The organism is Variovorax sp. Root473, assembly GCF_001426505.1.
Taxonomy (GTDB): Bacteria; Pseudomonadota; Gammaproteobacteria; order Burkholderiales; family Burkholderiaceae_C; genus Variovorax.
The window spans coordinates 1-57,501 of sequence record NZ_LMEV01000001.1 but is presented as its reverse complement, the minus strand read 5'-3'; the positions used below and the strand labels follow the sequence as shown (position 1 = coordinate 57,501).

The following is a 57,501-nucleotide window of genomic DNA, read 5'->3' as shown; positions in this document are numbered from 1 at the left end:
GTTCTCGGTGCCGGCCATCATGAAGGGCTGGTTCGACCGCGTGTTCGTCAATGGCGTGGTGTACGGCAAGGGCCGGCGCTTCGACACCGGCGGCCTGAAAGGGCGGCGCGCGCTGGTGTGTACCAGCACCGCCTGCCTGCCCGGCATGGTCGAGCCCGATGGCCTGCTCGCCCACCTGGACGTGAATCTGTGGCACCTGCTCCATGGCACGCTGGCCTACGCGGGCCTCGAGGTGCTTGCGCCGCATGCGTCGTGGTCCATTCACTACACCACGCCGCAGACGCGGGCCGACTACATCGACGCGTTCGCCCAGCGCCTGCGTGGCATCGGCCAGGAGACACCCATGCCGTTGCACCGGCTCGATGAATTCGGTGCGGACTGGCGCCTGAAGCCAGGCATCGCACCGCGCACGAACGGTCATCGCCGGCCCGAGCGGGCAACGGAGTGAGCGGCATGGCGGAGGACAACGCCATCACGCTGGCGCAGCGGATGGCGTTGGACCGGATCGCACCGCAGACCTGGCGCAGCCGTCACAGCGACGTAAACCAGAACGGCCGCTCCTACGGCGGCCAGCTGCTGGGGCAGGCGTTCCACGCGGCGCTGCTCGATGCGCCGCCGGGGCGTGAGCCCACGATGATGCAATTCCTGTTTCTGCAGGGCGCCATGCCGGACAAGCCGGTCGACTACACGGTGTCGGGCCTGCAAAGCGGCAAGCGCTTTCACTCGGTGGATGTGCGTGGGACCCAGGGAGATCGCACGGTGCTCCAGGCCCAGGTGAGCTGCGCATCGCTTCTCGACGGGCCGATGCATGCACGGCCGAGCCTGGCGCCCGCCGATGAAGATCCCGAGCATCTGCCTCGCCTGGCGCAGGTGCCATCGGCGCTGCGTGACCAGCTGGCGCAAATGGGCGGCTACGGCCGCGATGTCAACGACTGCATCGAGTTCCGCATTCCGGATGCAGAACGCCAACTGGCCGGGGCCACGGCGGACCATCGATTCCGCTACTGGATGCGGGTGCCGCACAGCCTGCCGGATGCACCGCGGCTGCAGGCCGCGTGCTTTGCCTATCTGTCCGATTGGTGGCTCAACTTCTGCAGTATGGCCCCGCATCTGAAGCGGGCGGGTGAGCGGCAGATCTACATCACCAGCCTCAACCATGGTGTGTGGCTGCATCAGGTGCCTCGCTGCGATGGCTGGCTGCATGTGGCGTCCGAGAGCCTGCATGCGGTGCATGGACGTGGACTCTCCGTTGCCCATTACCACGACCTTGAAGGGCGTCATGTGGCAACGGCCATCCAGGATTGCCTGCTGGCCTACGTGGATTGATCAGTGGCTCGCGCCCCCGCGTGAAGGGCTGAGCCGGGGGGCTGCATTCCGGTTCGTGCGAATACCGCTCCTTCGAGGGTATTCCCCAGCGGCGCAGTCGTACAAGCCTCTCATAATTCGCGCATTGTCAGACCGACGAGACGGTCTATAAAAGAGCAAGTTCCCTTTCACCGGGCCACCGACGACGGCCTCCAATTTCTCGACGTATGGTCATCACTCAACCCTCCAGCGACCCGCCGAAGCCCGCGCTCGCGATCCACAACATCCAGGTGGTCTACGGCGGCGCCATCGAAGCCGTGCGTGACGTGTCGCTGGAAGTCCGGCCCGGCCAGATCGTGGCCCTGCTGGGGTCCAACGGCGCGGGCAAGTCCACGGTCCTCAAGGCCGTGTCGGGCGTGCTGGATGCCGAAGACGGCGAGATCGAGAAGGGCTCGATCCTGCTGAACGGCCAGCCCATCGAAAAGGCGCTGGCGCCCGCCATCGTGCGCCAGGGCATGGTTCAGGTGCCGGAGGGGCGCCGCCTGTTCGCCACGTTGACGGTGGAAGAGAACCTGATCGCGGGGGCGCACCTGCAGTCTGCTGTCAGCCTGGCGCGTGGGCGCGAGGAAGTGTTTGCGCTGTTCCCGCGGCTGGCCGATATGCGCGGCACGGTCGCGGGCTACCTCTCCGGGGGTGAACAGCAGATGGTGGCCATCGGGCGTGCGCTCATGAGCCGGCCGCGCGTGCTGGCGCTCGACGAGCCTTCGCTGGGCCTGGCGCCGCTGATCGTCAGCGAGATCTTCCAGAGCATCCAGAAGCTGCGTGACACCACCGGCTTGACGATCCTGCTGGTCGAGCAGAACGCCAACCGGGCCCTGGCCATTGCCGACTACGCCTACATCATGGAGAACGGCCGCGTCGTGCTGGACGGCACCAGCGAGCAACTGCGCCGCAACGCCGACGTGCGCGAGTTCTACCTTGGCCTGAGCTCGCAGCCCGGGCGCACCAGCATGAAAGACGTCAAGCACTACAAGCGCCGCAAGAGGTGGCTGTCATGAGCACGCCCGCGCAAACCCCGGTTCTGGAGGCGATCGGCATCTCCAAGCGTTTCGGCGGCGTCAAGGCCGTGAACGCAGTCAGCCTGAAGGTGATGCCGGGCGAGATCGTGAGCCTGATCGGCCCCAACGGCGCCGGCAAAACCACCACCTTCAACCTCGTCAGCGGCGTGCTGCCGCCCAGCGAGGGGCAGATCCTGTTCAAGGGCCGGGACACGGCGAAGCTCAAGTCTTCCGAGTTCGCCCGCCTGGGCATCGGTCGCACCTTTCAGAACCTGGCGCTGTTCCGACAGGGCAGTGTGATCGAGAACCTGCTGGTCGGGCGCCACATCCACTTCAACTACTCCGTGCTGGAGTCCCTTGCGTTCTGGGGACGTCCCCGGCGCGAGGAGATCGCCGCGCGCGAAAAGGTCGAACAGATCATCGAGTTCCTGGAGATCGAAGAGCTGCGCGACAAGCCGGTGAGCCAGTTGGCCTATGGCCAGCAAAAGCGCGTCGAACTGGGCCGGGCGCTGGCCTGTGAGCCCAGCTTGCTGCTGCTCGACGAAATCGTGGCGGGCATGAACCGTGAAGAGAAAGAAGACATCGCCCGCTTCACCCTGGACATCCGTGACGAGTTCGGCGTCGCGGTGCTGATGATCGAACATGACATGCAAGTGGTGATGGACCTGTCGGACCGTGTGTACGTGCTGGATTTCGGTTGCCTGATCGCGCAGGGCACGCCAGCCGAAGTGGCCGCGAACCCGGCCGTGCTGGCCGCCTACCTCGGCGAGGAGGGCAGCCATGTTTGAGCACGAACAATTGATTCGCGGCGAAGGCACGCTGCCGACCTTGTTGCGCGCCCGCGCCCGGGAGCGCGGACATCAGGTGGCGCTGCGCGAGAAGGTCAACGGCATCTGGCGCACGCGCACCTGGGCCGACTATTACCGCGACGCACGCCGCACCGCACTGGGCCTGATGAAGCTCGGCCTGCAGCGCGGCGACCGCATCATCATCGCGGCCGAAGGGCTCCCGGAGTGGTTCTATGCCGACCTGGGCGCCCAGATGATCGGCGTGCAGGTGGTGGGCATCTATCCCACCAATCCCTGGGCCGAGGTGCTCTACATCGCAGGCCACTGTCAGGCGAAGGTGGCGATCACCGGCGACCAGGAGCAGACCGACAAGGTGCTCGACGCGATGGCCAGCGAAGCCGGCCTGCCGCATCTGCAGCATCTCTTTTGCATCGACATGAAGGGCCTGCGCCGCTACGAGTCTGGCCGGCCGCACAGCTTCGCGCATCTGATGGCGCTGGGCGACCAGCTCGCGGCCGAAGATGCCACTGCGGAAAAGCGGCTCGACGCCAGCATCGAAAGCCTGGTGCCGGACGACGTCAACATCCTTGTCTACACCTCCGGGACCACGGGGCCACCCAAGGGGGCGATGCTCACGCACCGCAACTTCATCTACGGCACCTATGCCTACCGCGCCGCGCGGCAGATGCACGACCAGCCGTTCGAGTCGGTGTGCTACCTGCCCTTGTGCCACGTGGCGGAGCGCGCCTACTCCACGGTGCAGCACCTGGTCTCGGGCGGTTGCGTGAACTTTGCCGAGTCGGTTGACACGGTGGCCACCAACATCCGCGAGATCGCGCCGACCTTCTTCCTCGGCGTGCCGCGCATCTGGGAGAAGCTGCAGCAGGGCTTCGAATTCAAGATGCAGGATGCCAGTCGCCTGTCCCGCTGGGTCTACCGCGTGGGCATGAAGCGCGGGCGGGTGCTGTCCGATCGCCGCGCGGTCAAGGGCCGTCTCACGGCACTGGGCGATCGGCTGGAGTTCGGCTTCTGGTACGCCGCGCTGTTTCGCAACATGCAGCGTCACATGGGGCTGAACCGCACCCATACCCGCATGTGCGGCGGCGCGTCGGTGTCGCCCGAGACCCTGCGCTTCTTCGACATCATCGGCGTGCCGGTGGGCCAGGGCTACGGACTCACCGAGTCGTGCGGACTGGGCTTCGTGCAGGTGCCAGGACGCCCCTTCCTGAATGCCAGTTGCGGGCCTGCCATGCCGGGCACGGAATGGAAGCTCGGCGAGGATGGCGAGGTCTTCCTGCGTTCGCCCGGCGTCTTCAAGGGCTACCTGTTCGACGACAAGGGCACGAGCGAGATCCTGCAGGCCGACGGCTGGCTCGCCTCCGGCGACATCGTGGAGTTGCGGGGCGACGACGAGGTCGCGGTGGTCGACCGCAAGAAGGCCATCATCATCACCAGCGGCGGCAAGAACATCGCGCCCTCGGAGATCGAGAACGCGCTGAAGGACAGCCCGTACATCCGCGAGGCCATCGTGGTGGGGGAGGGCCGCAAGTTCCTGGGCGGCCTGATCCAGATCGACTTCGACAGCGTGGGCCGGTGGGCCGCCGATCGCGACCTGCAATACACCACCTTCAAGTCGGTGACGCTCCTGCCCGACGTCGTGGCGCTCATCCAGGGCGTGGTCGACGAGGTGAATTCGCGTTTCGCGCGGGTGGAAAACATCCGCAGGTTCGTGCTCCTCGAGAAAGAGCTGGACCACGACGACGGCGAGATCACCGCCACACAGAAGGTCCGCCGCGGCCTCATCAACAAGAAGTTCGCGCGCGAGCTCGAACAGATCTACGGGCAAGCGTCATGAGCTATTTCATCGAACTGGTCGTCTCGGGCCTGGCGATCGGTGCCATCTACGGACTGGTCGCCATGGGCTTCGCGGTGATCTACAAGGCCACGGGCATCGTCAATTTCGCACAGGGCGAGATGGGCATGCTCACCGCGTATGCCTCCTGGTCGATCGCCGTCACGCTGGGCACCGGCGCGGTGTTGACGGTGCTGGTCGCGGTGGTGGTGGGCGCGCTGTTGGGGCTGATCTGCGAGCGGCTCATCATGCGTCCCATGCTCGGCGAATCGGTGCTGTCCGTCGTGCTGGTGACGGTGGGCCTCTCGGTGATGCTGCGTTCGCTGGTCACCCTGATCTGGGGCGCCTCGCCGCACAAGTTCGCGGTGGCGGGCGCGGACACCATCGTGCACCTGGGCGGGATCGGCATGCGCGTGAGCCAGATCGCCGTGATCGCCGTGCTGCTGCTGGCGCTGGCGGGCTTCTGGGTCTTCCTGAGCCGCAGCCGCTTCGGCGTGGCCATGCGCGCGGTGGCGGCCGATGAGAAAACCGCGCGCCTGATGGGCGTGTCCACGGCGCGCGTGCAGGCGGTGGCATGGGCGGCGGCGTCGGGCCTTGCCGGCCTCGCGGGGGCCTTCTTCGCGGTCATCTATGGCCTGGCACCCACCATCTTCGAACTCGGCCTGAAAGCCTTTCCCGCCACGGTGCTGGGCGGCTTCGACGCCATCCTGGGCTCGGGCGTCAGCGGCCTGGTGATCGGTGTGCTGGAAAACCTCGTGGGCGGCTATCTGCCCAGCACGCTCAAGGAGATCGCCGGCTTCGTCCTGATCCTGGTGGTCCTGATGGTGCGGCCCTTCGGTCTGTTCGGTGAAAAAAGAATTGAGAGGGTCTGATGCGCAGCGGCTTCTTCAAACAAAAGTACAGCGACCTGGTGGTCCTGACGGACTCGCCCGCGGTGAAAGTCTGGGTGGCGCTGTTGCTGATCGCGCTGATCGGGGCGCCGTTCTTCATGAGCACCTATGTGCTGTCGCACATGACGGTGATCCTGTTCACGATCGTGGGCGCTTTGGGCCTGATGGTGCTCACCGGGTTCACCGGGCTGATCTCGCTGGGCCACGTCGGCTTCCTCATGCTCGGTGGATACGCCTATGCGATCAGCGTCGCGCGGCTGGGCCTGCCACCCGAACTCGCACTCGTGATGTCGGGCATCGTTCCTGCAGCCTTCGGGCTGATCGTGGGCATCCCGTCGCTGCGGCTGCATGGGCTCTACCTTGCCATCACGACGCTGGCGTTCGCGCACATCGTGAGCGCCGGCATCCTGGCAGGCGGAAAGTTCACCGGCGCGGGCAGCGGGATCCCGGTCGAGCGCCCGGTCCTGTTCGGCATGGACCTGTCCAGCGACAGAGCCTTCTACTGGTTCTGCGTGGCGATGTGCGTGCTGGCCGTGCTGGTGGTGCTGAATCTGCGGCGCTCCTATGTCGGACGGGCGCTGGTGGCGATCCGCGACAACGACATCGCGGCACGCACCATGGGCATCAGCCTGGTGCGCTACAAGCTGCTGGCATTTCTCGTGAGCGCGGCACTCACCGGTGTGGCCGGGGCGCTGATGGGCATGTACATGAGCATCGTCTCGGTGGAGGGCTATCCCTTCCTGCTAAGCATCGAGGCGCTGGCGGTGATCATCGTCGGCGGCATCGGCTCCGTGCTCGGTGCCGTGCTGGGCGCCGTCTTCATCGTCAGCATGCCCGAGGTCTTCTCGGCGCTGATGGCCGGCCTGGGCGGCCGGCTGGCCGAGCTCATGACGACCAGCGCGCACGAGATCAAGACCATTCTTTACGGTCTGGCCATCGTCGCCTTCCTGCGCTTCGATCCGCGCGGCCTGCGCGGCATGTGGCACGACCTGCGTCACGCGTGGGTGTTCTGGCCGCTGCGCTACTGAATCCCTTGAGATTTTCCAACGGCTGATTGCCACAACCATCAGGAGACATCCATGAAGCACAAACTCTTGCGGCTTGCCGCCGCCAGCCTGCTGGCCGCCGGTGTCGCCGTGCCCGCATCGGCGCAGCAGCAGGGCGTGACGGACACCGAGATCGTCATCGGCGACATCCTGCCGCTGACCGGACCGCCCGCCATGCTGGGCGTGGCGCACAACCTGGGCGTGAAGGTCGCGGTCGCCGAGGCCAACGCCAACGGCGGCATCCACGGCCGCAAGCTGCGCCTGGTCTCCGAGGACGACGGCTACGTGCCTTCGCGCACGATCCAGGGCGTTCGCAAGCTGCTCAACAGCGACAAGGTCTTCGCATTCACCTCGATCTCGGGCACGGCCCAGGCGCAGGCCGCGATGTCGCTCTTCAAGCAGGCCGGCGTCCCTGCCATGGCGCCCATCACCACCTATGAAGGGCTCTACAAGCCGACCATCAAGAACGTGTTCGCGGTGGGCTACGACATGCGCGAAGCGGTCTACGGCCTGGTGGTCCAGATGGCGGAGCGTTACCCCGGCAAGAAATGGGCGCTGATCTCGCAGGACGACGACTACGGCGAGAACGTGCGCGACGGGTTCGAGCGCGCAGCCAAGGAGAAGAAGCTGGAGCTGGTCTCCAGCCAGATCTTCAAGAAGGGCCAGTCGGACTTCTCATCGGAAATCCTCAAGGTCAAGCAGGCCGGCGCCGAAGCGTTGATGGCGGGTGGCGTGCTTGGCGAGAACGTCACCATGGTCAAGGAGCTCGAGCGCATCGGCCACAAGATTCCAGTCGGCGTGACCTACGTTTCGCGCGTGCCCGCCAGCGCCAAGATGATGGGTTCGGCCGGCGAGAACGTGTACACGGTGGACTACGTCTACCTGGAGAGTGCGCCGGAGGCGAAGGGCTTCATGGAGAAGCTCGACCGGCATCTTTCCGCGGAGGAGCGCACGCGCGTGAACCGCTACTCGTTCACCGGCTACGCCGCGGCGCGCGCACTGTTCGCGGCGATGGAGCGCTGCGGCAAGGCGCTGACCTGGGACTGCACCAACGTGGAACTGGCCAAGGTCAGCAAGCTGGAAACGGGTGCCATGACGCCGATCAGCTTCTCGGCGACGAACCATCTGGCGGCACCCAAGCTGTTCCTGCTCAAAGCCGATCCGGCCACCTCCACCTACAAGCTGATGCAGTAATGAGCCCCGCGGGCGCGTCACGCGTCCGCCTTGACGCCTTCGGACGGAGACGCCATTCAGAAACAGGGGTGCGATGCCATCGGACCGTTCACCGCGCGCCAGTATTCAATGAAGAACGTGCCGTCGACCACTTCGTGGCGATGCCACCCGTCCCGGTGGGTAAAACGACACGCCACGTTCGACACTGGCTGGCGTGGGCCAGGCGGGGCCGCTGTATCGGCGCGGGCTGATCGCACTCCCAACGTTCATGCTTGCCCGCCATTTTTTTATGCTCGTGTTGCTCTCGGCCACCTGGGGCGGCTCGTTCGTGCTGCTGCGCATCGCTACGCCGGCGCTGGGCCCTTGGGGTGTGGCGGGACTGCGCTGCCTGCTCGCGACAGGCGTCCTCGCCTTGATCATGCATGCCACGCGAATGCGCTGGCCACCGCGCTCGGCTTGGCCCGCGCTGGCATTTGTCGGGCTGCTGACACTGGTTTGCCCTTACGTTCTCTTTCCGTTGGCAGCGCTGGTACTGCCGGCAGGCTACTCCTCGGTGCTCAATACCACGGCGCCGCTATTCGGCGTACTCGGGGCGGTTGCACTGGGTGATGAGAAGCTTGCAATCCGACGCCTGATCGGTTGCGCACTCGGGCTGGTCGGGGTTGTTTTGCTGATGCAACTCGGGCCGGTGGTTGTGTCGACCACCACGATTCTCGGCGCACTTGCTTGCACACTGGCTGCGGCGACCTACGGCATCGGGGCGATCTTCATGAAGCGTGCCACGCGAGACCACGACGCCTTGCCCGTGGCCGCTGCCGCACATGTCGCGGCGAGCGTGGTGCTGTTGATTCCAACGGTGCTTGCCGGACCGCGCATCCAGGTCACATGGTCAGGCATGTTTTCGCTGGTGATTCTGGGCACGGTCACCTCGGGGTTGATGTACTGGGCGAGCCTGCGACTGATGCGCGAGGTGGCCGCCAGTGCCGCTACCGCGGCTGCGTTCCTGATTCCTTTTTTTGGTGTGGCCTGGGGCCGTCTGTTCCTGGCGGAGCCCTTCACGTCCGGAATGCTGCCCGGGTGCCGGCTGGTGCTTGCGGCAACGTTGCTGGTCACCGGTTTCAATCCGCTGCGCCGGAGGTCCTGAAGCGCATGGCTTGTCGAGGCCGACACCGAAGGTGCATCTCAGGTGTCGGAAAGCGGTCGAGTGGCGCGTTCAATTGACTGACCGTGTGCTTCCCTTCCAGTACGGCTCGCGGAGCACGTTCTTCATGATTTTTCCGGCACCCGACAAAGGCAGCGCGTCGAGAAACTGAACCTTGCGGGGGCACTTGTAGTTGGCAATGAGGGCACGGCAGTGCTCGATGATCTCTTGCTCGGTCACCTCATGCGCGTCCTTCAGGGAGATCACGGCCAATACGGCCTCGCCCCACTTTTCATCGGGGATGCCGATGACGGCGCACTCCTTGACGGCCGGATGTGCGTGCACGGCATTTTCGACCTCGCGCGAGTAGATGTTTTCGCCGCCACTGATGATCATGTCTTTCACGCGGTCGACGATGTAGATGAAGCCGTCTTCGTCCATCCAGGCTCCGTCGCCGGTATGCATCCAGCCGTCCCGAATCGCGGCGGCCGTCGCATCAGGCTTGTTCCAGTAGCCCAGCATCACCTGCGGTCCGCGTACCGCGATTTCACCGGACGTTCCGCGGGGCAGCTCGTTGCCCTCTGGGTCCACGATCTTCACATCCACCCCATACGCGGCGCGACCTGCGGCCTTTCGCTTGTGAGGGCCGTGCTCGCCGTCGAAGTGGTAACGCCAGGGCAGACTCACCGTCAGTGCGGCGGTCTCCGTCATGCCGTAGCCCTGAATGAACTCCCAGCTCGGCAGTTTCGCGATCGCCGTGGCCAGCACAGAGTCTGGAATCGGCGAGGCGCCGTACTCGCAGTAGCGCACGCTGGTCAAGTCGTAACGGTCGAAGTCCGGGTGGTTCAAAAGCATGTTGATCATGGTCGGCACAAACAACACGTAGTTGATCCTGTGCGTCTGGATCGCCTCAAAGGCCAGTTGCGCGTCGAACTTGGGCAGGCATACGTGTGTGCCGCCGGCCAGCGTCAGTGCGAAGGCCGGCGACGATCCGGCCAGGTGAAAGAGACCTGCCGAATGCATGTAGGTCGTCTGGTCGCTGAAATGCAGCGTGGCGATCCAGTTGATGGAAGCCGCGATGAAGTTCGTGTGCGACAGCATCACCCCCTTGGGATGCCCCGTGGTGCCGCCCGTGTAGTAAATGCCGCAGAGCTGGTCGTCGCGGCCACAGGCGTCGGCCATGGGCTCCGACTGGGTGATCAAACCCTCGTAGGCGTGCATCCCGGCGGGCGTGGGCTGGTCGCCCATGTGCACCACGTGCTGCATGGCATGGCCCTTGAGGAGCGCCGGGACCTGGTCCGCAAAGCCGTCGTCCACTATCAGCCCATGACAGCCCGCGTCGTTCAGGCTGTAGACGTTCTCAGGAACAGCCCAGCGCGTGTTCAGAGGCACGATCACCAGGTTGGCCCACGCCGCGGCGAAGAACAGCTCGATGTAGTTGTCGCTGTTGAAGGCCAGCACCGCCAGGCGATCACCGGGCTTCAAGCCGAGCTGACAGAGACCGGCGGCCAAGCGCGGCACGCGCGCGCCCACTTCGCTCCAGCTTCGCTTGCGGTCCTGGTAGATGGTGGCGGTATGCCGGGCGCGCGTCTGCACAGCGCGAGAAAGGGCTTGGGTCAGTTGCATGGGGCGGCTCTCCTGCGCGCAGGCTTACAGCGCCGGGTGCTTCTGCGGCAGTGGGTAGCGCGGGTACCCCGCGGCCACACCGTATTCACTGATGCCGATGCCGGACTCGCCGTCGGTGTGCACACGAAGCACGTGATCGCCCAGGGTGCGCGCGCGTTCACGCGTGAGTGCATCGTCCAGGTTCCAGACATCGTGGCTTTCGGCGTAGGCGCCTTTGTCGTCGCCGTGATTCCAACCGTCCCAGCCACCGTAGAGGCCGCCTTTCAGGTAATACCGCGCAGGCAGCGCTTCCAGCCGGAGGATTCGGGGTGAGCCCTGATCGAAAGACAGACGCAGCTCACCGCCCGTGATAGTTTGGCCCAGCGGGTCGTCGGCCCATTGCAGGTCGTGCTCGGCGCCCGTGAGTTCGCGGTGGCGCACGCTGCCATCAGCCTGGCGCTGGTACTCGGCGCCTGACAGGTAGTAGGGCTTGCCGGGCTCGCGCTCTTTCAGGAACATCGACACGCCCAAGGTCGGCGTCTGCAGCATTGACCACGTCCAGAAGAACTTCTTGTGCGTCTGCATGGGAGGCGAGGCCCAATCGGTGCGCATCTCCGAGCGGATGCCCCAGGAGCGGTCACGCTGACCCCACCAGGTGGCCGGTGTGAGCTCGTGGCGCTTCCCGCCCACGCGGAGCCAGCCGCGCCAGCGGCCGAACTGCGCCACGCGCGCCAGGTCTTCTTCGACGTCGCCATCGCGTTCGCGTCGGCTCTGCTTTTCCTGGGCGGCGGGGAAGGCAGCCTGGAATTCCAGCTCGAAGGCGATGCCTGAAGCGTTGTCGCGCAGCGTGAGTCGGTGCAGTTGGTGACCCTGCACGACGTCCAGCCGAAGGGGACCCACTTCCAGGTCCAGCGGGTTCGCACCCAATTGGCGCGACGCGCGGAAGTTGTGTTGGGTGCGTCCCACCGTGACACCTGCAAAGGCGTCCATGACGCCGCGGTTCGGGTAGTAGCCAAAACCCACGTCCAGCAGCAGTGGGGTGCCGTCGATGGGGTGCGCGGTGTACCAGTAGCGCTCGGTGAAACGAGCGTCCCCGTTGCCGGCTTGTGCAAAGGTGCCGGGGGTCTGGTGGCCGATCAGGTCGTCCTGGGGAGTCAGCATGATGTCAATCCTTGGAGGCAGCGGCCGTCATGGCGCTGAAGTCGGTCAGGGGGATGCGCTTGCGCTCGATGAGCAGTTGCTCGCGCAAGGCGTGGAGCAGGATGGTGTCGAGCTCGACCTCGGTGTCCCGCGGCAGCGATGGACCCTGCTGGTCGAGCCAGTCGGTGAGCTCGCGCACACGCGCCTCGGCGCCCGGCAAGTCGGCTGCTTCAGGCGCAGCCGGCAGGCTCAGGCCGGCGCGCGCGACCCGCTCGGCAAACCGCCTGGTGCCTTCGCGCAACGCCGTGGCCTGTGCCTGCAGAGGCTGCGGGTCCCACACCGCCATGCCGGCGAGTTTTCCGAGGATGTCGTGCACGGCGGCGAGTTGGCCGCGTGCCACGTCGCTCGTCAGTTCGGGGGCCACCGCGTCGCTCAGGGTGCGGCGCAGCGCTTCCATCAGTCCGGCCAGGTCGGTGTTCATGCGGCCTCCGAAATCAGGCGATTGAGCTCCAGCAGCGTCGACGCCACCTGAAAGCCCATGGAGGCCATGCGCACGTCGTGTCCGCGGCCACTGTCCACACGGTGTGCCGCGCTCAGCAGCATGGACGCGCTCTTGAACAGGCCCAGCACCTCGTAGTAGTGCAGCGCCTGCGGATCCAGGATGAGGCCCGTCTGCTTCGCGTAGGCCTCGAAGAACGCCGCGCGCTCCATGAGGCCGCCGACCCGCCCCGTGCCGCCCGAGAAGATGCGCAGCGCACCCCAGGCCAGATCTTCATGCGGGTCGCCCGGGTGCACCAGCTCCCAGTCGAGCACGGCCGTGATGCGCCCGTCTTGCTGCAGAAAATTGCCCACGCGGTAGTCGCCGTGAACGATCACCACCCGCGGCGCCTTGGGCGCGTGGCGCAGCAGCCAGCGCATGGCATGGTGCAGTTGCGCCGGCGCCTGCGACGCGTCATCGGCGAAGCCGGCGTGGCGCCACCAGTACAGAACCTGGTCGCGCGCCACCGAGTCTTCGCTCACCGTGCCCCACAGGCGCTTGAGCGCCGTGTTTTGCCAGTCCACCTGATGAAGCGCGGCAAGCGCACTCACGAAGTCGGATGCCAGGCTGGCGTTGTGCGCCTCGCCGCGCGCCTCCGCCGCGCCTTTCCAGGGCATGGGCGTGTCGCCCATCACGCGCCCGGTCACCAAGAAGGGCGCGCCGATCACGGCGGGGTCGTCGCTGAAGGCGAAGACGCGCGGCACCGGCAGCGCCGCATTGCCCTGCAGCGCCTCCAGCGCACGGTATTCGGGCTCGGCCTGGTAGGGCGCGAGCAGGCCACGCGGGTCGCCGATGCGCAGGATCAATTCCAGGGCCTGGCCACCGTCTTGTGGTGTGGCCGTGAAGCCCACCGTGATCCAGGAGAAGCCTGCAGGGAAGCGGCGCCAACCGTCCAGCCGCAGCGGGCGCTGCAAGGCTTGTGAAAAAAAGGCGCCGAGTCGTTCACTCAAGGCGTCTGTGGAAAGGTCAAGTCTGGATTCGCTCATCCACCGGCGCTCTTGAACAACAGATTGGGCAGCCACAGGCTCAACGCCGGCACCGAAGCGATCAGCATCACGCGCAGCAGGTCGGCCACGATAAAAGGCAACACGCCGCGCACGATCGAGCCCATGGCGATGTCGGGCGTGACCGAACGGATCACGAACAGGTTGACGCCGATCGGGGGCGTGATGAGACCGATCTCGACCACCACCACGATCAGGATGCCGAACCACACCGGGTCGAAACCCAGCGAGAGCACGATGGGAAAGAAGATGGGCACGGTGAGCAGGATCATCGACAGGCTCTCGAGCACGCAGCCGAGCACCAGGTAGATCGCGATCATCACCATGATGACGCCGAAGGGCGGCAGGCCACTGCCTTGGACCAGCGCCAGCAGGCCTTCATGGACACCCGTGATGTTCACGAACTCGCCGAACAGCGCCGCGCCCAGGATGATGGCAAACATCATCGCCGAGGTGCGCGTGCTGTCGGCGAAGATCTCACGGATTTGCGCCAGCGTGAGATTGCGCCGCGTGAGCGCGAACAGCAGCGCTGCCGCCGCGCCGATGCCCGAGGCTTCCACCGAGGTGAACAGGCCGCCATAGATTCCGCCCATGACGATGCCGAAGATCGCGGCCACGGGCCACAGGGTGCGCAGCAGCGAGCGCCCGTCCATCTTCATGCGCTCCGTGCTCGGGGGCGCTTGCGACGGGTCGCGCCAAACCATGTAGCGAACCGCGATCATGTACCCGATGACGGCCACGAGGCCCGGCACGATGCCGGCCGCGAACAACATGCCGATGTGGGTCTGCGTGGCCACGCCGTAGACCACCATGATCACCGAGGGCGGGATCAGAATGCCCAGCGTGCCGCCTGCGGCAACAGCGGCGGAGGCCAGCTTGTCGCCATAGCCGAGGCGGCGCATTTCGGGGATGGCGACCTTCCCCATGGTGGCCGCCGTCGCCACACTGGAGCCACAGATGGCGCCAAAGCTGCCGCAGGCGACCACGGTGGCCATCGCCACACCGCCGCGGCGCCGCCCGATCAGGGCCTGCGCAGCGCGGAACAGGTCACCCGAAATGCCGGCGCCCGCCACGAGGTTGCCCATCAGGACGAACAGCGGCAGTACGATGAGCGTGTAGACCAGGGTGCTGTCGCGCGTGATGGTGGCGACCATGCTGATCGCGGGCGTCCAGCCGTTGAGTACAAGCACCCCACCGAAGCCCACCAGCCCGAGGGCGGTGGCGATCGGCACTTGCAGGAGGATCAGCGCGAAGGCGATCAGAAAGCCGATGGAGATCGCGAGCATCTCAGCCTCCCAGACCGGTGGGTGACGCTTCTTCGCGCCAGACGCCGAGCGCGTGTGCGACGAAGATCAGGGCGCTCAAGGCGGCGAGCCCGGCCATGCACCACAGCACCCAGGCCGTGGGGATTCCGAGCAGGGCCGAGGCATCGCCGAACTCGGCCGAGCGCAGGGCCTGCCGCCCGCAACACCAGGTGAGCAGGCCGAACAACAAGGCCCCGACCACGCCGGACAGCACGCGCTGAGCCGTTCGCGCAGCGCGCGCCACCGGAATCAGGTCGACCACGATGTGGCCACCGCGCCGTGCCAGGACCGGATAGAGCGCGAACACCATCAGAGCGAGCATCACTTCCGCGAGCTCCGTTCCCCACAGCAAGGGGCTGTTGAAGAGGTTGCGGCCCAGCACGTCGATGAAAACGATGAGCATCAAGGCCAGCAAGGCCAGCGTGCCCGCGGCCGTGAGCCCGCGCTCGATCTTTCCTTGCGCCATCGCTTATTTCCCGGCGGCCACGTCGGCACGCAGCTGGTCCAAGAGCTTCTGCGGATCGGCAACGCCCTTCTTCTTGGCCTTCTCAACCCAGTCCTTCTCGACTGGTGCGAGCACCTTCTTCATTTCAGCGACCAGCGCGGGCGGTGCCGTCTCCACGCTCTTGCCTGCCTTGCGCAAGCCGTCGAAGGCAGCGCGGTCGCCCTTGGCGTAGGCGGCCCCGATCTTGGTGGCGAAAGCGTCGCCGCTGATGCGCATGATGGCTTCGCGGTCCTCGGCGCGCAGGGACTTCCACTTGTCTTCGTTGATGCCGAGCACCAGCACGGTGTTGTAGATCGCACCTGGCACGATGGTGGCGTAGGGCACCAGCTCGTTGAGCTTGAAGGCTGGAATGGACTCTGGCGGCATCAGAGTGCCGTCCAGCACGCCCGACGACATCAGCTCATAGGTCTCGCTCACGGGCTTGCTCACCGGTACCGCGCCCAGCAACTGCAGCGCCTGCGTAGCGCTGGCCTGCGGACTGCGGATCTTCAGACCCTTGAAGTCGTCCACGCTGCGCAGCGCGCGCTTGGAGTTGAACAGCTGGCCGGGCGAGACCACGTAGACCGACAGCGGGTACACGCCCTTGAATTCGCCGTAGCTGGCCAGGTGCTTGCGAAAGAAGCGGTCGGCGACGGGAGCGAGGATTTCCGGGTTGTCGCTCACGAACGGCATCTGCAGTCCCTCGAGCACGTCAAAGCGGTTGGGCGTGTAGCCGGGAATGAACACCACGAGATCGGCTTGTCCGTCGCGCGCCACGTCGAACTGCGCGGGCAGTGTGCCCACCACCTTGGGCAGGGTGTCGATCTTCACGCGGCCGGCAGTTACTTTCGCGACCTCGGCAATCCACGGCTCGATGACCTCCATGCGCATGGCCTGGCCGGCCGGAAGCCAGTTGGAGTACTTGATCACAGTGGTCTGGGCGATGGCGGGGACGGATGCCGCGAAGGCGCCGGCCAGCGCCACGACGCCAAAGATGCGGCGGGTGTGGGAAATCATGGTTTGTTTGTCTCTGATGGTTTTCGGGGTCACCCGTCGGGCGTGAGAACGCAACTGCGTGGTGAGAAATAATAATAGACCGACGCGGCGGTCTATGCAAGCGGGTGGAGGCGCGAAGTGATTGCGCTGGACGCCGCTTCCGATTTTTTCCTACCGAAGAATCTCTGGATGGAAAGCCTCAAGCAGCGAGGCCGACTTGCGCGCGCAGTACCGAGCGGGTGGCGTCGTCGGCCCGAAGCAGGGAGGACGCGTCCCTTAACCCTTCTCAGCGATGAAGCCATGGAGAAACAGGCGCGCCATACGGTCGCACAGTTCCTGGGGCTTCACTGGGCCAGTGGACGAATACCAGAAGTCGGTCCAGTTGAGCATGCCCACCAGCATCATGGTGTAGGGCTTGTACAGGTGGTCGGCCAGGTGCGGGTTCAGCTCCCGCAGCAAGCCCGCAACGAGTTCCGCCAGCTGGCGCTGCAGCGCAATGAGCGGCGCCTGCTTGGCCTTGGGAAGGAACTTCACATCGCTCATCGCGACCATGTGGCGGCGGCGCGACTGGACCGACTTCTGCATGTAGGCCTGGACCAGCCGCTGCATCCGTTCGCCCGGTTTTCCCTTGCCGGTCAGCGCTTCTTCCAGGGCCGCGATCAGCCGCTGCAGATGCTCCTGCAGCATCGCAAACAGCAGATCGTCTTTCGCCGGGAAGTAGTGGTAGAGCATCGACTTGGTCGCCCCGCATGCCTTGGCCACGTCCTGCATCTTCGCCGCGGGGTAGCCCTCCTTGGCGAAAAGGGCGGCAGCACAGTCCATGATGGCCTGGCTCTTGGATTCATAGTCGTCTGAACGTACGCGCGGCATGCGGTCCTCCTTGGGGCGCGAAGTGTAGCAAGCGCTGCTTGCACAGAGTCGATTGCGTCATTAAAATAAACCGACGTGCCGGACTATTAATTGATGGGCGCGCTTGTTCTTCGAACTGAATCCTTCACTGCATCCACTTCCATGACCGAATTCGAATTTCTGGAGCCCGACCTTCTCGACGAAGACCTGCGCATGGTGCGCGAGCAAGTGCGCCGCTTTGTCCGCGAGCGCATCGTTCCGTGCGCCGATGCCTGGGAGGTCTCGGGAGAAATCCCACGCGAGCTGTTCCGCGATCTCGGCCAGCTCGGCTTCCTCGGGATGCGCCATCCGGTCGAATACGGCGGCGGCGGCATGGGCCCGTTGGCCTCCGTGGTTCTGGGGGAAGAGCTGGCACGCTCCGGTTACGGCGGCGTGGCCTCGGCGCTCACGGTGCACAGCGACATGTCGATTGGTCACATCGCGCACCGCGGCACGCACGAGCAGAAACTCAAATACCTTCCCGCGGCCTGCGCGGGAGAAAAGGTGGGCGCCGTGTGCGTCACTGAGCCGAATGCGGGCTCGGACGTCGCGGGCCTGAAGACGCGCGCGCAGCGCACGCCCGATGGCGGTTGGGTGGTCAACGGTTCCAAGACCTTCATCACCAACGGCGTGTACGGCGACATCTTCATCGTGGCCGCCCGCACCGATCCCGATGCCAAGGGCAGCCGAGGCATCTCGCTGTTCATCGTCGACAAGGACAACCCCGGCCTGAAGGTGGCGCGCCAGTTCGACAAGCATGGCTGGCGCTCGTCCGACACCGCCGAGCTGTTCTTCGACGACATGAAGCTGGCACCCGATGCGCTGTTGGGCGAGGAGGGCAAGGGCTTCTACTACATCATGAGCACGTTCCAGAACGAGCGGCTGGTGGTGGGTGCGCTGGTCTCGGGCACCTGTGCCCGCGCCATCGAACTGACGGTGGACTACGTGCGCCAGCGCCAGGCGTTCGGCAAGACGCTGTGGGACCAGCAGGTGGTGCGCAACAAGCTCTCCTGGGTCGCGTCCAAGGCCGCAGCGGCGCGTGCGCTCACCTACCAATGCGCGCAGATGATCGCCGAGGGCAAGGACACCGTGCGCGAAGTGTCGATGCTCAAGGCCTTCGCGGCGGAGACGCTCCAGGAGGTGGTGCACACCTGCCTGCAGCTGCATGGCGGCACAGGCTTCATCATCGGCACACCGGTGGAGCGCATGGCGCGCGACGCCCGCATCCTGACCATCGGCGGTGGCGCTACCGAGGTGATGCTCGAAGAAGTTGCCAAGCGCATGTGAGCAGCGATGAGCGCGATGGAATTCACCCCCTACGGATGGCCCGAGCCGGGTGACCGCTACCTGGCGGCCACGGCGTTTCTGGATTTCGGCGCACCAGCGGTGGCCCGGTTCGTGGCCGATGTCATCGGGGACGCGACGACCGCGACGCAGAAGGCCGTTCGCCTGTTCTACGCGGTGCGCGACCAGGTCCGCTATGACGCGGGCAACGTGCGGTTGACGCCCGAGGGCTTGCGGGCCAGCACCGTGGTGGCGGAGGGCGCGGCCTTCTGCATCCCGAAGGCGGCGCTGCTTGCGGCCGCGGCGCGCTGCGCAGGCATTCCGGCGGCGATCGGCCTGTCGGACGTGGTCAATCATTTCAGCACGCCGAAGATGCAGCAGGCCATGGGCGGGCGCGAAGTGTTCATGCACCACGGCTGGGCCGCACTCTACCTGGGCGGGCGCTGGGTGAAGGCCGTGCCCGCATTCAACAAGGAACTGTGCGCGCTGATGGGCGTGCCACCGACCGAATTCGATGGTACGCAGGACGCGGTGCTCCAGCAGTTCAAGGCCGACGGATCGGTGCACATGGAGTACCTGCGCGACCACGGCATCTGGTCGGACGTGCCCTTGCAACGCATCGAGGCCGACTGGACCGGCTACTACCCGTCGACGCTGTGGCGCGACCATCAAGGCGGCGCATGAAACCCTCGCCCATCCCTCCTTTTCGAAAGCGACCGCATGCCCGGACCCCTCTCTCACGTCACCGTCATTGAGCTGGCAGGCATCGGCCCGGGTCCGTTCGCCTGCATGATGTTGGCCGACCTGGGCGCCACCGTCATTCGGATCGATCGCCTGCCAGGGCCACCTTCCAAAGGTGGACTGGAAGACCTGATGCGCAACGACAGCATCGTCGACCGCGGCCGGCGCTCCGTGTCGGTGAACATGAAGGACCCGCGCGGTGTCGAGGCGGTGCTTCGGCTGATGGCGCGTGCCGACATCCTGGTGGAAGGGTTTCGCCCCGGTGTGGCGGAAAAGCTCGGGTTGGGCCCGTCGGTGTGCCATGCGCGCAATCCGCGACTGATCTACGGGCGCATGACCGGGTGGGGCCAGACCGGGCCGCTGGCACAGGCGGCCGGCCATGACATCAACTACATCTCCCTGTCGGGCGCGCTCCACGCCATGGGCGAGGCTGACCGGCCTCCCGCGCCACCGCTGAACCTGGTGGGCGACTACGGCGGTGGCGGCATGCTGCTGGTCGTGGGCGTGCTGGCCGCGCTGGCCGAGGCGCAACGCTCCGGCAAAGGGCAGGTGGTCGATGCCGCGATGACTGACGGTGCGGCGCTGCTGATGGCCGCGCCATACGGGCTCATGACCAAGGGCTTCTGGCAAGACCAGCGGCAGAGCAATTTCCTGGACGGCGCGGCGCATTTCTACGGCACCTATGAATGCGCCGATGGACGCTATGTGTCGATCGGTGCCATCGAGCCGCAGTTCTACAAGCAACTGCTCGCGGTGTGCGGCATCGACGATCCGCAGTTTCAGCATCAGTGGACGCCAGAGGAATGGCCCGCGCTGCGAAGCAAGCTCGAAGGCGTGATGCGCCAGCGCACGCGTGACGAGTGGTGCGCGCTGCTGGAAGGCAGCGATGCCTGTTTCGCCCCGGTGTTGTCGATGGCCGAGGCACCCCTGCACCCGCACAACCAGGCACGCGGGACCTTCGTCGCGCCGCAGGGCGTCAGCCAGCCGGCACCCGCGCCGCGATTCGATCGAACGCCGTCGGAGCTCCCGCCGCCTGCGCCGACCGTCGGGGCGCACACGGGTGAACTGCTCGCGCACGCGGGGTTGGGGCCCGAGGACATCCGTGCGCTTCAAGAGGCCGGCGTCATTCATATCGCGGGTGCCTTTGCATGACCCACGCGCCGCCTCCCTCTGCACGAACGTCGCTGCATTCGCGTCGCATCCACTGCGAAGGTTTCCGGCGCGAGGATGGATTGCTTGAACTGGAAGCCACACTGATCGACACCAAGCCCATGCCGCTGCAGCTGGTGAATCGGGTGGTTCCGGCCTTGCAGCCCATTCACCAGATGCGGGTGCGCCTCGTGATCAACGCGCAGCGCGAAATCGTGGATGCGACGGCATTCAGCGAGCACACACCCTATGCCACATGCGCGGGCGTGGAGACTGTCTATCGCCAGTTGATTGGCCTGCGCATCGAACCGGGCTTCACCCAGCAGGTGAAGCGCCTGTTCCGGGGCATTGCCGGCTGCACCCACATCACGGAACTTCTGCCGCTGATGGCGAGCACTGCCTTCCAGCTGTTCTGGGCCGATGGCAGCTTTGCCCAGCAGAATGCGCGCGCCAGCGAGCAACGCCAGACGCCGCTGGGCGGTTGCCATGCCCTGCGGCTGGATGGCGATGTCGTCCGGACCTACTTTCCCCAATTCCACAAGGCACCCTCGGCATGAACGACGCTGTACTTTTCGACGTCCAGGACGGCGTCGCCACGATGACCTTGAACGAAGGCGCGCGGCTCAATCCACTGACCCAGCCGCTGCTTCAAGGTCTTCTTGCCGGGCTGCGCCGCGTGCGCGGAGATGCGAGCATTCGCGCCTTGCTGCTGACCGCCAATGGCCGTGGCTTCTGCGTCGGCGCGGACCTGCAGGAATTCGGCCAACGCGCCGCCGATCCGGCCAGCGGCACGTTGAGCGACTACGTCGGCCAGCTGCTGCGCGAGCAGGCCAGCCCGATCATGCTGGAGATGCGCGCGCTGCCGGTTCCCGTCGTCTGCGCGATCAACGGTGTGGCCGCCGGTGGCGGCGTGGGGCTGGCCTTGTCCGGCGACATGGTGATCGCCGCGCGCTCCGCGTACTTCTACCTGCCGTTCATGCCCTCACTCGGGCTGGTGCCGGACATGGGCTCCAGCTGGCTGGTGCCGCGCGCCGTCAGCCCCGCACGCGCACTGGGCCTGGCACTCACCGGCGAAAAGCTCGACGCGCAACGGGCCGCAGAATGGGGTCTGATCTGGGCATGCGCGGACGACGAGATCCTGCCGGAGGCGGCCCGGGCGCTGGCGCTGCAACTGGCGCGCCTGCCATCGCATGCGATCCTGGAGGCACGCGCACTCGCGTCGGCCGCCAGCCGCAACAGCCTGGAGCAGCAGATGGTGCTCGAGTGCGAGCGCCAGCAGGCGCTCATCGATGGCGACTCTTTCGCGGAAGGCGTGCGCGCGTTCACCGAGCGGCGTCCGCCTGTCTTTGCCGGACGCCGCGACGGGTAGAACCCGTGAGGCGTTCACGCGCCTTCAAAAGTACTCCGAAGCCCGGTGCAGTTGCACTGGGCTTTTTCGATTGCGGGCCCGCATGCGGGAAAGCCCGCAGCGTGGTGCCTCGGGGATCGTCGGATACGACGATACCTCGCGCGAGGCCTCTCCCTAATGTCCATGGTGCGCCTGAACGAGGGGCGCGACATTCGAACAACAGGTCCCGCGCGCTGCCCTGGAGCGGACGACGGGGCCGCCGATGGAGACAGAGCTTTGCTGGTATTGCAGATCATCGTCGCGGGCATTGCGCAGGGCTGTGTCTACGGCCTCATTGCCCTGGGCTTCGTGCTCATCTACAAGGCGACCGAGACCGTCAACTTCGCACAGGGCGATCTGATGATGCTCGGCGCCTTCGTCGGCCTGGCCGGCATGAGCGTGTTGGGTTGGCCCTTCTGGCTGGCCGCGCTGGCAGCTGTCGCGGTGATGGCGTTGGCCGGCATGCTGATCGAGCGCGCGGTGATCCGCCCGGTGCTCGGCCAGCCCCAGTTCTCCATCGTGATGCTGACCTTCGGCCTGGGGTACATCGCCCGCGGCGGTGTCACCATGGTGCCGGGCATCGGCACCGACACGCATGCGCTGGCCGTGCCCTACAAGGGCAGCACGCTCGACCTGGGTGCGGTGGTGGTCGGCGGCGAGCAACTGGTGATCATCGGTGCCACCGCCGCACTGTGTGGCGGCCTGTGGCTGCTGTTCCGCTACACGCGCGTCGGCATCGCGATGCAGGCCTCGTCGCAGAACCAGCTGGCGGCCTACTACATGGGCATCCCGGTGCAGCGCCTCAATGGCCTGGTCTGGGCGCTGGCCGCTGCCGCCGCCACGGTGGCCGGCCTGCTGCTCGCGCCCATCACCTTCGTGCACGCCAACATGGGCTTCATCGGGCTCAAGGCCTTTCCGGCGGCCATCGTCGGCGGCTTCGGCAGCCTGCCCGGCGCCATCGTGGGCGGCTTGGTCATCGGCGTGGTGGAGTCGCTGTCGGGCTTCTTCCTGCCCGAGGGCTTCAAGGACGTGATGCCCTACGTCGTGGTGCTGCTGATGCTGGCGATCAAGCCGACCGGGCTGTTCGGCGATCGCGCGCGCAAGAAGGTCTAGGACCGCAAGACAACCAAGGCCACCTTCCCATGCGCTTCGTATTCAAGACCCGTTACGACCAGGACATCGCGCTCGCCCGCCACGGCGGCGACCGGTTCTGGTACTCGCTGCTCGTGCTGGCGCTCCTCGCCGCACCCTGGCTGCTGCCGGAGTACTGGCTGGCCCAGCTCAGCTTCGTGTTCATCTATGCCATCGTCGCCGTGGGCCTGATGCTCCTGGCCGGCTTTACCGGGCAGTTCTCGATCGGGCACGCCGCATTCATGGGCATCGGCGCCTACGCCGAGGCCTACCTGGCGACGCGGGGCTGGCCGCTGGCGGCGAGCCTGGCCTGCGCGATGGCGCTGGCCGCGGTGGCCGGTGTGGTGGTCGGCTTGCCAGCATTGCGCGTCAAGGGCATGTACCTGGCCATCGCGACGCTGTCCTTCGGCTTCATCGTCGAGGAGGCGCTGGCGCGTTGGGAGAGCGTGACCGGCGGCAACGCGGGCAAGTCGGTGCCCGCGCCGCAGATTCTGGGCTACGCGCTCGACAGCACCGAGCGCTTCTATTTCCTGTGCCTCGTGTGCGTGGTCGGCAGCACGCTGGTGGTGCTCAACCTGCTGCGCGCGCCGACCGGCCGGGCCTTCGTGGCCATCCGCGATTCGGAGGTCTCGGCGCAGAGCATGGGCATCCAGCTGGCACGCTACAAGTCGCTTTCGTTCGCCATCTCGGCCGCGCTCGCCGGCCTCGGCGGTGCGCTCTACGGCCACAAGATGCAGTTCATCTCGCCCGAGCAGTTCAGTCTGGTGCAGTCGATCGACCTCGTGCTGATGGTGGTGATCGGTGGGCTCGGCTCGATCCACGGCGCTTTCTTCGGCGCGATCTTCCTGATCGGCATGCCGCAGCTGATTTCGCTGGGCAAGGACTACCTGCCGGCGGCAATCGGCCAGGCCACAGGCTTGCAGAGCGTGGTCTACGGCGCTGTGCTGATCACCTTCGTGATGCTCGAGCCGATGGGCCTGTATGGTCGATGGCTCAAGGTGCGCACCTGGCTGGAGCTGTATCCCTTCTACCGGCGCGGCATGTTCAAGCGCCAGAAGTCCTTCCAGAAATCGGAGCGGTTGAAATGAGCGCCCCCTTGTTATCGGTGCGCGATCTCAGCGTGCGATTCGGCGGTGTGCTGGCGGTCAACAAGGTCAGCTTCGATGTCCATGCAGGCGAGGTGTTCACGCTCATCGGACCCAACGGTGCGGGCAAGACCACGGTGTTCAACCTGATCAGCCGCATCTACACGCCGACCAGCGGCACGCTCAGCTTCGACGGCCAGCGGCTCGACGCCGTGCCGCCACACGGCGTGGCCGCGCTCGGCATTGCGCGCACCTTCCAGAACATCGAGCTCTTCGAGCATGCGACGGTGCTGCAGAACCTGCTGATCGGCCGCCACATCCGCCGCAGCACCGGGGTGTGGGCCGAGATGCTTTTCACGCCTGCCGTGCGCGAGGCCGAACGCCGCACGCGCCGCAAGGTGGAAGAGGTGATCGACCTGCTCGAACTTCAGCACTACCGCGATGTACTGGTGGCGGGCCTGCCCTATGGCGTGCGCAAGGTGGTGGAGCTGGCAAGGGCGTTGTGCACCGAACCCAGGCTGCTGTTGCTGGACGAGCCTTCGTCCGGCCTGAACGTGGAGGAGACGGGCGACATGGCTTTCTGGATCGAGGACATCCGGCGCGACCTCGGCGTGACCATCCTGATGGTGGAGCACGACATGGGCCTGGTGTCGAAGGTGTCGGATCGTGTGCTGGCGATGAACCAGGGGGCGGTGCTGGCAGTCGGCACGCCTTCCGAGGTGCAGTCAGACCCCGGCGTTGTCGAGGCGTATCTTGGAACCGTCGATGACGTGAGCAGTCTGCGGAGGAAGGCATGAGCGATGTCATCCTTCAGCTGCTCAACGTCGAGAGTGCCTACGGCCCCATCAAGGCCATTCGGGGCGTGAGCCTCAAGGTGCGCGCAGGCGAGATCGCCACGGTGCTGGGCTCCAACGGCGCGGGCAAGACCACGATCCTCAAGACCATCTCGGGGATCATCGATCCGCGCAAGGGCAGCATCGAATTCAAGGGCGAGAGCATCACGGCGAAGGACCCCGCGCACATCGTGCAACGGGGCCTGAGCCACGTGCCCGAAGGTCGCGAGGTCTTTCCGCTGTTGTCGGTGAAGGACAACCTGCTGATGGGCGCCTACACCCGCCGTGACCGTGACGGCGTGGGGCGCGATCTCGAGACCGTGTTCGGCTACTTCCCCATCCTGAAGGACCGGGCCGCGCAGGACGCCGGCCTGCTATCGGGCGGTCAGCAGCAGATGCTCGCGATCTCGCGCGCGATCATGGCCGGGCCCGGGATGATCCTGCTGGACGAGCCCAGCCTGGGCCTCAGCCCGAAGCTCACCAAGGAGATCTTCGAGATCGTGGTGCGCATCAACCGCGAGCGCGGCACCACCATCCTGCTGGTCGAGCAGAACGCCAACATGGCGCTCAATGCCTCGGACTACGGCTATGTGCTGGAGAACGGCCGCATCGTCATGGAAGACACCTGCGAGCGCCTGCGCGAGAAGGACGACATCAAGGAGTTCTACCTGGGCATGAAGGAAGAAGGCGCACGCGGCGAACGCCGCTGGAAAAAGAAGAAGACTTGGCGATGAGGAGACCCATGCACATGCCCAGACTCTGGAACCTCGATCACCTGGCGCCGCACCACGACATCGTGACACCGGGCGACACCGTGCCGCGCATGTTCTGGAACGCGGTCGCTGCGCGCGGTGACGCCGTGATGATGCGGCAGAAGGCCTTCGGACTGTGGCAGGCCTGGAGCGCACGCGAGGTCGGCGTGATCGTGCGCGAGCTCGCCATGGGCCTGGCGGCGGCCGGCCTGCAGCCGGGCGACTGCGCATCGATCCTGTCGAACACACGCGTCGAATGGGTCTGGTTCGACATGGCGGTGCTGAGCGCCGCCGGTGTTTCCAACGGCATCTATCCGACCGACTCCGCGGGCCAGGTGCAGTTCCTCTGCGAGGACTCGGACACCGTGGTGCTGGTGGTGGAGGACGAGGAGCAGCTCGACAAGGCGCTGGAGGCGCGTGCGCACCTGCCGCGTCTGCGCAAGATCGTGCTGATCGACCCTACCGGCCTGTCCTGCTACAGCGACCCGATGGTGACGACCTTGGATGCGCTGCGCCGCGACGGCGCCGCCTACGACCAGGCCCATCCCGGCGCGTTCGACCGCCTGCGCGAGCTGCGAGGACCGGACGAGCTGGCCATCCTCATCTACACCTCGGGCACCACCGGAAAACCTAAGGGCGCGATGCATTCGCACCGGGGCCTGCTCACGGTGGTACAGGGGCTGAACGTCTTCCTGCCGCAGGATGAGAGCGACGAGCGCATGTGCTTCCTGCCGCTGTGCCACGTGGCCGAGCGCGTGGTGGGGCTGTACGCCTCGATCTACACCGGCACGCGGATGAACTTCGTCGAGAACCCCGACACGGTGCCCGAGAATGTGCGCGAGATCGCGCCCACCGTGTTCGGCGGCGTGCCCCGGTTGTGGGAGAAGTTCTATTCGGCCGTGGCCATCGCCGTGAAGGAAGCCAGTCCGTTGCAGCAGGCGCTGTATGCCTGGGCGCTGTCGGTGGGCCACGCGGTGGCTGAGCGCGTGCTCGCCGGGCAGCCCGTGGGCGGCTGGCTCAAGCTCAAGTACCACCTGGCCGGCCTGGCCGCACTGAACAACGTGCGGCGCTTCATCGGCATCCAGCGCTGCCGCTTCCTTGTGACGGGCGCGGCGCCGATCTCGCCCGACCTGATCCGCTGGTACCTGGCACTGGGCCTGCCGATGCTCGAGGCCTGGGGGCAGACCGAGTCGGGCGGCATCTCGACCTCGATGCCGCCGGGCGGCATCCGCCTGGGCACCATCGGCACCGCCAGCGCCTACAACGAGGTGCGCCTCGATCCGGCCACGGGCGAGCTACTGGTACGCGGGCCCAACGTCTTCATGGGCTATCTCAACCAGCCCGAGAAGACCGCCGAGACCATCGATGCCGAAGGCTGGCTGCACACCGGCGACGTCGGCGCGAGCGACAGCGACGGCTTCTTTCGCATCACCGACCGCATGAAGGACATCATCATCACAGCGGGCGGCAAGAACATCACGCCCAGCGAATGGGAGAACGAGCTCAAGTTCTCGCCCTATGTGACCGATGCCGTAGTCATCGGCGACCGCCGCGCCTACCTCAGCGCGATCGTGATGATCGAGCTGGAGAACGTCGAGAAGTTCGCGCAGGACAACGACGTGCCCTTCTCCAACTATGCGAGCCTGGCGCGCGCGCCCGAGATCCTGGCCCTCATCCAGGCGGAGATCGAGAAGGTCAACAAGAAGTTTGCGCGCGTGGAGCAGATCAAGAAATTCTTCCTGCTCGAAACCCAGCTGAGTGCCGAGGACGAAGAGCTCACGCCGACGATGAAGCTCAAGCGCAGCTTCGTGCAGAAGAAGTACGCCGGGCAGATCGAAGCCATGTACCGCTGACACCACCGACACCGCCCCCCGCCGATTGCAACCATCCGAAGGAGACACGCACCATGAAGAAGACCATTTCCCACGCGCGCTGCCTGCTGGCAGTGTCCGCCCTCGTTGCTGCCGCAGCCGCATCGGCCCAGACCCAGGGCATCGGCAAGGACGAGATCGTGATCGGCACGCTGCAGGACCTGTCGGGCCCGCTCGCCGGCTACGGCAAGGACCTGCGCAACGGCATGCTGCAGCGCGTGGCCGAGGCCAACGACAAGGGTGGCGTGCACGGACGCAAGATCAAGTTGCTGGTCGAAGACAGCGGCTACGACCCGAAGAAAGCCGTGCTTGCGGCGCAGAAGTTGGTCAACCAGGAAAAGATCTTCGTGATGGCCGGCTCGCTGGGCACCGGCGTCAACAACGCGGCGTTGCCGGTGCAGAACGCGAAGAACGTGATGAACTTCTTCCCGGCGGCGCTGTCGCGCGACATGTACGAGCCCATCGGCAAGCTCAAGTTCGCCTTCCTGTCTTCGTACTACGGCCAGATCGCGCCGGCCTCGGCACGCCTGTTCAAGGAGAAGAAGGCGGGCAAGCCATGCATCATCTACCAGGACGACGAGTACGGCCTGGAGATCCTGCGCGGCGTCGAGGCAGGGCTCAAGACGGTCGATGCGGCGCTGGTCGAGAAGACCAGCTTCAAGCGCGGCGCGACCGACTTCTCGTCGCAGGTGGCGCGCCTGAAGGCCGCGGGCTGCGACTTCGTGGTCACCGGCACGCTCATCCGCGAGACCGTGGGGACGATCAACGAGGCGCGCAAGCTCGACTTCAACCCGACCTTCCTGGGCGCCTTCGGCACTTACACCGACCTGATCCACAAGCTGGGCGGCAAGGCGATGGACGGCTTCTACTCGACGATGACGGTGCAGCACCCCTACGAGGACACGGCTCCCGAAGCGCTCAAGCCCTGGATGACCAGCTATCGCGCACGCTTCAACGAAGCGCCTTCGGCCTACTCGATCTACGGCTACGTGATCCTCGACCGGCTGGTGCAGGCGATGGACAAGGCCGGCGCGCAGCTCACAACCGAGACGCTGGCCCAGGCCATCGAGGCGCTCAAGACGCCGTCGGACCTGTTCGGCATGCCCGAGCTGAGCTTTGCGCCCGACAGGCACCTGGGCTCCAACAAGGCGCGCCTGTCGCAGATCCAGGACGGGCGCTGGAAGGTCGTGCTCGACTACGACCAGGCGAAGTGATGTCCATCACCTGACGAACAGAGGAGCATCCCATGCATATCGACCGGATCGCGCGCTTCGGCGCCGCCGCCGTCCTGGGTCTTGCGGGCGCCGCAGCATCAGCCCAGACCCAGACCCAGACCCAGACCCAGGGCATCGGCAAGGACGAGATCGTCCTGGGCAGCGTTCTCGACCTGTCGGGCCCGGTCGCGGGCTATGGCAAGGACGTGCGCAACGGCCTGCTCATGGGTGTGGCCGAATTCAATGCGCAGGGTGGGGCGCACGGGCGCAAGCTGCGGTTGCTGGTCGAGGACAACGGCTACGACCCCAAGCGCACCGTGCTGGCGGCGCAAAAGCTGGTGAACCAGGACAAGGTGTTCGCGCTGATCGGAACCTTTGGCACGCCGCACGCGCTGGCGGCGATGCAGGTGCAGGCGCCCAAGGGCGTCTTCAGCCTGTTTCCGATGGCGCTGTCGCGCGACATGTACGAGCCGCTGAGCAAGCTCAAGTACGCGATGCTGCCGTCATCGGTGGACCAGATCCGTGGCGTGGTGCCGGGGATCTACCAGCGCAGCAAGGCGCGCAAGGCCTGCACCCTGTACCAGGACGACGACTACGGGCGCGAGGTGGTGCAGGGCGCCGAGGCCGGGTTGCAGTCGATCGGCGCGGTGCTTGGCGAGCGCACCAGCTACAAGCGGGGCGCCACCGATTTTTCGTCGCAGGTCGCACGGCTGAAGGCGGCCGATTGCGACTTCGTGGTGCTCGGCACCGTGATCCGCGAGACCGTGGGCGCGATCGCCGAGGCGCGCAAGCTGCAGTACGCACCGACCTTCGTGGCGGCATCGACCGCCTACTCGGACCTGATCCCGAAACTGGGCGGCAAGGACATGGACGGCCTCTACGCGGTGACCACGGCGCAACAGCCCTACCTGGACGATGCATCGCCGGCCATCGCCGCCTGGGCGGCGCGCTACCAGGCGCAGTTCAAGGAAGCACCAACCGTCTTCTCTGTCTATGGCTTCACGATGATCGAGTTGCTGGCCAAGGGCTTGCGCAAGGCGGGTGCCGACCTGGACGCCGATCGTTTCGGCAAGGCGATGGACGGTCTGGGCGACGTGCCGGCCGACATCTTCGGCAATCCGCCCATGCACTTCTCGCCGACGCGGCACCTGGGCTCGGACCGGTCGCGCCTTTCGCAACTGCAGGGCGGCCGCTGGAAGGTCGTGCTGGACTACGACCAGATGCAATGAGGAGATCGTCATGAACCGGAAGGTGATCGTTGCCGGCGTGGGCATGCTGCCCTTCGCCAAGCCAGGTGCCAGCGAGAGCTACCCGATGCTCGGCGCGCGCGCCGCCAAGGCCGCGCTGGACGATGCGCGGGTCGACTACCAGTCGGTGAACCAGGTGTACGCCGGCTACGTCTACGGCGACTCCTGCAGCGGGCAGGCGGTGGTCTACCACGTGGGACTCACCAGCGTGCCGGTGATCAACGTCAACAACAACTGCGCCACCGGTTCCACCGCGCTGTTCCTGGCGCGTCAGGCGGTGGCCAGCGGCGCGGCCGAGTGCGTGCTGGCACTGGGGTTCGAGCAGATGGCGCGCGGCGCGCTGGGCGTGCACTTCCAGGACCGCCCCGATCCTTCGCAGCGCCTGCTCGACACCATGCAGCAGATTCAGGGCACGGACGCCGAGGCGCCCATTGCCGCGCAGCTGTTCGGTGGGGCCGGGCGCATGCACATGCAGCTCTACGGCACGCGCGCCGAAACCTTCGCCCGCATCGCGGTCAAGGCGCGGCGCCATGCGCAGAACAACCCCAATGCCATCTTCCGCGAGCCCCTGACGCTCGACGAAGTGCTGGCGTCGCCGGCCGTGTTCGATCCACTGACCCGGCTGCAGTGCTGCCCGCCGACCTGCGGCGGCGCCGCCGCCGTGCTGTGTTCCGAAGACTTCGCACGTCGCCATGGCCTGGATGCGCGCGTGCGCATCGCGGCGCAGGCCATGAGCACCGACGGCAACAGCAGCTTCGACGAGAACGACATGCGCAAGCTGGTCGGCTACGACATGACGCGCCGCGCGGCGCAGCAGGTGTACGAGGCGGCCGGCATCGGCCCCGAGGACGTGCCGGTGGTCGAGCTGCACGACTGCTTCACGACCAACGAGCTGCTGAGCTACGAGGCGCTGGGCTTCGCACCCGAGGGCGGCGCCGAGCGCTTCGTGCTCGACGGCGACAACACCTACGGAGGCCGCGTCGTGACCAATCCTTCGGGCGGGCTGCTGTCCAAAGGGCATCCGCTGGGCGCGACGGGGCTGGCCCAGTGCGCCGAGTTGGTGTGGCAGCTGCGCGGGCAGGCCGGTGCACGGCAGGTGGAGGGCGCGCGCGTCGCTCTGCAGCACAATCTGGGGCTCGGCGGCGCCTGCGTGGTGACGCTCTACCAACGGGACTGAGGCCGTGCGCGGCGATGGACCCTTCGCCCCGGCCCGTCGCGACGGCGGCGCCGACGTGACGAACCTCGAGGAGTCTGCCATGCCCACCGGCGCCCCCAGTCACACAGACGGTCCCCCCAGTCGAACTGCCGTGCTCGCGGTTGCGACGCCGCAGCCCGCGCCGCGGGCGTTTCCGCTGGCGGGCAAGCTCCGTCCACCACTCGCCACTGCCTTCGAGCTGCAGCGCACCGAGATCTGCGAGCGCATCTTCAATGCCGGCGCCGCGCGCCTGGTGCTGTTGCGTGCGCCCGCGGGCTTCGGCAAGACCACGGTGATGCTGCAGGTGCGTCGGCGCTTCGAGGAAACCGGACTGCAGCAGGCCTGGCTCACGCTCGATCGCGCCGACAACGATGTCGGCCGCTTCCTGGCAGCGCTCACGGCCTCGCTGGAGCCGCTGATTCCCGCGCTGCGCAAGCTCCAACCGCTCGACGGGCAGGGGCCGGACGAACTCGCCTTCGCCCTGATTGACACGGTCGCGGCGCATCCGGCGCCGCTGGCGCTGTTCCTCGACGACTTCGAAGTGCTGCAAAGCCCCGTGGTGCTCGGCCTCGTGCAGGAACTGATCGACCAGTTGCCGCGCGGCGCGCAGCTCATCATCGGCTCGCGCGGGGTGCCTGAACTCGGGTTGGGCCGGCTGCGTGCGCGCGGGCGGCTGCTCGAGGTCGAGCCGACGCAGCTGCGCTTTTCCGAAGCCGAGGTCGATGGCTTCCTGCGCCAGCAGCGCGGCCTCACCTTGCAGCCGGAGGACATCCGTCGCCTGCATCGCAGCACCGAGGGCTGGGCCGCCGCGCTGTGGCTGGCGTCCGTGACGCTGGAGCACCGTGACGAACCTGGCCGTTTCATCGCCGGCTTCTCGGGGTCGAACGCCGCGGTGGTCGACTATCTGGTGGACGACGTGCTTTCGCGGCAGTCCGACGATGTGCGCGGCTTTCTGCTGCGCACCAGCATACTGGCGCAGCTCAACCCGTCGCTGTGCGATGCCGTGTGCCAGCGCGAGGACAGTGCGGCCATGCTGCGCGCACTTGAGCAGGCCCACCTGTTCCTCATTCCGCTGCAAGCAGACCACAGCGAGTACCGCTACCACGGCATGTTCGCGGAGTTCCTTCGGGCCCAGCTGGTGCGCGAGTACGCGCGGGAGATTCCGGCGCTGCACAGCGCTGCCGCGCAATGGTTCCTGGGTGTCGGGCGCCCGGTGCCGGCGATCGAACACGCACTCGCGGCCGGGGACCTGGCGCTGGCTTTCCCGTTGCTCGAGGCCGAAGCCCAGTCGCTGCTCGACCAGGGCCGTGTCAGGCTGCTGTCGCGCTGGCTCGATCCGTTGCTCGACGCCGGGCAGCTGGCCGACCGTCCGATGCTCCAGGTGCTGCACGCCTGGGCCGTGTGCCTGGCGCGCGGCCCGCGCGCGGCGGCCCCGCTGCTGGAGCGGCTGGAGCAGCGCACCGACGACGACGTCGAGATGCGCGCCCACCGGCTCGCGATGAAACCCTTGCTGATGGTGCTGACCGACCGCATCGACGAGGCCATGCCGCTGACCACCGAGCTGCTGGTTGCACTGCCCGCCGAGGCCACCTTCGCGCGCGGCTTCCTGGAGGTGGTGCTGGCCAACCTGGCCATGATCGCCGGGCGCTACCACGAGGCCCTTCGCCTGGTCGATGCCGCGCGCAGCCGCCAGCCCGAACACAGCAGCAGCTTCAACTTCGCCCTGTCCGAGGCGGCGGAGGGCGCGGTCGACCTGACGCAGGGCCGACTGCGCAAGGCCATCGCGCGCCTGCGGCTGGCGGTGAGCGCGGGAACGGTCGATCCCTCGCGCGCCACCAACGGCAACGCCATGGCCGGCGTGTTGCTGGCCGAGGCCTTGTACGAGGCCGACCAGTGCGAGCAGGCGGAGCGCCTGCTGGCGGTCTACATTCCGCTGATCTGCCGGGTCGGCATTCCGGACCAGCTGATCTGCGCGCACGTGATCATGGCCCGCATCGCGCTCGACCAGGGGGATGCCGACCGCGCGCAGCAGCTGCTCACCGAACTCGAGCACATCGGCCACCGCGATGGCCTGTCGCGCGTGGTGGCGAGCGCGCGGCTCGAACGCGTGCGCATGGCGGTGGTGGAAGGCCGGCTCGCGCGTGCCAGGGCCGAGCTCGATCGCTGCAACGACAAGCTGCTCTGGGCGCGCGTCTCGCGCCTCTCGCTGCGCGCCAATGTGGTCGAGACCTACGACGTGGCGCAGGCGCGGTGGTCGATCGCCGGCGGCCACGCCGCACAGATGGTCGCGCCGCTGCGCCAGGAGCTCGACGCTGCCGAGCGCGCCCAACGCGAGCGCCGGGCGCTCACGCTGCGGCTCCTGCTGGCCCAGGCCCTCTACAGGGACGAGCAGCGCAACAAGGCGATGCGCGTGCTGGCCAAGGCCGTTCGGCTCGCGGCTGCCGAAGGGTATGTGCGTGCCTTCCTCGACGAGGGGCCGCTGGTGCTGACGATGCTGCGCGACCTGCGCACCGTGCCCAACGCATTGCTGGACGAGGCCGCCGCCACCTCCGGCTCCGACGACGCCCCGCTGGCCTTCATCGACCGGATGCTGCGCGCGCCGGCCGCTGCTGTCGCGGACAGCGAGGCGATCGCCTCCGAAGCGGGCCAGCGCATGGGCGCGCCGCCGCCCAGCGAACTGCTCACCCGCAAGGAAATCCAGGTCATGCGGCTGGCGGCCGAGGGCTTGTCGAATGACCAGATCGCGGAGCGTCTTTTCGTCGCCGAGACCACGGTGCGCACGCACCTGCGCAACATCAACGTCAAGCTCGATGCGCGCAACCGGATGGAGGCGATTGCGTTCGTGCGGCGCGCCGGACTCATCGCCTGAACGTCCCGGATTCGCGTGGGGAAAAGCGTCGGCGCAATCTCGTCGGATGCGACGATATCGAGGCGCCATGCCGATTGCACACTCGGCGCCGTGTCGCCAGGACATCTGCCGCGCGACCCCACAAGAATCCGGAGACTTTCATGCCCCTCACCCTGGCGCTGCACAAGGCGCGCCGTGAACATCCCGACCGGGTGGCCGCCATCTGCGGCGAGCGGCGCACCACCTACGCCGAACTGCATGCGCAGGTGGCGCAGCTGGCCGGTGGCCTGCAGTCCGCAGGCGTGCGCCGCGGCGACCGCGTGGTCGTGCTCGCGCCCAACACCGACCGCTTCCTTGTCGCCGCTTATGCCACCTGGTGGCTGGGCGCGGTGCTCACGCCGCTGAACTGCCGCTGGAGCGCGGACGAACTGGCCTTCGCGCTGGTCGACAGCGGCGCCGGCGTGATGCTGCTCGACGATGCCTTCGTGCCGTTGCTGCCGGCCCTGCGCGAGAAAGCCGGTGCATCACCCGCTGTCGTGTCGATGGGCGACGGCCCGGCCCCCGAAAGCGCGTGGCGCTACGAAGACATGCTCACGTGCGGCGCGCCGCTCGATGATGCTTATGTCGGTGGCGATGCACCGGCGGTGCTGCTCTACACCGGCGGCACCACGGGCCGTTCCAAGGGCGTGCTGCTGTCGCACGGCGGCCTGTCGGCGAACACGATGGCGTCGATCGTCATCGGCGAACGCGCGGCCGGCGCGGTGTGCCTGCATGCGCTGCCCATGTTCCACGTCGGCGGCCTGGCCGTGGTGCTGCAGGCAATGGTCGGGCAGTGCACGCAGGTGATGCTTCCGGTCTTCGATCCGGCGGTGTTCCTCGCGCTGATCGCGCACGAACGCGTGACCGAGGCTGCGCTCGTGCCCACCATGATCAAGCGTGTGGTCGATCACCCCGACATCCGCAGCCGCGACCTGTCGAGCCTGAAGCGCCTGTACTACGGCGCCTCGCCCATCGACGGCACGCTGCTCGAACAGACCATCGCGAGCCTGCCGGGCGTCGGCCTCACGCAGTTCTACGGCATGACCGAGACCGCGGGCATCGCGGTGGCGCTGCCGGCCTGGTGCCACGGCGACGAGAGCCGCGCGCGCGGTCGCCATCTGGCGGCGGGGCTGCCCACGCCCAGCATGGAGGTGCGCGTGGTGGACCCCGAGGGCTGTGACCTGCCCGTGGACGCGGTCGGCGAGATCTGGCTGCGCGGTCCCGGCGTGATGCTGGGCTACTGGAACCTGCCCGAGCAGACCGCGCAGGTGCTGCACCAAGGCTGGATGCGCACCGGCGACGGCGGACGGCTCGACGCCGAAGGCCTGCTGCACATCGTCGACCGGCTCAAGGACATGATCGTCAGCGGCGGCGAGAACGTCTATTCCACCGAGGTCGAGAACGCCATCCTCTCGCTGCCCGGCGTGGCGCAGTGCGCGGTGCTGGGCGTGCCCGATGCCGACTGGGGCGAGCGCGTGCATGCGGTGCTGGTGCTGCAGCCCGGCGCGGCCGTCGACGAGGCGGCCGTCATCGCGCATTGCAAGGCCCGCATCGCCGGCTACAAGTGCCCGCGCGGCGTCGAGTTCCGCAACGAGCTGCCGGTGTCCGGCGCCGGCAAGCTGCTCAAGCACCAGCTGCGCGAATCCTATTGGCAAGGCCGCGAGCGCCGCGTCGCCTGAAGGCCTGGAGAAAACCCGCCCATGCAACGAGAGATTTTCCGCCCCGAGCACGAACTCTTCCGCGACAACGTGCGTCGCTTCCTGCAGCACAGCGTCGGCCCGCAGCTCGAACACTGGGCGCAGCAAGGCTGTTTCGACCGCGAGGTGTTCCGCACCGCCGGCGAACTCGGCCTGCTGTGCCCGACCGTGCCCGAGGCCTACGGCGGCCCCGGCGCCGACCTGCTGTACTCGGCCGTGGTGCTGGAGGAGGCGGCGCCGTACAGCAACTTCGGCCTGTCGCTGACGATGCACTCCGAGATCGTCACCAACTACTTTCTGCACTTCGCGAGCGAGACGCTGAAGACGAAGTGGCTGCCGCGCATGGTCAGCGGCGAGGCCATCGCGGCACTCGCGATGACCGAGCCCGACGGTGGCTCCGACGTCAAGGCGGTGCGCAGCACGGCGCTGCGCGAAGGCGATTACTACCGGCTCAACGGCGCCAAGACCTTCATCTCGAACGCGACCACCTGCGACCTCGTGATCGTGGTCGCCAAGACCGATCCCGCCGCCGGGGCCAGGGGCGTCAGCCTGCTGGTGGTCGATACCACGCTGCCCGGCGTGAAGAAGGGCTCGCCGCTGAAGAAGATCGGGCTCAAGTCGCAGGACACCGGTGAGCTGTTCTTCGAGGACGTGAAGGTGCCCGCCGACCACCTGCTGGGCGAAGAGGGGCGCGGTTTCGCGTACTTGATGCAGGAGCTGCCGTGGGAGCGGCTGCAGATCGCGGTGTCGGCCATCGCCGCCGCGGAGGACGCCTACCGCATGACGCTCGAGTACGTGCGCGGTCGCCGCGCCTTCGGCCAGGCCGTCGCGGACTTCCAGAACACCCGCTTCGTGCTGGCCGAACTGAAGACCGAGATTCGCATCGGCCGGACCTTTGTCGATCGCTGCCTGCAGCAGCTCATGCAAGGCGAACTCGACGCCGAGGCCGCCTCGATGGCCAAGTACTGGTGCAGCGACCTGCAGTGCAAGGTGGTCGATGCCTGCGTGCAGCTGCATGGCGGCTATGGCTTCATGGCGGAAGTGCCGATCGCGCGGGCGTACGTCGATGCTCGCGCGCAGCGGATCTACGGCGGCACCAACGAGATCATGAAGGAGCTCATCTCACGCAATCTTTGACAGACGCCGAATTCGTCGGATGCGACGATACCGGGCGAGTTCGGGGCAGCGACAGTTCCATGCATGGGACATCAACCGCACAACGGCATCGCAGTGGCCGGCATCACACTGCAACTCCAGGACGCGATCGCCACGATCGCCATCAATCTTCCCCAACCCAAGAACAGCTTCCGCGTCGAGAACGTGCAAGCGCTGGGCGCCCAGCTGGACGCAGCGCTCGAAGACGGCGCGCGCTGCGTGGTGCTGCGCGGCGCGGGCGCGGTGTTCTCGGCGGGTTGGGACATTGGCTCCATCGACCCTGCCGCCGACGACCCGATGGCCATGATCGGCCAGGTGGTCGGCCCGCTGTGCCAGCGACTGCGGGCCTTGCCCGTGCCCACCATCGCCGCGGTGGCGGGGCCGGCGCTGGGCTTCGGGTTCGGACTGGCGCTGTGCTGCGACATGGTCCTGGCCGAAGAAGATGCACTCTTCGGCAGCCCGTTCCGGCACATCGGCATGGTGCCCGACACCGGCGCCCACCACATCCTGCTGAGCCGCACAGGCTTTGCACTGGCCTCCGAGCTGATCTACACCGGCCGCCTCGTGAACGGCACCGAAGCCGCGGCGCTGCGACTGGTCAACCGTGCGGTGCCCCAGGGCGCGCTGACGGAAGAGGCGCAGAAGCTGGCACAGGGCATCGCGAGCGGGCCGACCGAAGCTTTCCGCCTGTCGAAAGAAGTGCTGCTGGAAGGCGGCGATTTCGATTCGATGCTTGCCCACGAAGCACGCCAGCTGCAGAAGGTGTTCGCCACCGACGACCTGAAGGAGGGCATCGCCGCCTTCCAGCAGCGCCGTCGCCCCGTCTTCGCGGGCCGCTGACCCGCGCGCCGAAGCCCTCCACAACCAACGACAAGAACCCCAAGGACGACAGATGACAGAAGCCTACATTCTCGACGCCGTGCGCACGCCGCGCGGCCGCGGGCGCGCCAGCGGCGCGTTGAACGAAGTCGCACCGGCGCGTCTCGCCGCGCAGGTGCTCCAGCAGATCCGCGACCGCAACCGGCTGGACACGGCGCGGGTGAACGACGTGATCCTCGGCTGCGCCGAACCGGCGCTGGAGCAGGCCTCGAACATCGGCAAGGCGGCGGTGTTCGCCGCCGGCTACGACCATGCCGTTCCGGGCGTGCAGCTCAACCGCTTCTGCGGCTCGGGACTGGAAGCCTGCAACTTCGCCTCGGCGCTGGTCAAGTCGGGGCAGGCCGAACTGGCCATCGGCGGCGGCGTGGAGAGCATGTCGCGCGTGCCCATGTTCGTCGGCGGCGGGCCATGGATCACCGACCCGCAGATCACCATTCCGAATCGCATCGTCCCGCAGGGCGTGTCGGCCGACCTGATCGCCACGAAATACGGCTTCAGTCGCCATGACGTCGACAGCTACGCGGTCGAAAGCCAGCGTCGCGCGGCTGCGGCGTGGGCCGAAGGCCGCTTCGCGAAATCGGTGGTGCCCGTGCGCGACATGAACGGCGTGGAAATCCTGGCGCAGGACGAGCACGTGCGCGCCGACACCACCATGGATACGCTGGCCAAGCTCGATGCTTCCTTCGCCGTGCAAGGCGGGAAGATGGGCTTCGACGCGATGGCGCTGCAGCGCTATCCCGAGCTGGGCGCGATCGCGCACGTGCACCACGCGGGCAATTCGTCGGGCATCGTCGACGGCGCTTCGGCGGTGTTGATCGGATCGCGCGAGATGGCCGACCGGCTCGGACTCAAGCCACGGGCGCGCGTGGTGTCCTTCGGCACCATCGGCAGCGAGCCGACCATCATGCTGACCGGCCCCGCTCCGGCGGCCGAAGCGGCGCTCAAGCGTGCCCGCATGACTGCGAGCGACATTGACCTGTTCGAGTGCAACGAGGCCTTTGCTGCGGTGGTACTGCGCTTCATGCAGGCGCTGCACGTGCCGCACGACAAGGTCAACGTCAACGGCGGCGCCATCGCAATGGGTCATCCGCTGGGCGCGACCGGCGGCATGCTCCTGGGCACTCTGCTCGACGAACTCGAACGCCGCGACCTGTCGACCGGCCTGGTCACGCTGTGCGTGGGCGGCGGTATGGGTTCGGTGATGGTGATTGAACGCGTCTGACGCAGGAGCTAAGAAAAATGATCGACTACACGCTCGATGCCGACGGCATCGCCACCCTGACCTGGAACGTGGCCGACCGGCCGATGAACGTGCTGAACCTGGCGTCCATCGCCGCCTTCGACGCTGCGGTGCAGCGCGCCATCGGCGACAGCGCCGTGAAGGGCGTCATCGTCACCTCGTCGCGGCCCGAATTCGTGGCCGGCGGCGATCTCGACCTGATCCGCCGCATTCGTACGGCCGAAGAATCGATGGCCAGTTCCGGCCCCTTCAGCCGCACGCTGCGCACGCTCGAAACCTCGGGCAAGCCCTTCGTCGCTGCGATCAACGGCACGGCACTGGGCGGCGGGCTGGAGATCTGCCTGGCCTGCCATCGCCGGATCGTTGCGGACGACGCGAAGATCCAGCTGGGCGTGCCAGAAGTCTCGCTGGGCCTGCTGCCGGCCGCTGGCGGCACGCAGCGCCTGCCGCGCATGATCGGCATCAAGGCCGCATTGCCCTACCTGCTCGAAGGCCGCAAGGTTGCACCGGCGCAGGCACTCGACGCCGGCATCGTCGACGACGTGGTGCCGGCCGACCAACTGCTGGCGCGCGCCAAGGCCTGGCTGCTGGCCGAAGGCCCGCAAGCCACCGTCAAGCCCTGGGACGCCAAGGGCTTCAAGTTCCCGGGCGGCACGCCGCAGACGCCGGGGCCGACGCAGCTGTACTTCGGCATTGCAGGCAACCTGCTGGGCAAGACCCAAGGCCTGTACCCCGCACCCGAGGCCATCCTGGCATGCGTGTACGACGGCTGCCAGGTCGGCATCGACGCCGGCCTGAAGATCGAGCAACGGCAGTTCGCGCACTTGGCGACCTCGTCGGCGACCAAGAACATGATCCGCACGCTCTTCTATTCGATGGGCGAGGCCAACCGGCTCGCGCATCGGCCCAAGAACGTGCCCAAGCGCGATTACACGCGCATCGGTGTGCTGGGCGCCGGAATGATGGGCGCGGGCCTTGCGCACGTGAGCGCGCTGGCCGGCCTGCAGGTGGTGCTGCTGGACACCAGCCTCGAAGCCGCCGAGAAGGGCAAGGCCTACGGCGCGAAGATCCTCGACGCCCAGGTCGCCAAGGGTCGCATGGCCGCCGACAAGCGCGACCGCACGCTCGCGCTGATCGAGCCGACGACCGACTACGCGGCGCTGGCGGACTGCCAGATCGTGATCGAGGCGGTGTTCGAAGATCGCGCTGTCAAGGCCGAGGCCACCCGTCGGGCCGAGGCAGCGATGGGGCCCGACGCGATCTTCGCGTCGAACACCTCGACGCTGCCGATCACCGGGCTGGCCGAGGTGTCGTCACGGCCTGCGCAGTTCGTCGGCCTGCATTTCTTCTCGCCGGTCGAGAAGATGCCGCTGGTCGAGGTGATCCGCGGCAAGGCGACCGCCGAGGTCACCATTGCCCAGGCACTCGACTTCGTGAAACGCATCCGCAAGACGCCGATCGTGGTCAACGACTGTCCCGCGTTCTATGCCAACCGTGCTTTCGGCATGTTCCCCTACGAGGCCATGACGATGCTGGCCGAAGGCGTGAACCCGAACCTGATCGAAAACGCCGGCCGCATGGCGGGCATGCCGATGCCGCCGCTGGCGCTCATCGACGAGTTCTCGGCCGAGCTGCTCTACAAGGCGCTCAAGCAAAGCCGTCTGGACCAGGGCGCCGCCTACCGCGAGCAGCCGCAAGACGCTGTGCTCGTGGCCATGGTGGAGAGGTTCGGGCGACTCGGCCGCAAGGTGGGCAAGGGCTTCTACGACCATCCGGCCGACGGAAAGAAGACCCTGTGGCCTGGCTTGGCGGAGCTTTATCCGCTCGCCGCCGAACAGCCGGACGTGGAGCAAGTGCGCCGGCGGCTGATGCATGCGCAGTCGCTCGAGGCGGCGCGCTGCCTGGCCGAAGGCGTGGTCAGCGCGCGCGATGCCGATATCGGCTCGTTGCTGGGCTGGGGCTTTCCGGCGGCCCTGGGGGGCGCGGTCAGCCACATCGATACCGTGGGTGCGGCGCGCTTTGTTGAGGAGTGCGACCACCTGGCCCGTCATCACGGTGAACGCTTCGAGGTGCCATCGGCACTGCGCGAGTTGGCGGCTGCGGGTGGCCGCTATCTGGAGGCTTGAAGTGGCCGCGCTTCTTCATGGCGTGAGCGCCATCGCGCTGAGCGGCGAGGGCTGATATGGACTACTCCGGCCGCTACCGCCCGGTTCGCCCGTTGCGACCGGAGGACGACTTCAATCATCCGGTCGAAGCGCATCCCTTCTTCAACGAGAGCCGCTACGTCCATCTGATCGATGGACGCCAACGCATCGGCGGCTGGTTCAGGATCGGACAGCGCGCGAACCAGGGCTTGTCCGAGATGACCGTATGCCTGTACCTGCCGGACGGACGTGTGGGCTTCATGTTCGCGAAGCCCGGGACGGTCAGCCAGCACGGCGTCGAAGCCGCCGGGCTGCGCTTCGACTTCGATCAGCCCATGCAGCGTTCGCGCTTGCACTACGCTGGGCCGGTCCACGTGATGGCAGATGGTGCGGCGATGGAGAACCCGCGAGCCGCCTTCACACCGCAATCACAGGTAGATGCGGAGATCGCGTTGGTCTTCGAAGCCGTGGCACCCGCTCACGGCGGCGAATTGCTGGGCGACAAAGGCGAGCCCTTCGACGAAGGGGAGGGGCGCTACTTTGCACGGGCGCACTACGACCAGTCAGTGAGAGGGCACGGCACGCTGCGCGTTGGAGAAATCTCCTGGGAGATTGCAGGCCATGGCCTGCGCGATCATTCCTGGGGCCCGCGGCTGTGGCAGGCGATTCCGTGGTATCGCTGGTTTCCCTGCACGTTTGACGACGGCCTGGCGATGTGCGTGATCGTGGTTCAAAAAGGGGACGGCGAATTGCTGGAGACAGGCTACGTGCATGACGGCAGCGGCAGCCTGCGTCATGTGCACCGTGTCCGGCTGCAGACGCGTTATGACGCGCGCAGTTATCCCACGGGGTTCTCGCTGAGCTTCGAGAACGAGGCGGGCCGGCGGTATGACATCGAGGGCGAAGTGCTCGCCAGCGTGCCGTGCCGGCACTGGCGCAAGCTGCCCGATGGGCGCACTGACAAGTCGCGCATCATGGAGTGCATGACGCGCTATCGCCTGGGGGAGCGTGTCGGCTTCGGCATGGCGGAGTACCTCGACCACCAGGACCCCGCTGACAATCACGCGTTCGAGGGCATTCGTGCAGGCCGGTGACACGGATCGGTTGCTGATGGCGCTGCGCCGCCACCGCCCTGATGCCTCGGCCATTGCCGCGCTGAGGGCGGTGTCCGGTGGGGCAAGCCAGGAGATCTGGTCCTTCGACGCGCTCTTGCCGGACGGTCCGCTGGAGGTGATCCTGCGGCGTACTCGCCAATGGAGCGAGACCGGACAGCAAGGCAGCGCGGGCATGGCCGCCGAGGCCGCGCTGTTGCGATCCGCCCTGGAGGCCGGTGTGCCGGTGCCCGAGGTGATCGGTGAGCTGCTGCCGTCCGACGGATTGGGCGATGGCTATCTGATGCGGCGGGTAGAGGGCGAATCGTCGGCCCGCGCCATTCTTCGCGATCCGGATCTTGCGCAGGCACGGCGCACCCTGGCCGCCGAATGCGGCGCGCTGATGGCACGCATCCACGCCATGCCGCAAGCGAAGTTGCCCGGCCTGCGTTGCGGCGGTGCGACGCAGGAGCGTCGGCATTGGGAAGCGGCACACCGCGCCAACCGCACGCAGCGGCCGGTGTTCGAGCTGGCGCTGCGCTGGCTCGCGGAGCATGAACCTGCGCACAGCGATCCGGCGGTGCTCGTTCACGGCGATTTCCGCAACGGCAACCTCATGGTCGGCGCGGACGGCGTGCGGGCGGTGCTCGACTGGGAACTTGCGCACCTGGGCGACCCCATGGAAGACCTGGGGTGGTTCTGCGTCAATTCCTGGCGCTTCGGCAATGTCGGGCTGGAAGCCGGCGGCCTGGGAACGCGCGCGCAGCTTTTCGCCGGGTACGAGGCCGAATCGGGCCGGCGCGTGGACGCGGCACGCGTTCACTACTGGCAAGTTCTCGGTTCCCTGAAGTGGGGCATCACCTGTGACGCGATGGGGCTTGCCTGGCGCAACGGGAGCGACCGCAGCATCGAGCGGCTCGCCATCGCGCGACGTGCGTCGGAAGTCGAGGTCGATCTGCTGGTTGCGATGAGCGAGATACGGCCGGCGTCGCCGCACGAACGGGCAAGCGATGAAATCTGTGCCTTCGAACCAGGCAACCCTGAGTCGTTGCCTGCCTCCGCGGAAGAGCTCGTCATTGCAATTTCTGAATCGCCACCTACCTCCGCCGCAGCGGGCGAAGATAGAACGAATCGCGACGCCCGCATCGGCGCCGGCCTGCAGTCCACGCTGGCGCGTGAGCGTGAGATGGGAGCGCGCTTGGCGAGCGAAGAGGCCGATCGCATCCACCGGATACTGGGCATGCAAGTCGAACTGGAGGGGCTTCGCGCAGCACTTTGCATGGCTATCCGGAATCGTAAATCAGTCTGTGATAGTGCGACGTTGAACGCTCACTTGTGGGCTACCGCGCTGGGTCAACTTGCCATCGATCAGCCGCACTATCAGTGGCGCCGCTGACGGAATACGACGCGGAGCGATAAATAGTGCAGCGTTCACGAAAAATGTCGGTGAGCGTATCGAGGCCCCAGTAGATTTCATCGATTTGGCTCATCTCGCTGTCAATGCGCAGCGTGGCGTCCTGGCTGTCTGTGTAGCGAGCCTCCAGCTTGTCGCTCAAGCTCTCCGGCCGACAGTCCTGCAGGCTGAACTTCAGGCACGCGATCTTCCGTTCCGCCGCGGCTTTCGCGCACTCGCACATCAGGTCTGCGCAGGCAGGTCGACATCACGAAGGGCCAGGCCAGCATCGAGCTGTCGCAGCTGCAAATGGACACGCGCCGCGCATCATCGACTGGAAGAAGTGGAAGATGTTGCCGGCGTAATGACCGGGTTCACGACCTCTCCAGTCGGCTTGCGATACAGGATCACGAGCCCGGAGATCAGGAAGTACACGGCGCCCACCGCCGCATAGCCCGCAAGTGTCTGGAGGACCGGCGCGCCAGTGCCTTGCCGTGCAACGAACAGGCCGCCGGCCAGCGCAGACTGCGCGCCGCTCAGCATCATCACCCACTGCCCCCGCTGGCTCTTGCGGCGGCGAAGGGCCGTCGCCAGCTGCAGAAGGCCCGAGACGATGGCCCAGACGCCGAAGATCGCCAGGTCGATCTGGAGCCCGAGCACCAGCGAGGCCACGACGGCCACGGTGACCAGCGCGCTGACCCACGTGTTCAGCATCTGACTGGAGTTGGCCCGGGGGCCGCCCGTCACCCGGGCGTCCACCAGGTTCGCCAGCGCGTCCCACGCCGGATAGACGACCAGCAGGATCGTCGTCAGCACCGGCGACTGCCTGACGACGCTGAAGGCCAGCGCGACCCACACGAAGGAAAAGGCCGCACGGCTGAAGTAAAGCTTGCGCAGCCAGGCGGCTGGCTGCAGAGGGGGTTGGATGGTGTCGGGCATGGCGGAGATGGGTCAGAGAAGGGTTGCGTGCGCCTCGCACGAGGCGGTTGCAATGATTCTTCTGCGTTCCCTCCGCCCGCGGTATCGGTCGAATGACCGACAGGCGCCGATCCGGCGGCTGTGCGATGCTGTGCGCTCGCCCCCGCGATCCCATGCCCGAAGACACCACCCTCACCGCTTTCGACGCGGCCCGCGCGCTCGCCTTCATCGGCGACCTGAGCATGGGCCAGCCCATCGACCATTCGCTGCGCACCGCCTGGCTGGCCGGAATGATCGCGACCCAAGCCGGCTGCAACGCGACGCAGGTCGAGGTGGCGCAACACGTGGCGCTGCTGCGCTGGTCGGGTTGCACGGCGAACGCGCAGGAGTTCGCAGATTTCCTTGAAGACGACGTGCTGGGCCGGCGAGCCCTTCTCGCCTCGTCGCAGCCGCGCATGCGCCAGCCCAACCGCGCGTCCATCCCTGGCGCCGTGGTGGAGATGGCCAACATCCATTGCGAGATTGCCGGCGACATCGCGAACATGCTCGACATGGGGGCCGAGGCCGAGGCCGCGCTGCGCGCCATCTTCGAGGCGTTCGATGGCAGCGGCGTGCCCGGCCTGTTGCAGGGCGACAGCGTGCCGCTTGCCACTTATGTCGTCGCCCTGGCGAGCGATCTCGAAATCTTCAGCCGGCTCTATGGGCTCGACGAAGCCCTCGTGCTCACGCGGGGACGCGCCAACAGCCTCTACCCCGGCGCCCTGGTCGACGCCTGCGCACCGCATGCCGCGGCGTGGATGATGCAGTTGGATGCTGCTGCTGCGCCGTGGACCGACGCCGCCCACACGTCGGCATCGATGCGCCAGCGCGTCGGGCTGGAGCTCGTCGGCGACGTGAGCGACCTCAAGCTGCCCTGGATGACGGGCTACTCGCGGCGCGTGGCCAAGCTGGCGCGCGACTGCAGCGCGCAACTGGGAATGAGCGACGCGTTGCGCCATCGCGTCTACCGGGCCGGCCTGATCCACGGCATCGGGCGGGCCGCGGTTCCCAACGTCATCTGGAATGCGCCCGAGCCGCTGCCGGCCGCGTCGATGGAGCGCCTGCGGCTCGTGCCGTACTGGACCTCCCGCGCCGCGGGGCAGATCGACGGTCTCTTGGCAGAAGCAGAGATCGCCTCGTTCGCTTTCGAGCGGCGCGATGGCTCCGGCTACTTCCGTGGCCGTTCCGGCGCGTCGATGCCGCTCGAAGGACAGGTCGTCGCGGCGGCCGAGCAGTGGGTGTCGCACCGCACCCGCCGCCCGTGGCGACCCGAACTGACCGACGCCCAGGCGCGCGATCGCATGCGGGCGGACGCCGAGGCCGGCCGCTTCGACAAAGAGGTGGTCGCCGCGCTGCTCGCCTGCGCGCTCTCGGGCACGCAGGCGAAGCCCGTGGTGCCCGCGCAGGACGACGCGTCGCTGTCCCAGCGCGAGCTGGACGTCCTGCGCTGCATCAGCCAGGGTGACAACACGAAGCAGGTCGCGCGTGCGCTGGGCATCAGTGCGAGCACGGTGCGCACGCATGTCGAACGTGTGTTCCGCAAGCTCGGCTGTTCGACGCGCGCGGCCGCCACGCTGAAGGCCTCTGCCAGAGGCCTGCTGTAGCGGGCCGCCCCCCCACTCAAGCGGCCAGCGGCTCCGCCTGGGCGGCCCGCGCGGGCGCCATGGCATCGAGCTGCCCGCGCAGCATCTCCCACCGCACGCGCGCCGACACGATGCTTTCTTCCTTCACATGCCCGAAGCCGCGGATCTGTTCCGGCAGGCGCGCCAGTGACAGGGCCGTCTCGAAGTCGATGCGCTCGAAGCGCGCGAGCAGGTCTTCGACCATCGCGCGGTAGTCGGCCACCAGCTGGCGCTCCATGCGGCGCTCGGCGGTGCGGCCGAACGGATCGAGCGCCGTGCCGCGCAGGCCGCGGAACTTGGCGAGCACGCGGAACGCGCCGAGCATCCACGGACCGAAGCTGGTCTTCAGCGCACGGCCTTCCGCATCGCGACGGCCCAGCACCGGCGGCGCCAGGTGAAAGCGCAGCACCGGCTTGCCGTCGAACTGCTCGCCGAGCTTCTCCATGAAGCGCGGGTCGGCATACAGCCGCGCCACCTCGTACTCGTCCTTGTAGGCCATGAGCTTGAACAGGCCCGAGGCGACGGCCTTCGCCAGCACGGTGCTGCCGCGCGTGCGCTGTTCGGCGTCGCGCACGCGTTCGACGAGGTCCGCGTAGCTGCTCGCGTAAGTGGCGTTCTGGTACGCCGTGAGGAACGCGGTGCGGTCGGCCACCAGCGCCTCGAAGCTCTGGGGCTTTTGCAGCGACACCACCTGCGCCGGCGCGGCCTGGCGCGTGACCGCCGCGAGGTCGAGCGCCGCCTTGCGGCCCCAGCGGAACGCGGCCTGGTTGGCCTTCACGGCCACGCCGTTGATCTCGATGGCCTTGTCGAGCGCCTGCGCCGACAGCGGCACGAACCCCTTCTGGAACGCGAAGCCCAGCAGGAACAGGTTGGCCGCGATGGCGTCACCCATGAGGCGCGTGGCCAGTTGCGTGGCGTCGATGAAGTCGGCGCGGCCTTCCACCGATTCCTCGATGAGCGCACGCACCTGCGTCGCTGGAAACTCCCAGTCGGGCTGCTGCGCGAAGTGCCCCGTCGGTTGCTCGAAGGTGTTGACCAGCGCGTAGGTGCGGCCCGGCCGCATGCGCGCGATGGCGTCGGGCGCGCCGGCCGTGAGCATGTCGCAGCCCAGGATCAGGTCGGCCTCGCCGGTGGGAATGCGCTGCGCCTTCAGCTGCGCCGCGTCGCGCGCGATGCGCACGTGCGACGTGACCGAGCCGTTCTTCTGCGACATGCCCGTCATGTCGAGCACGCTCACGCCCTTGCCTTCGAGGTGCGCCGCCATGCCGATCAGCGCACCGATGGTGATCACGCCCGTGCCGCCGATGCCGGTGATGAGGATGTTGTGCATGCCTTCGAGCACGAGCGGCGCCGGTGCGGGCAGGGCGGGTTCCTCGGCGGCCTTCACGGCCACGGGTGCGTGCTTGCGCGGCTTCACGCCCTCGACCGTCACGAAGCTCGGGCAGAAGCCCTTGATGCACGACTCGTCGGCGTTGCACGCGCTCTGGTCGACGCTGCGCTTCAGGCCCAGGTCAGTCTGCTTCGGTAGCAGCGCGGTGCAGTTCGACTGCTCACCGCAGTCGCCGCAGCCCTCGCACACCGCGTCGTTGATGAACACGCGCCGCGCGGCGGGCGGAAACTCGCCCTTCTTGCGGCGGCGGCGCTTCTCGGCCGCGCACACCTGGTCGTAGATCAGCACCGACACGCCCTCGAAGCCGCGCAGCTCGCGCTGCACCGCGTCCATGTCGTCGCGGTGGTGCACGCTCAGCGCAAAGAGGCCGTCGCGGTCGGGCGGCAGCAGGCTGCGGTCGGCCCAGCGCGTCGGGTCCTCGGCCACCAGCGCGATGCGCTTCACGCCTTCGGCCGCCACCTGGTGCGCAATGCGCGGCACGGTGATCGGCCCGTCGACCGGCTGCCCGCCCGTCATCGCGACCGCGTCGTTGTAGAGGATCTTGTAGGTGATGTTCACGCCCGCCGCCACGGCCGCGCGGATGGCCAGCGATCCCGAGTGGTAGTAGGTGCCGTCGCCGAGGTTCGCGAACACATGCTTGCGCTTGGAGAACCACGCCTGCCCCAGCCAGGGCGCGCCTTCGCCGCCCATGTGCGTGGTGGTGCGGTTGTGCTCGGGGTAGATGGCGGTGGCCATCACATGGCAGCCGATGCCCGCGAGCGCCAGGCTGCCTTCGGGCACCTTGGTCGAGGTGTTGTGCGGGCAGCCCGCGCAGTACCAGGCCGGGCGCGAGGGCGTGGCCACGGCCTTGCCGAGCACCACGTCTTTCGCGTCGAGGATCGCCAGCCGCATGCGGATGCGGTCGCTGGTGTGAAAGCGCGCCACGCGCCCGGCGATGACGCGCGCGATCTGCGCCACCGAGAAATCGGCCGTGGCCGGCAGCAGCCACTGGCCGCGCGGGTGCGCGCCCCATTCACCCTGTTCGTCGAACTTGCCGATCACGCGCGGGCGCACGTTCTCGCGCCAGTTGTACAGGTGCTCCTTGAGCTGGTACTCGACGATCTGGCGCTTCTCTTCGACCACCAAAATTTCTTCGAGCCCGTCGGCAAACTCGCGGATCGAGTCGGGCTCCAGCGGCCAGGGCATCGACACCTTGAACAGGCGGATGCCGATGCGCGCAGCCTCGTCGGCGTCGATGCCGAGTTCTTCCAGCGCTTCGAGCACGTCGCGGTACGACTTGCCCGAGGCCACGATGCCCAGCCGCGCCTGAGGCGAATCGATGGTCACGCGGTTCAGGCGGTTCTCGCGCGCGTAGGCGATGGCGGCGTAGATCTTGTAGTCCTGCATCAGCGCCTCCTGCTTGCGCGCCTGCACGCCGAGCGTGTCGGTCGACAGCCGCGCATGCACGCCGCCGGGCGGGAACACGAAGTCTTTCGGCAGCCGCGTGTGCACGTCGAGCGCGCCAGCGGCAATGGAGCCCGACGATTCCACCGTGTCGGCCAGCGCCTTGAAGCCGACCGGCAGGCCGGCAAAGCGCGACATCGCAAAGCCGTGCAGGCCCAGCTCGATGTATTCCTCCACGCTCTGCGGGTAGAGCATGGGGATCATCGACGCGGCGAACAGGTGGTCGCTCTGGTTGGGCAGGGTGGACGACGACGCGCCGTGGTCGTCGCCCGCCACCAGCAGGATGCCGCCCTTGGGCGAGGTGCCCGCGTGGCTCATGTGCTTGAACACGTCGCCGCAGCGGTCCACGCCGGGCGCCTTGCCGTACCACATGGCGAACACGCCGTCGACCGCGCTCTCGCCGGTCAGGTGCACCTGCTGCGTGCCCCACACGGCGGTGGCGGCCAGCTCTTCGTTCACGCCGGGCAGGAACTTGACGGCGTTGGCTTCGAGCTGCGGCTGGGCTTTCCACAGCGCCTCGTCCAGGCCGCCGAGCGGCGAGCCGCGGTAGCCCGAGACGAAGCCCGCGGTGTTCAGGCCGGCCTGCTGGTCGCGCCATTTCTGCACGAGCATGAGGCGCACCAGCGCCTGAATACCGCTCAGATAGATCCGGCCTTCGGTGGCCGTGTATTTGTCGTCCAGCGCAACGCTGGCGAGTTCGTGGGTTGCCATGAGAGAAAAGACTCCGGGTAGGACTCGTGGAATGCGGGCGTGGCCCCGGTAGAGGGCCGGCCCGCGACACGCCTCGCCGGGGTTGCCGCCGAGACAGCGACGATTCTTTCGCACCGCCGCCCGAAAGTGCTTCTTCGTTTCGAGGGGGAAACCCGCATTCCGGAAGAACCATCGTCGCCCAAGTCGATTCGCCGAAAGACCTTCGGCTAGGCTGTGCCCAGCGCACAGGCCCGACAATGTCCGCCCGATCGACCGAGAACCCGATGAGACCCGACCTGGATTCGCTGGCGCTGTTCCTGCGCGCCATTGAGCACGGCAGCCTGTCGAAGGCCGCCGCCGAGAGCCACATGGTGCTGTCGGCCGCGAGCCGGCGCCTGGCCATCCTCGAAAGCCAGCTCGGCGTGGGGCTGCTCAACCGCACCTCCAAGGGCGTCACGCCCACGGGCGCGGGCGAGTCGCTGGCCATGCACGCGCGCCAGATCCTGCGCGACGTGGACCGCATGCGCGCCGACCTCTCGGACTACGCGCAGGGCGCCACCGGTCGCGTGCGGTTGCATGCCAACGCGTCGGCGATGGGCCAGTTCCTGCCCGACGACGTGGCCAGCTTTCGCGTGCGCTACCCCGAGATCCGCGTGAGCGTGGAAGAGCACCGCAGCGTCTACATCGTGCAGGCCATCCGCGACCGCCAGGCCGACGTGGGCGTGATCACCAGCGAGGCCGCCGACCCGGCGCTGCACTTCATTCCGTACCGCACCGACCGGCTCGTGGCGATCGCGCCCCAGAAGCATCCCTTGCGCGGTCGCGAGGTGTCGTTCGAGGAACTGCTCGACTTCGACTTCGTGGGGCTCGAAGACGACTCCGCCATCTCCCGCACCATGGAAGACGCCGCGATGAGCGCGCGCAAGGTGCTGCGCCTGCGCGTGCGGGTGAAGAGCTTCGAAGCTGTGTGCCGGATGATCGAAGCAGGGATGGGCGTGGGCATCCTGCCCGAGGGCGCCGCGGTGACTTACCGCAAGGAGATGAAGCTGCGCTTCATCAACCTCACCGATGCGTGGGCTTCACGCCGGATGTACCTGTGTACGCGGCAGGAGGCGTTGAGTTTTCCGCAGCGGCGGTTGGTCGACCATCTGCTGGCGCGAGGGATGCCGTAGGAGCCATCGGGGGCGCGCTCCCGCCGACAGGAGCATCGCCCCGAAGAATGTCAGCGCAGCGCTTCGACCAGATCGAGCACCATGCGATCCGGCCCGAACACTTCGACGCCGTGCGCCAGCAAGGCATCCACAGCCTGTGCAATGCCGTGGCCCGAAGACGACTGCGCCGCCATGTCGTTGTAATACCCCAGGTCCTTCTTCGCATTCGCCATCGAGAACTTCAGCGAATCGGTGCTGCCCGTCAGCAGTTTGGGCTTGAGGCGTTCCAGTGCCACGCCGTTGCCGCCGCCCTTGGCGAGCACGTCCACGAACACCTCGGGTTTCACGCCGGCGCGCTGCGCGCAGGCCGCGGCTTCGCACAGCAGCGCGACGGTGCCCAGCGACACGAAGTTGTGCAACAGCTTCATCGCATGGCCCGCGCCGACATCGCCGACGTGGGTGACGTTCTCGGCAAAGCAACGCAGCAGCGGCAGGCACGAGGCCAGCACCTCGGCGTCGCCGCCCACCAGCAGGTTGAGGCGGCCTTCGGCGGCCTCCTTGGCAGTGCGGGTCATCGGCGTGTCGAGGAAGCGGCCGCCCTTGGCGTGCACGGCCTGCGCGACCTTGGCGGTGGAGGCAGGCACGGCGGTGGAGCAGTCGATCACCACGGTGCCGGGGCGCAGGGTCGTCAACGCGCCCTGGTCGCCGAGCATCACGGCCTCGACCTGCGGCGTGCCGGTGACGCACAGGATCAGCACATCGACCTGCGCGGCCAGCGCGGCCACGTCTTTCACCGAGGTGGCGCCGGCCTTCAGCAGGTCGTCGATCGGCTGGTTGCCTGCGTGCTCCAGCACCGTGAGCTGGTGGCCGTGCTTGACGATGTTGCTGGCGATGCCGTGGCCCATCAGGCCGACGCCGACGAGGCCGACCTTGCGCGGGGTTTGTTGTTCAGAAGTGGTCATGGATTCATCCGTGCTTGATGGCGATGGTCTTGAGGGTCGTGAAACCGAGCAGGGCCTCGAAGCCCTTTTCGCGGCCGAAGCCGCTCGATTTCACGCCGCCGAAGGGCAGTTCTACACCACCCGCTGCGCCGTAATTGTTGACGAAGACCTGGCCGCAGTGCAGCTTGTGCGCCATGCGCAGCTGGCGCGCGCCGTCGCGCGTCCACACGCCGGCTACCAGGCCGAAGTCAGTGCCGTTGGCCAGGCGCACCGCCTCGGCCTCGTCGGCGAAAGGCATCACGGCCAGCACGGGGCCGAAGACCTCGCGCTGGGCCAGGTCGCTGTCGTGCGGCACGTCGCGGAACAGCACGGCTTCCTGGTAGTAGCCGGTGGACGGCGCCTGCGGCGACACCGCGCCGCGCGCGGCCACCTTCATGCCCTGCGCCTCGGCGGTGGCGACCATGTCGCGCACCTGGCGGAACTGCTTCTCGTTGATGAGCGGACCCATGTCCAGGTCTTCGGCGGGCGTGCCCGCGCGCACGGCGGTGAAGCGCTTGGCGAGCCGCTGCACGACCTCTTCGTACACCGATTGCTCGACCAGCACGCGGCTGCCCGCCGAGCAGGTCTGGCCGGCGTTCTGGATGATGGCGTTGAGCAGCACCGGTTCGGCCGCGTCGAGGTCGGCGTCGGCGAACACGATCTGCGGCGACTTGCCGCCCAGCTCCAGCGTCACCGGGCAGTGGCGCTCGGCGGCGGCCAGGCCGACGCTGCGGCCGGTCATGGTCGAGCCGGTGAACGAGATGTGGTCGATGCCGGGGTGCGCGCACAGCGCGGCGCCGGCTTCCTTGCCGTAGCCCGTGACCACGTTGAGCGCACCGGCCGGAAAGCCAACCTCGGTCGCGATCTCGGCCAGGCGCAGCAGCGAGAGGCTCGCGTCTTCCGCCGGCTTCACCACGCAGGCATTGCCCGCAGCGAGCGAGGCGCCCACGCTGCGGCCCGCGATCTGCATCGGGTAGTTCCAGGGAATGATGTGGCCCGTCACGCCATGCGGGATGCGCACGGTGAGCACGGTGTAGCCGCGTTCGTAGGGCAGGGTGTCGCCGTGCAGCTTGTCGCAGGCACCGGCGTAGTACTCGAAGTAGCGCGCCAGCGCGGTCGCGTCGTTGCGCGCCACGCGCAGCGCCTTGCCGGTGTCGCGTGCCTCGAGCTGGGCGAGTTCTTCGTGGTGCTGCATCACGGCGGCGCCGAGCTTGGCGAGCAGCCGGCCGCGCTCCAGCGCGGTGGTGGCGCCCCAGGGGCCGTCGAAATGCTCGCCCATGGCCTGGCGCGCGGCGCGCACGGCGGCGTCGATGTCGGCAGCGGTGCCGCGCGCAATTTCGCCGAATTTCTGGCCGTCGCTCGGGTCGATCACGTCGATGGTGGCGTTGTCTTCGGACGCTACGCGGCGGCCGTCGATGTAGTGGGTGGCATTCATGGAATGTGTGTCTCCTTGCGGCCGGTCACTTCGGTTCGGGCCAGGGGTGTTGTGCGTCGCGGATCTGCTCGAAGGCGCGGCTGAACTGCAGTACGCCCAGGTCGTCGAAGCGGCGGCCGGCCACCTGCAGGCCGATGGGCAAGCCTTCGGCCGAGTAGCCGCAGTTGATCGACGCCGCCGGCTGCTCCGACATGTTGTAGGGCACCGTGAAGCCGATGTGTTCCAGCGGCCGCATCGGGTCATTGGTGGGTGAGGCATGGTCCGCGGGCGCGGGCATGTTGGGCGACACGGGCGAGATCACGAAGTCGTAGGCCTTGGTGGCGGCGATCGTGGCCGCGCGCGTGGCGACGAACTGGCTGTAGCCGTCGAAGACGTGCGCGCCCGAGAAGCCGGCCGCGCTCTCGGCCCACTCGCGGATGTACGGCAGGATCTTCGCGCGCTGCTCGGCCGTCATGGCCTGCATGTCGAGGCAGGAGCGCATGCGCCAGAAGTGGTCCATGCCTTGCAGCATCTGCGGCGTCATGAAGGCGGGGATTTCCTCGACGTGCGCGCCGGCCGCCTCGATGCGCCTGGCGGCATCGCGCACGGCCTGTGCGATCTGCGGATCGAGCGGCAGGCCGCAGCCGGCGTCCATGTGCAACGCCACGCGCTTGCCCTTGAGGAAGGACGGATCGACCTCGAAGGCGTTCCAGTCGATGGCCGGTGCCGGCAGCTCGGAATAGTCGCGGTCGTCGGGTTGCGCGACCGAGGCCATCATCAGCGCCGCGTCGGCCACGGTGCGCGTCATCGGGCCGGCGCAGCGGCCCATGTAGGGCGAGCTCAGCGGAATGCGGCCGAAGCTGGGCTTGAGCGTGAAGATGCCGCACCAGCTGGCCGGCAGGCGCAGCGAGCCGCCGATGTCGGTGCCCACGTGCAGCGGACCGTAGCCCGCGGCTGCAGCGGCACCCGCACCCGCGCTGGAGCCGCCCGGCGTGCGCGAGGTGTCCCACGGGTTGCGCGAGAGGTCATGAAAGCTCGACAGGCCCGACGACAGCATGCCCAGGTCGGGCATCGTGGTCTTGGCGACCATCACCGTGCCGTCGGCCTTCAGGCGCGCGGCGGGCGGCGAGTCGTAGGTCATCGGCACGAGCGCGTAGGCGGCGGTGCCCAGCGGCATCGGGTCGCCTTCGGTCGCGAGGTTTTCCTTGATGGTCACGGGCACGCCGTCGAGCGCGCCGCGCGGCGCGCCGGCGAGCCAGCGTTGTTCGGAGGCGCGCGCCTGTTCGAGCGCGGCTTCGGGGCGGAACAGCCAGGTGGCGCGCAGTTGCGGCTCGCAGGCCGCGATGCGCTCGTTGACCGCGCGCGTCACCTCGACCGGCGAGAGTTCCTTGGCGGCGTAGGCGGCGTGCAGTTCCTGCACGCCCAGGGCGTAAAGAGGCTTCGTCATGGCAGCATCAACCCCACGAGATCGCGGCCAGGTCGTTCGCGACGATCGGCATGTTCGGCCACAGGCCCTTCACTTCCTTGCGCGCGACCGTGGGGAACACGGCCTGGAACAGGAAGCCGTTGACCGCGTCGGTCGCGAGCATCTTCTGCGCCTCGCCGAGCAGCGCGTTGCGCTTCTTCTCGTCGGGCTCGCTCTGCACCGAGGCGTACAGGTCGCGGAATTTCTTGGAGTCGTAGCCCCAGTAGTAGTCGGGCTCGGTGTACTTCACGAGGTCGAAGGGCTCCACGTGCGCCACGATGCTCAGGTCGAAGTCGTGCCCGCCGCCGAAGGTGCCGCTGAGCCACTGCGCCCATTCGACGTTCTGGATCTTCACGTTGATGCCGATGGCCGCGAGCTGCGCCGCGATCACTTCGCCGCCTTGGCGTGCATACGAAGGCGGCGGCAGCGTCATGCGCAGTTCGAGCGGCGTCTTCACGCCCGCGTCGGCCAGCAGCTTCTTCGCCTTGGCGATGTCGAAGGGGTTGATGCCGGTGGTGTCGACATAACCCGGTGCACCGATCGGGTAGTGGCTGCCGATGGCCTTGCCGAAACCGTCGGCCGCGCCCTGGATCACCACGTTGCGGTCCACCGCGGCCAGGATCGCGCGGCGCACGCGCACGTCGTCCAGCGGCTTGCGCTTGTTGTTGATGGCCAGGATCACCTTGCTGCGCGTGCCCACTTCGAGCACGCGGAAGCGCGGGTTGGCGCGGAACTGGCCCACGCTGCGCGTGCCGGCGCGCGGGAAGATGTCGATGTCGCCGGCCATCAGCGCCGCGGTCTGCGCGGCCGAGTCGGACATGAACTTGAAGACGAACTTGTTGACCTTGGCCAGCGCCGGATTGCGGTACGTCGGCGACTTCACCAGCGAACAGGCCGAGCCGCGCTGCCAGCTGTCGAGCTTGTAGGGGCCGGTACCCACGGGCCTGGTGGCGTTGGTGTCGGCGCTCTTGGGCTCGACGATGCAGGCCGTGGCCTGGCCGAGCATGAACAGCAGGTCGGGGTTGGGTTGCGCGGTGGTGATGACCACCGTGTCGGCGTCGGGCGTCTTCAGGCTGATCTCGCTGAAGAAGCGCTTGTCCTTGTTGGTGCTCTTCTCGCCGGCGGCGCGCTCGAAGCTGAACTTGACGGCGGCGGCATCGAAGGCCTCGCCGTTCTCGAACTTCACGCCCTTGCGCAGCTTGAAGGTGTGGGTCTTGAGGTCGGGCGACGCGGTCCAGCTCTCGGCCAGCAGCGGCGTGACGCTGCCGTCGGCGTTGATCTTGGTCAGCGTCTCGAAGATGTTGTAGTGCGCGATCTCGGCAATGGCCGAGGCGGCGGCGGTCGTCGGGTCCAGGCCCGGCGGTTCCAGCGGCATGCCGATGGTCAGCATGTTCTTGCCGGTCTGGGCCTGCGCGAACAGCGGAAAGGCGCCGGGGATCGCGGCGGCGATGGCGGTGCCCATGAGGGTGCGTCGCTTCAACATTCTGTGGTTCTCCTGGAAGACAAAAGTAGGGCGATCGGTTCAGACCGATCGAGCCTATCGGGACGGCGTGTGCAGCACGGCCGACAGCAAGGTGCGTGTGTACGGGTGCTGCGCGTTCGCAAAAAGTTCGGCGGGCTCGCCGCGTTCCACGATCTGGCCCTTGAACACCACGCACACCTCGTCGCACAAGTGGTTGACCACAGCCAGGTCGTGACTGATGAGCAGGTAGCTGATGCCGAACTGCTGCTGCAGGTCCTGCATGAGGTTGAGCACCTGGGCCTGCACGGACACATCGAGCGCGCTCACGGGCTCGTCGGCCACGATGAGCTTGGGGCGCGTGATCAGGGCGCGTGCAATCGCGATGCGCTGGCGCTGGCCGCCCGAGAACTCGTGCGGGTACTTGTCCAGGTCCGTGGTGCGCAGGCCCACGGCCGCGAGCGCTTCGGAGGCGCGCTCGCGCTGTTCGGCGCGGCTGGTTTGCGCCAGCGCCTCGAGCGGCTCGGCCACGATGCGCGCGACGGTCTGGCGCGGGTCGAGCGAGCCGTACGGGTCCTGGAACACCATCTGGAAGTCGCGCCGCGCGGTGCGCAGGTCGGCCCTCGAGAGCGTGTGCAGGTTGCGGCCTTCGAGGGCGACGCTGCCCGAGGTCGGCGTGTCCAGCGCCATCACCAGGCGCGCGATGGTCGACTTGCCGGAGCCCGACTCACCGACGATGCCCAGGCTCTTGCCGGCCTGCACCTCGAAGCTCACGCCGTTGAGCGCCTTCACGGTGGGCGGCGGGCCGAAGAGCTTCTCGCGCGGCAATGCGTAGTGCCGCACGAGGTCGCTCACCTGCAGCAGCGGGGTGGAAGAAGCGGGCGTCGAAGTCATCGGGGTGCTCATGCGGCGGCCCGCGTGGCGTGCGCGGCGACGGCGTCGAGGTGCAGGCAGCTCACCGCATGGCCGTTGGATTGGCGGGCCACCGGCGGCTTCGTGGTGTGGCAGGCGTCCGTGGTGAAGTCGCAGCGGCCCGCGAAGCCGCAGCCGCGCGGGATGTCGACCAGCTCGGGCACGCTGCCGCGGATGGTGGGCAGCCGGCCCGCGCGCACGGCGCCGAGCGCGGGGCGCGCCGCGAACAGGCCGTGCGTGTAGGGGTGGGCGCGGTCGGCAAAGACCGCGTCGGTCGGGCCGCTTTCCACGGCGCTGCCGCCGTACATCACGAGCATGCGCTGCACGCTGCTGGCAATCACGCCGAGGTCGTGCGAGATGAGGATCAAGGCCATGCCCATCTCCTTGACCAGGCTCTGGATCAGGTCGAGCACCTGCTTCTGGATCGTCAC

General features: G+C 67.3%; 48 protein-coding genes (1 of these 48 only partly in view). 32 read left to right on the top strand and 16 right to left on the bottom strand.

What is annotated here, in order from left to right; translation table 11 throughout:
- From ASD34_RS00245 to ASD34_RS00205, 9 genes are all read left to right on the top strand, one after another.
- Positions 1-448, top strand: partial view of an NAD(P)H-dependent oxidoreductase gene (locus tag ASD34_RS00245; protein WP_056571473.1) — the 3' portion only. 305 nt of this gene lie to the left of the window's left edge; only the last 448 of its 753 coding nucleotides appear in the window; its start codon lies off the left edge, out of view; the stop codon is at positions 446-448.
- Positions 449-453: 5 nt separating this feature from the next.
- Positions 454-1,326 (top strand): acyl-CoA thioesterase, encoded by an 873-nt coding sequence (locus tag ASD34_RS00240; RefSeq protein ID WP_056571471.1) that lies wholly within the window; start codon positions 454-456, stop codon positions 1,324-1,326.
- A gap of 206 nt (positions 1,327-1,532) precedes the next feature.
- Positions 1,533-2,363 (top strand): ABC transporter ATP-binding protein, encoded by an 831-nt coding sequence (locus ASD34_RS00235; protein WP_056571469.1) that lies wholly within the window; start codon positions 1,533-1,535, stop codon positions 2,361-2,363.
- Positions 2,360-3,151 carry an ABC transporter ATP-binding protein gene (locus ASD34_RS00230; protein WP_056571467.1) on the top strand — a complete coding sequence of 264 codons (792 nt, stop codon included), beginning with the start codon at positions 2,360-2,362 and terminating at the stop codon, positions 3,149-3,151. The genes ASD34_RS00235 and ASD34_RS00230 overlap by 4 nt, the downstream gene beginning before the upstream one ends.
- Positions 3,144-5,006: an AMP-dependent synthetase/ligase gene (locus ASD34_RS00225; RefSeq protein WP_056571466.1), complete on the top strand. Its 1,863-nt coding sequence runs from the start codon at positions 3,144-3,146 to the stop codon at positions 5,004-5,006. Before ASD34_RS00230 ends, ASD34_RS00225 begins: the two co-directional genes overlap by 8 nt.
- A complete protein-coding gene (locus tag ASD34_RS00220; protein ID WP_056571464.1) occupies positions 5,003-5,875 on the top strand; it encodes a branched-chain amino acid ABC transporter permease in 873 nt (290 codons plus the stop codon). The genes ASD34_RS00225 and ASD34_RS00220 overlap by 4 nt, the downstream gene beginning before the upstream one ends.
- Positions 5,875-6,921 (top strand): branched-chain amino acid ABC transporter permease, encoded by a 1,047-nt coding sequence (locus ASD34_RS00215; RefSeq protein WP_056571462.1) that lies wholly within the window; start codon positions 5,875-5,877, stop codon positions 6,919-6,921. Before ASD34_RS00220 ends, ASD34_RS00215 begins: the two co-directional genes overlap by 1 nt.
- Positions 6,922-6,972: 51 nt before the next feature.
- A complete protein-coding gene (locus tag ASD34_RS00210; protein WP_056571460.1) occupies positions 6,973-8,133 on the top strand; it encodes an ABC transporter substrate-binding protein in 1,161 nt (386 codons plus the stop codon).
- 247 nt (positions 8,134-8,380) lie between these two features.
- Entirely contained in the window at positions 8,381-9,256 is an 876-nt protein-coding gene (locus ASD34_RS00205; protein WP_056572423.1) for a DMT family transporter, read from the top strand.
- 69 nt (positions 9,257-9,325) lie between these two features.
- Here the strand turns inward: ASD34_RS00205 and ASD34_RS00200 are convergent, their stop codons facing one another.
- From ASD34_RS00200 to ASD34_RS00165, 8 genes are all read right to left on the bottom strand, one after another.
- A complete protein-coding gene (locus ASD34_RS00200; RefSeq protein WP_056571458.1) occupies positions 9,326-10,879 on the bottom strand; it encodes an acyl-CoA synthetase in 1,554 nt (517 codons plus the stop codon).
- A gap of 24 nt (positions 10,880-10,903) precedes the next feature.
- The gene (locus ASD34_RS00195) at positions 10,904-12,019 is read right to left on the bottom strand and encodes a hypothetical protein (RefSeq protein WP_056571456.1); all 1,116 of its coding nucleotides are present in this window, start codon (positions 12,017-12,019) and stop codon (positions 10,904-10,906) included.
- 4 nt (positions 12,020-12,023) lie between these two features.
- The gene (locus tag ASD34_RS00190) at positions 12,024-12,479 is read right to left on the bottom strand and encodes a hypothetical protein (protein WP_056571454.1); all 456 of its coding nucleotides are present in this window, start codon (positions 12,477-12,479) and stop codon (positions 12,024-12,026) included.
- Positions 12,476-13,486 carry a phosphotransferase family protein gene (locus tag ASD34_RS00185; RefSeq protein ID WP_162248670.1) on the bottom strand — a complete coding sequence of 337 codons (1,011 nt, stop codon included), beginning with the start codon at positions 13,484-13,486 and terminating at the stop codon, positions 12,476-12,478. Before ASD34_RS00185 ends, ASD34_RS00190 begins: the two co-directional genes overlap by 4 nt.
- A 32-nt stretch (positions 13,487-13,518) precedes the next feature.
- Positions 13,519-14,826: a TRAP transporter large permease gene (locus tag ASD34_RS00180; RefSeq protein WP_056571449.1), complete on the bottom strand. Its 1,308-nt coding sequence runs from the start codon at positions 14,824-14,826 to the stop codon at positions 13,519-13,521.
- A gap of 1 nt (position 14,827) precedes the next feature.
- Positions 14,828-15,310, bottom strand: a complete 483-nt coding sequence (locus ASD34_RS00175) for a TRAP transporter small permease (RefSeq protein ID WP_056571447.1) — start codon at positions 15,308-15,310, stop codon at positions 14,828-14,830.
- 3 nt (positions 15,311-15,313) lie between these two features.
- Complete coding sequence (locus ASD34_RS00170) at positions 15,314-16,345, bottom strand: TRAP transporter substrate-binding protein (protein WP_056571445.1); 1,032 nt, start codon at positions 16,343-16,345, stop codon at positions 15,314-15,316.
- Positions 16,346-16,600: 255 nt separating this feature from the next.
- Complete coding sequence (locus tag ASD34_RS00165) at positions 16,601-17,194, bottom strand: TetR/AcrR family transcriptional regulator (protein WP_056571443.1); 594 nt, start codon at positions 17,192-17,194, stop codon at positions 16,601-16,603.
- Positions 17,195-17,335: 141 nt separating this feature from the next.
- On the opposite strand from ASD34_RS00165, the gene ASD34_RS00160 reads away from it, so the two are divergent.
- The 21 genes from ASD34_RS00160 (at position 17,336) to ASD34_RS00060 (ending at position 43,590) form a co-directional block, all read left to right on the top strand.
- On the top strand, positions 17,336-18,499 hold the full coding sequence (locus ASD34_RS00160) for an acyl-CoA dehydrogenase family protein (protein ID WP_056571442.1): 1,164 nt from the start codon (positions 17,336-17,338) through the stop codon (positions 18,497-18,499).
- A gap of 15 nt (positions 18,500-18,514) precedes the next feature.
- Positions 18,515-19,180 carry a transglutaminase-like domain-containing protein gene (locus ASD34_RS00155; protein WP_162248669.1) on the top strand — a complete coding sequence of 222 codons (666 nt, stop codon included), beginning with the start codon at positions 18,515-18,517 and terminating at the stop codon, positions 19,178-19,180.
- A gap of 36 nt (positions 19,181-19,216) precedes the next feature.
- Positions 19,217-20,389: a CaiB/BaiF CoA transferase family protein gene (locus tag ASD34_RS00150; RefSeq protein ID WP_056571438.1), complete on the top strand. Its 1,173-nt coding sequence runs from the start codon at positions 19,217-19,219 to the stop codon at positions 20,387-20,389.
- On the top strand, positions 20,386-20,943 hold the full coding sequence (locus ASD34_RS00145; protein WP_082548441.1) for a DUF2889 domain-containing protein: 558 nt from the start codon (positions 20,386-20,388) through the stop codon (positions 20,941-20,943). The genes ASD34_RS00150 and ASD34_RS00145 overlap by 4 nt, the downstream gene beginning before the upstream one ends.
- Complete coding sequence (locus tag ASD34_RS00140; protein ID WP_056571432.1) at positions 20,940-21,755, top strand: enoyl-CoA hydratase-related protein; 816 nt, start codon at positions 20,940-20,942, stop codon at positions 21,753-21,755. Before ASD34_RS00145 ends, ASD34_RS00140 begins: the two co-directional genes overlap by 4 nt.
- Before the next feature lie 255 nt (positions 21,756-22,010).
- Complete coding sequence (locus ASD34_RS00135; protein ID WP_056571429.1) at positions 22,011-22,886, top strand: branched-chain amino acid ABC transporter permease; 876 nt, start codon at positions 22,011-22,013, stop codon at positions 22,884-22,886.
- A 29-nt stretch (positions 22,887-22,915) separates the two neighbouring features.
- Positions 22,916-23,992: a branched-chain amino acid ABC transporter permease gene (locus tag ASD34_RS00130; RefSeq protein ID WP_056571426.1), complete on the top strand. Its 1,077-nt coding sequence runs from the start codon at positions 22,916-22,918 to the stop codon at positions 23,990-23,992.
- Positions 23,989-24,786, top strand: a complete 798-nt coding sequence (locus tag ASD34_RS00125; protein ID WP_056571425.1) for an ABC transporter ATP-binding protein — start codon at positions 23,989-23,991, stop codon at positions 24,784-24,786. Before ASD34_RS00130 ends, ASD34_RS00125 begins: the two co-directional genes overlap by 4 nt.
- A complete protein-coding gene (locus tag ASD34_RS00120) occupies positions 24,783-25,556 on the top strand; it encodes an ABC transporter ATP-binding protein (protein WP_056571422.1) in 774 nt (257 codons plus the stop codon). Before ASD34_RS00125 ends, ASD34_RS00120 begins: the two co-directional genes overlap by 4 nt.
- A gap of 14 nt (positions 25,557-25,570) precedes the next feature.
- Entirely contained in the window at positions 25,571-27,427 is a 1,857-nt protein-coding gene (locus ASD34_RS00115) for an AMP-dependent synthetase/ligase (protein ID WP_056572421.1), read from the top strand.
- 53 nt (positions 27,428-27,480) lie between these two features.
- Positions 27,481-28,659 carry an ABC transporter substrate-binding protein gene (locus ASD34_RS00110; protein WP_056571419.1) on the top strand — a complete coding sequence of 393 codons (1,179 nt, stop codon included), beginning with the start codon at positions 27,481-27,483 and terminating at the stop codon, positions 28,657-28,659.
- A gap of 32 nt (positions 28,660-28,691) precedes the next feature.
- Positions 28,692-29,888, top strand: a complete 1,197-nt coding sequence (locus ASD34_RS00105) for an ABC transporter substrate-binding protein (protein ID WP_056571416.1) — start codon at positions 28,692-28,694, stop codon at positions 29,886-29,888.
- A gap of 10 nt (positions 29,889-29,898) precedes the next feature.
- Complete coding sequence (locus tag ASD34_RS00100; RefSeq protein WP_056571413.1) at positions 29,899-31,083, top strand: lipid-transfer protein; 1,185 nt, start codon at positions 29,899-29,901, stop codon at positions 31,081-31,083.
- Between the two features lie 130 nt (positions 31,084-31,213).
- Entirely contained in the window at positions 31,214-33,970 is a 2,757-nt protein-coding gene (locus ASD34_RS00095) for a LuxR C-terminal-related transcriptional regulator (protein WP_056571410.1), read from the top strand.
- A 140-nt stretch (positions 33,971-34,110) separates the two neighbouring features.
- Positions 34,111-35,667 carry a class I adenylate-forming enzyme family protein gene (locus ASD34_RS27325; RefSeq protein ID WP_056571407.1) on the top strand — a complete coding sequence of 519 codons (1,557 nt, stop codon included), beginning with the start codon at positions 34,111-34,113 and terminating at the stop codon, positions 35,665-35,667.
- A gap of 21 nt (positions 35,668-35,688) precedes the next feature.
- Positions 35,689-36,822 (top strand): acyl-CoA dehydrogenase family protein, encoded by a 1,134-nt coding sequence (locus ASD34_RS27320; protein ID WP_056571404.1) that lies wholly within the window; start codon positions 35,689-35,691, stop codon positions 36,820-36,822.
- A 63-nt stretch (positions 36,823-36,885) separates the two neighbouring features.
- Positions 36,886-37,680: an enoyl-CoA hydratase/isomerase family protein gene (locus ASD34_RS00080; RefSeq protein ID WP_082548440.1), complete on the top strand. Its 795-nt coding sequence runs from the start codon at positions 36,886-36,888 to the stop codon at positions 37,678-37,680.
- Positions 37,681-37,732: 52 nt separating this feature from the next.
- A complete protein-coding gene (locus tag ASD34_RS00075) occupies positions 37,733-38,941 on the top strand; it encodes an acetyl-CoA C-acetyltransferase (RefSeq protein ID WP_056571398.1) in 1,209 nt (402 codons plus the stop codon).
- A gap of 17 nt (positions 38,942-38,958) precedes the next feature.
- Positions 38,959-41,085: a 3-hydroxyacyl-CoA dehydrogenase NAD-binding domain-containing protein gene (locus ASD34_RS00070; RefSeq protein ID WP_056571395.1), complete on the top strand. Its 2,127-nt coding sequence runs from the start codon at positions 38,959-38,961 to the stop codon at positions 41,083-41,085.
- 56 nt (positions 41,086-41,141) lie between these two features.
- On the top strand, positions 41,142-42,197 hold the full coding sequence (locus tag ASD34_RS00065; protein ID WP_056571392.1) for a hypothetical protein: 1,056 nt from the start codon (positions 41,142-41,144) through the stop codon (positions 42,195-42,197).
- A gap of 16 nt (positions 42,198-42,213) precedes the next feature.
- On the top strand, positions 42,214-43,590 hold the full coding sequence (locus ASD34_RS00060) for a phosphotransferase family protein (RefSeq protein WP_082548466.1): 1,377 nt from the start codon (positions 42,214-42,216) through the stop codon (positions 43,588-43,590).
- 324 nt (positions 43,591-43,914) lie between these two features.
- Here the strand turns inward: ASD34_RS00060 and ASD34_RS00050 are convergent, their stop codons facing one another.
- Positions 43,915-44,526: a DUF308 domain-containing protein gene (locus tag ASD34_RS00050; RefSeq protein WP_056571386.1), complete on the bottom strand. Its 612-nt coding sequence runs from the start codon at positions 44,524-44,526 to the stop codon at positions 43,915-43,917.
- A gap of 152 nt (positions 44,527-44,678) precedes the next feature.
- Here ASD34_RS00050 and ASD34_RS00045 point away from each other — a divergent pair, with 152 nt between their 5' ends.
- Positions 44,679-46,148 carry an HD domain-containing phosphohydrolase gene (locus ASD34_RS00045; protein ID WP_056572419.1) on the top strand — a complete coding sequence of 490 codons (1,470 nt, stop codon included), beginning with the start codon at positions 44,679-44,681 and terminating at the stop codon, positions 46,146-46,148.
- Positions 46,149-46,164: 16 nt separating this feature from the next.
- On the opposite strand, the gene ASD34_RS00040 is transcribed toward ASD34_RS00045, so the two are convergent.
- Positions 46,165-49,710 carry an indolepyruvate ferredoxin oxidoreductase family protein gene (locus ASD34_RS00040; RefSeq protein WP_056571383.1) on the bottom strand — a complete coding sequence of 1,182 codons (3,546 nt, stop codon included), beginning with the start codon at positions 49,708-49,710 and terminating at the stop codon, positions 46,165-46,167.
- 263 nt (positions 49,711-49,973) lie between these two features.
- On the opposite strand from ASD34_RS00040, the gene ASD34_RS00035 reads away from it, so the two are divergent.
- On the top strand, positions 49,974-50,861 hold the full coding sequence (locus tag ASD34_RS00035) for a LysR family transcriptional regulator (RefSeq protein WP_056571380.1): 888 nt from the start codon (positions 49,974-49,976) through the stop codon (positions 50,859-50,861).
- A gap of 50 nt (positions 50,862-50,911) precedes the next feature.
- Here the strand turns inward: ASD34_RS00035 and ASD34_RS00030 are convergent, their stop codons facing one another.
- From ASD34_RS00030 to ASD34_RS00005, 6 genes are all read right to left on the bottom strand, one after another.
- Positions 50,912-51,802: an NAD(P)-dependent oxidoreductase gene (locus ASD34_RS00030; RefSeq protein ID WP_056571377.1), complete on the bottom strand. Its 891-nt coding sequence runs from the start codon at positions 51,800-51,802 to the stop codon at positions 50,912-50,914.
- Between the two features lie 4 nt (positions 51,803-51,806).
- Positions 51,807-53,255, bottom strand: coding sequence for an aldehyde dehydrogenase family protein (locus ASD34_RS00025; protein ID WP_056571374.1), 1,449 nt, complete (start codon positions 53,253-53,255; stop codon positions 51,807-51,809).
- A gap of 25 nt (positions 53,256-53,280) precedes the next feature.
- The gene (locus ASD34_RS00020) at positions 53,281-54,681 is read right to left on the bottom strand and encodes an amidase (protein WP_056571372.1); all 1,401 of its coding nucleotides are present in this window, start codon (positions 54,679-54,681) and stop codon (positions 53,281-53,283) included.
- A gap of 7 nt (positions 54,682-54,688) precedes the next feature.
- The gene (locus ASD34_RS00015) at positions 54,689-56,182 is read right to left on the bottom strand and encodes an ABC transporter substrate-binding protein (protein ID WP_056571369.1); all 1,494 of its coding nucleotides are present in this window, start codon (positions 56,180-56,182) and stop codon (positions 54,689-54,691) included.
- 54 nt (positions 56,183-56,236) lie between these two features.
- Positions 56,237-57,052 (bottom strand): ATP-binding cassette domain-containing protein, encoded by an 816-nt coding sequence (locus ASD34_RS00010; RefSeq protein ID WP_056571366.1) that lies wholly within the window; start codon positions 57,050-57,052, stop codon positions 56,237-56,239.
- 8 nt (positions 57,053-57,060) lie between these two features.
- A partial coding sequence (locus ASD34_RS00005; RefSeq protein ID WP_162248668.1) for an ABC transporter ATP-binding protein occupies positions 57,061-57,501 on the bottom strand: 441 nt, incomplete at its 5' end.

What these genes read in the sequence shown, in the direction of transcription:
- ASD34_RS00025 (WP_056571374.1), bottom strand. Translation starts at nt 53,255, where the DNA reads ATGAATGCCACCCACTACATCGACGGCCGCCGCGTAGCGTCCGAAGAC.
- ASD34_RS00010 (WP_056571366.1), bottom strand. Translation starts at nt 57,052, where the DNA reads ATGACTTCGACGCCCGCTTCTTCCACCCCGCTGCTGCAGGTGAGCGAC.
- ASD34_RS00200 (WP_056571458.1), bottom strand. Translation starts at nt 10,879, where the DNA reads ATGCAACTGACCCAAGCCCTTTCTCGCGCTGTGCAGACGCGCGCCCGG.
- ASD34_RS00125 (WP_056571425.1), top strand. Translation starts at nt 23,989, where the DNA reads ATGAGCGCCCCCTTGTTATCGGTGCGCGATCTCAGCGTGCGATTCGGC.
- ASD34_RS00210 (WP_056571460.1), top strand. Translation starts at nt 6,973, where the DNA reads ATGAAGCACAAACTCTTGCGGCTTGCCGCCGCCAGCCTGCTGGCCGCC.
- ASD34_RS00150 (WP_056571438.1), top strand. Translation starts at nt 19,217, where the DNA reads ATGCCCGGACCCCTCTCTCACGTCACCGTCATTGAGCTGGCAGGCATC.
- ASD34_RS00130 (WP_056571426.1), top strand. Translation starts at nt 22,916, where the DNA reads ATGCGCTTCGTATTCAAGACCCGTTACGACCAGGACATCGCGCTCGCC.
- ASD34_RS00080 (WP_082548440.1), top strand. Translation starts at nt 36,886, where the DNA reads ATGGGACATCAACCGCACAACGGCATCGCAGTGGCCGGCATCACACTG.
- ASD34_RS00235 (WP_056571469.1), top strand. Translation starts at nt 1,533, where the DNA reads ATGGTCATCACTCAACCCTCCAGCGACCCGCCGAAGCCCGCGCTCGCG.
- ASD34_RS00195 (WP_056571456.1), bottom strand. Translation starts at nt 12,019, where the DNA reads ATGCTGACTCCCCAGGACGACCTGATCGGCCACCAGACCCCCGGCACC.
- ASD34_RS00015 (WP_056571369.1), bottom strand. Translation starts at nt 56,182, where the DNA reads ATGTTGAAGCGACGCACCCTCATGGGCACCGCCATCGCCGCCGCGATC.
- ASD34_RS00145 (WP_082548441.1), top strand. Translation starts at nt 20,386, where the DNA reads ATGACCCACGCGCCGCCTCCCTCTGCACGAACGTCGCTGCATTCGCGT.
- ASD34_RS00075 (WP_056571398.1), top strand. Translation starts at nt 37,733, where the DNA reads ATGACAGAAGCCTACATTCTCGACGCCGTGCGCACGCCGCGCGGCCGC.
- ASD34_RS00170 (WP_056571445.1), bottom strand. Translation starts at nt 16,345, where the DNA reads ATGATTTCCCACACCCGCCGCATCTTTGGCGTCGTGGCGCTGGCCGGC.
- ASD34_RS27320 (WP_056571404.1), top strand. Translation starts at nt 35,689, where the DNA reads ATGCAACGAGAGATTTTCCGCCCCGAGCACGAACTCTTCCGCGACAAC.
- ASD34_RS00020 (WP_056571372.1), bottom strand. Translation starts at nt 54,681, where the DNA reads ATGACGAAGCCTCTTTACGCCCTGGGCGTGCAGGAACTGCACGCCGCC.
- ASD34_RS00240 (WP_056571471.1), top strand. Translation starts at nt 454, where the DNA reads ATGGCGGAGGACAACGCCATCACGCTGGCGCAGCGGATGGCGTTGGAC.
- ASD34_RS00165 (WP_056571443.1), bottom strand. Translation starts at nt 17,194, where the DNA reads ATGCCGCGCGTACGTTCAGACGACTATGAATCCAAGAGCCAGGCCATC.
- ASD34_RS00060 (WP_082548466.1), top strand. Translation starts at nt 42,214, where the DNA reads ATGGCGCTGCGCCGCCACCGCCCTGATGCCTCGGCCATTGCCGCGCTG.
- ASD34_RS27325 (WP_056571407.1), top strand. Translation starts at nt 34,111, where the DNA reads ATGCCCCTCACCCTGGCGCTGCACAAGGCGCGCCGTGAACATCCCGAC.
- ASD34_RS00120 (WP_056571422.1), top strand. Translation starts at nt 24,783, where the DNA reads ATGAGCGATGTCATCCTTCAGCTGCTCAACGTCGAGAGTGCCTACGGC.
- ASD34_RS00155 (WP_162248669.1), top strand. Translation starts at nt 18,515, where the DNA reads ATGGAATTCACCCCCTACGGATGGCCCGAGCCGGGTGACCGCTACCTG.
- ASD34_RS00205 (WP_056572423.1), top strand. Translation starts at nt 8,381, where the DNA reads ATGCTTGCCCGCCATTTTTTTATGCTCGTGTTGCTCTCGGCCACCTGG.
- ASD34_RS00040 (WP_056571383.1), bottom strand. Translation starts at nt 49,710, where the DNA reads ATGGCAACCCACGAACTCGCCAGCGTTGCGCTGGACGACAAATACACG.
- ASD34_RS00180 (WP_056571449.1), bottom strand. Translation starts at nt 14,826, where the DNA reads ATGCTCGCGATCTCCATCGGCTTTCTGATCGCCTTCGCGCTGATCCTC.
- ASD34_RS00215 (WP_056571462.1), top strand. Translation starts at nt 5,875, where the DNA reads ATGCGCAGCGGCTTCTTCAAACAAAAGTACAGCGACCTGGTGGTCCTG.
- ASD34_RS00110 (WP_056571419.1), top strand. Translation starts at nt 27,481, where the DNA reads ATGAAGAAGACCATTTCCCACGCGCGCTGCCTGCTGGCAGTGTCCGCC.
- ASD34_RS00115 (WP_056572421.1), top strand. Translation starts at nt 25,571, where the DNA reads ATGCCCAGACTCTGGAACCTCGATCACCTGGCGCCGCACCACGACATC.
- ASD34_RS00105 (WP_056571416.1), top strand. Translation starts at nt 28,692, where the DNA reads ATGCATATCGACCGGATCGCGCGCTTCGGCGCCGCCGCCGTCCTGGGT.
- ASD34_RS00070 (WP_056571395.1), top strand. Translation starts at nt 38,959, where the DNA reads ATGATCGACTACACGCTCGATGCCGACGGCATCGCCACCCTGACCTGG.
- ASD34_RS00220 (WP_056571464.1), top strand. Translation starts at nt 5,003, where the DNA reads ATGAGCTATTTCATCGAACTGGTCGTCTCGGGCCTGGCGATCGGTGCC.
- ASD34_RS00045 (WP_056572419.1), top strand. Translation starts at nt 44,679, where the DNA reads ATGCCCGAAGACACCACCCTCACCGCTTTCGACGCGGCCCGCGCGCTC.
- ASD34_RS00140 (WP_056571432.1), top strand. Translation starts at nt 20,940, where the DNA reads ATGAACGACGCTGTACTTTTCGACGTCCAGGACGGCGTCGCCACGATG.
- ASD34_RS00225 (WP_056571466.1), top strand. Translation starts at nt 3,144, where the DNA reads ATGTTTGAGCACGAACAATTGATTCGCGGCGAAGGCACGCTGCCGACC.
- ASD34_RS00230 (WP_056571467.1), top strand. Translation starts at nt 2,360, where the DNA reads ATGAGCACGCCCGCGCAAACCCCGGTTCTGGAGGCGATCGGCATCTCC.
- ASD34_RS00100 (WP_056571413.1), top strand. Translation starts at nt 29,899, where the DNA reads ATGAACCGGAAGGTGATCGTTGCCGGCGTGGGCATGCTGCCCTTCGCC.
- ASD34_RS00030 (WP_056571377.1), bottom strand. Translation starts at nt 51,802, where the DNA reads ATGACCACTTCTGAACAACAAACCCCGCGCAAGGTCGGCCTCGTCGGC.
- ASD34_RS00035 (WP_056571380.1), top strand. Translation starts at nt 49,974, where the DNA reads ATGAGACCCGACCTGGATTCGCTGGCGCTGTTCCTGCGCGCCATTGAG.
- ASD34_RS00050 (WP_056571386.1), bottom strand. Translation starts at nt 44,526, where the DNA reads ATGCCCGACACCATCCAACCCCCTCTGCAGCCAGCCGCCTGGCTGCGC.
- ASD34_RS00175 (WP_056571447.1), bottom strand. Translation starts at nt 15,310, where the DNA reads ATGGCGCAAGGAAAGATCGAGCGCGGGCTCACGGCCGCGGGCACGCTG.
- ASD34_RS00065 (WP_056571392.1), top strand. Translation starts at nt 41,142, where the DNA reads ATGGACTACTCCGGCCGCTACCGCCCGGTTCGCCCGTTGCGACCGGAG.
- ASD34_RS00190 (WP_056571454.1), bottom strand. Translation starts at nt 12,479, where the DNA reads ATGAACACCGACCTGGCCGGACTGATGGAAGCGCTGCGCCGCACCCTG.
- ASD34_RS00160 (WP_056571442.1), top strand. Translation starts at nt 17,336, where the DNA reads ATGACCGAATTCGAATTTCTGGAGCCCGACCTTCTCGACGAAGACCTG.